Genomic DNA, 57,671 nt, shown 5'->3' on the forward strand with positions numbered 1-57,671 from the left:
TCATCGCATTGCCCGGCTCGAAGAAATATGAAGAGATGAAGGCTGGAACGCGGCAATACCGTATGATGAACCTGGTTAAGAGGTAACATAGCCTTAAGATCGACAATAACTTTAGTATAGGAGAAATATTTTATGGATGAAATTGTTTCCCTGGATACCTTTCAACCCTTCGACGGCATGATCAAAATGTTTCCTCATCATAATTTTCCTTATTTTAGTTGCGACTACAATTTGTTATTAACGCTTGCCAATTATTTCGAAAAAGATGAGTTGCCGATTTTGAATAATGTCATTAGTATTTATAGATTTGATAAACAAAAAATACAAACCAGAGGATATTTCAAGTTAGAAGTGTTGAATCTCGAGGATGAAGAGAAGATACTTAAGGAAATGGGTATCTCTGTTCGTAGAACATCTCCTGCATTAGATACTTTACAAGATGAGATCATATACTCTATTTCTAGGGGTAATCCGATTTCCATTTTTATTGATTTATTTTATCAACGCGGGAGAGACTTTTACTATAACAAAAAACATGGACTGCATCCTGTTTTTGTCTATGGCTTCAATTTAACGAACGGGGAAATATATACGGTTGATGATATTACAGAATACAGACAATATTCTCTACCATTTTCAGAATTTAAATTGTCTTGCCTGACTCCGGAACACGTAAAGATGCCAAATTACTTTTGGGAATATGCACTAGTGTCCCCCGCTGATCATGAGCTCTTGAACCATAAGAAGTCAGCACACACCAGCATCAATAGTTTTGTAGATAATATGTTCAGGTATCAAAACGAAATCACGGAAGGTTTGAATAATATATTGTTGTTGGCAGAAAATTACAAGCTCATTCTAACCAATGAAACGATTATAGAAACACTAAGCAGTACTATTTATAGAAAATGTTCTGAGAAATACAGGTTAAATACGCTCTATAAGTATAACCTTGATCATATCAATGCCAAGGATACGCTTAACCCGTTACTGGACCAAATTATTAATGACTGGAAGACGGTAAGGTTCTATTCGAATAAAGCCATCATGTCCCAAACGTTCACTGGGGAAACCATAGATAAGTGCATGGGTTTATTTACAAAAATATATAATAATGAAGTGCATTTTCATCATCAATTTTATTTAATGTTAGAGGCTGCAAGCTTGAAAAGCTGAACCAACAATGTGAGTCAGGTAACCGGGTAGAGTATCAGATAGACCGCATACCTTTGCGAGAGGGGGCGGTCTTTTTGTTTTTGCACTATATTCCATTCCCACCCCATATTCTCCTTTTTTCTGGAAGGTTGAGCCGAGAAGTGTGTCTATTTTCGTAATATATTAAAATCATTCGTGCATTTCCCGTATTTAGACTTTCCCTTCCAGTTGCTAATATGAAAGCTGTTACAGCCTAATCATCCGCTTTCGTGAATGCGTTTACAAACATTGTCTGCTATTAGGTTCAGAGGGAGGTGCAGGATTGACTGTCAAGCCAGACTTGGCGTAACCAAGGGTAAGAATCTCCATAAGAAAAGGAGTCAAACTTAGATGAACAGTAGAAAATATGTAGTCAGCATCTCCCGCCTTCTCGTTATCATCATGTTGTTCTCCATCTTCACGTATACTCCCGTCCCGGCTGCTGCGGCTGGAGAGGAACCGTCCGTTGAACTGAGCGACCTCATTGCGCAAGCCGAAGCTCTAAAAACCGGCAATGCGGAATTCCCGCTCCAGGTCAGCCAGTCTGTCTATGGTTCCGTCTACGGTTCTGATGTGAACCGGGCTTTGCCCTGGGTGCATGTAGACGAACTCCAAGCTCTTAATGATGCGCTTGAGCTTGCGCGTAATGCGAACACGCCGGCCGACGAAGCTATTGCAACGCTGAAAGAAGCCATAATGAATTTCACTGCAAATATCAAATCAGACGGCTCCGATCCCTATTTCCGGCTTGATCCGGGTCCGGGTAAGGTTCCTGTAAAAGTTACCGCGCCTACGAATGCCTGGAAGGCAAGAACTCCGCTGGATAACCGTGTCCCGGCCGACTTTGCCGGCGGGACATTCAAGACGATCGCATATCCTTTTGCAGATGCCCAAGGGAAAGCGGAAGTGCTCCAGATTAATTACGCCCATAACGGCAAAAGCACCTTCGGCGGCATCAGTCTGGAATCCCCGTTGTCCCCGGCCGTCAATGTCACAGCGGGTTCAACGATTGAATTCGATGTCTACTATCCGAAGAGCGCGCAAGGCAAATTCATGAGATGGAGAGTCAGAAATGCCAGCGATAACCTCGACAGCTACCTCAGGGAATACCAGTACAACAACTTGAATCCTGACTGGGTGGGCAGCTACAACGGCGAATCCTGGCTGAAGGCGCATCACAGTATTACCGCCTCAACGGGCAATTCCTCGAACTTCATTCTTGAGCTTCATGGGGAGAATGCCCGTCCTGAAGAAACCGGTATGCTGCTAGTCTCTAACATTGAGATTACCGCTCCTGATCCGAAGGGTGTTGCGCTTCCGAGCGTAGTCAATAAGGAACACCAGAGTGCCGTAGCGCCTCTAAAGAGTCTGTACAATAAGGAGAATGGCCTGTTCATGGTCGGCGCGATCGGCACCGGACCTGTAAACGGAACGAGAGCCAATCACTATGAGATCTTCGTTGACGGCAACAATCTGAAGGCCGATGGCACGCATCCCCGTGGTCCGGAATGGCTGAAGAATGTGAACGGCGAGGCCATGAACGGCGCAACCACTGCCCCTGGCTTAGCGGAGTATAGCTTCCCTACCAACTCTTATCAGGCGATCAGAGATTCTGGAACTCCCGGGCAGTACAAGTCTCACGGCCATGTTCTGGCATGGTACAACCAGGCTCCGGGATGGATGACACAGATTATTCCTGCGAACCTGTCCTCCGGGTATACCGGGGGGGCCGATTTCTACGGACTTGGCAATGGTGTCACAACCACGGTTAAGGTAGACAAAGAGATGGCGAGAAGAGTGCAGTTCAACCATACGATGTATGTGATGCGGCATTTTCTGACCACAGATACGAAGTACGGCTCCAGCGAAGCCCGTGGTATCATTCCCTTCAATTCCTGGGATGTACTTAACGAAGAGGTACACGAGAGCCGCCACAGCGAGCTTATCCTTGAGGATCCGAACAGCTGGAGAACGAGCCTGAAGCATACCAACTGGCTTGTTGCCATGTCAGATGATGAGATTGGCGGCGATATCACCAGCCATTACATCTATCTGCTGTTCAAGAATGCGCACATCGCGGCTCCCAACGCCAAGATGGCGGCAGCTTACAAAGCCAACTACGCTAACCTTCCAGAGTACATGAAGCTGGATGGACACGATACTAAAGGCAGCATTGACAGTTACATCGTTGACAATCCTCCGAAGCTGACCTACAACGATTACGGGGTTGCCACCCGCAGTAAAGCTAGAACCGTATATAACATGGTTCTTGAATTAAATACCGCATGGCGCTCCGATCCGCTGTATGACGGAAGACCCCTGATCGAAGACATCGGAATCCAGGGACATGACGCGGTGGGTAAGACCCTTGCCAGCGACAACCAATATGCGATGGCCCTTTATGCCTCTCTCGTTGACCGGGGGCTGCTGTCGGGTATTACCTATTCTGAGCTTGACCTTAAGGTGCCGACCGATGCTCCAGGAGGAGGCGCAACTGCTCCAGCAGCGCTCAATGTGAGACAGTCGGACGCCCTTGGATATCAGTACGCGCTGCTGTACAAAATGTTTAACAAGTTCGCCCCGTATATCGATCACATCATCAGCTGGGGCGTAACCGGTTCCGGATGGCAGGGAAGCTTTGTCCTGTTTGACGGTCAGAGTAATGCAAATGCCGGTTACTATGGTGCTATGAAGCCGGACCGGTTCATTCTGGGACATTCGTATCTGGATGATTACTTTGCAGGCGAATATCAGACTATTCAGAATAATAAAATCGACCTTGGCGACCTTGGAGTCTATACACCTAATAGTGTGAATGCAGACCTCAGCAGCCTGACACTAAGTGCGGGAACACTCGAGCCTGTATTCAACGCAGCAACCACAGAATACGAGGTGTCCCTGAAGGATGCCGGCAGCATTACTGTGACAGCAGCAGCGGCAGACAGCAGGTCAACCCTTAAAGTGAACGATAAGGTGGTTGCCAGCGGTACAGCTTCCGAAGCTATAGCGCTGACACCTGGCACCCAAACAGATATAAAGATTGAGGTCACAGGGGCAGACGGCAGGGTCAAGACGTATACCCTGAAAGTAACCAACAGCAAGACGGAGACTCCGTCCACTCCGGAACCAGGAACACCATCTGCAACACCTGAACCAGCAACACCAGCACCAGCAACGCCTGCACCTGGTGGAACCTATTCAACGTCTGCACCTGTTGCATCTGCGACACCTGCACCAGCAGCACCTGTTGTAGAAGGACAGAAAGTAACCATGCAGGCAACAGTGAACAATGGAACCGCAATGGTTAAGGTAGCAGATCTGGCAAAAGCAAAGGAACTCATCGAGAAAAATGTGACGCTGGACATCCCTGCCGTGCAAGGAGTGAAATCATACTCGGTAGGCTTGCCTGCTGCAGCACTGACCGGCGGAACCAAGGATAACAAACTGACCATTTCGACCGAATTCGGTCAGGTCGTTATTTCCGGTAATATGTTGACAGGCACACCTGAAAGCAGCGGCAAGGAAGTATCGCTGGAGATTGGAAAAGGTGACAAGTCGGGGCTTCCGGCGGAAGTAAAGGCGGCTCTAGGCGATAGACCGATCATTCAGCTTAGCCTTAAGACGGACGGAAAAGAAACGGCCTGGAGCAATCCTGGTGCACCTGTTACCGTATCCGTACCTTACCAGCCGTCTGCGGATGAATTGAAGAATCCTGAACGGATTGTTATCCGGTATATTGACGGAAATGGAAATGTTCTAACCGTACCGAGCGGACGTTATGATTCCAAGACCGGTATGGTAACCTTTACAACTACTCATCTCGGCGATTTCGCAGTAGCTTATGTATCCAAGACATTCACAGATCTCGGAAAGGCAGCATGGGCGAAGAACGCGGTCGAAGTCCTTGCATCCAAGGATATTCTCAAGACTGAGGGCGGTGAATTCCATCCGTCAATCGAGATCACCAGAGCAGATTTCCTGTACTCCCTCGTCAGGGCACTTGGCTTGACTGCGAAGGTAAATGGAAACTTCAGCGATGTACAGGAGAATGCTTACTACTATAATGAGATTGGAATGGCCAAAGCGCTTGGGATTACGAATGGCCTGGACAACGGCAGCTTCGGCAGCGCGCTTAAGATCACCAGACAAGACATGATGGTGTTGACCGAGAGAGCCCTGAAGCTCGAGAAGAAGCTGAATAGCCAGGGGACGGCTGCGGATCTGGAGAGATTCTCCGACAAGTCCAAAGTGGCCTCCTATGCGGTGAACAGCGTAGCCGCCATGGTGAAGGAAGGGCTCATCGAAGGCAGCGGCAACAAGGTCAATCCGGCTGGCAACACCACCAAAGCTGAAGCTGCGGTATTCCTTTACAGACTGTATAATAAGTAAGAGATTTGCATAAAAACAGGATATGCCCAATAGACCGCACTCCTTTTGCCAGGAGGACGGTCTATTGGCGTTTAGGGGACAGTAAGCTTTTCTTAATTAAAGCAAATGTCCGCCAGACACTTCAATGTCCTGGGCTGTAACCCACCCGAACTCATCCGACAGCAAGCTCACAATAACCTTTGCAATATCTTCGGGGTGGCCAATTCTGCCAAATACAGATTGCTCAGCCAGCGGCTTAATGAATTCGGGATGTTTATCAAATACTCCATCGCCGAAATTGCTGTGCGTAGGACCAGGCGACACGGCGTTGACCCGGATTTGGCGAGGTGCAAGCTCTTTGGCAATGTAGCGGGTCCAGGTTGAGAATGCTGCTTTTAACGAGCCATAGACGGAGTAGCCCGGAAAGGATTGATTTTTGGATGAACTCGTGGTATTGACAATAGCTCCGGCGTCCTCCATGAATCCGGCAAGCTGTTGTGTTAGAAAAACCGGTCCTTTGAAGTTCGTATTCAGAATCTTGTCGAAATATTCTTCACTCATCTCAGTGAACAGCATGGGTCCGCCGATGCCGCCATTATTCACCAAGTAATCAAAAGTTGTCCGGTTCCAAATGTCTTGGAGACTCTGTTTCACTTCTTGAATAAAGCCCGCAAAGGTTGATATCTGAGTCAGATCCAGCTTTAATGCGACTGCCCGGACACCTGCATTTTTCTCGATTTCCTTTACGACATCTTCTGCCCGGTCCTTATAGGAATTGTATGTGAGAATGACGCTAATTCCGCGCTTGCCAAGCTCCAGCGCTGCCGCTTTTCCAATGCCATTACTTCCACCCGTTATTATCGCAATTGTCATAAGATCCTCCTTGGTTTGTGTTCGGCTTGGTTCTAATTGTAGCCGCAGCTGCGTCACCAAAATAGACCTGAAAATGCCTATTGATTGCCTAAAAGCACCATTCGTGTGATAAACTATGTGCATGAAAAATGTCCTTGAAGAAATAATGGATCTGATGAAGGATGCGGGCACCAGGCAGATTGAAACCGGAGTACCGGGGCTAAGTATGATTAAGGGAGCGATCCCTCATCATCAACTTGCAGCGCTTTACGAGCCGATGATTGGTTTCACGGTTCAAGGAAGAAAGATTCTATCGATCGGGGGGCGCAGCACGGAACTGGCAGGACCATCTTATTACGTACTACCAGTGCATGTTCCTGCAACGGCGGTTGTACATCCGGACCGCTGTGGCCAGCCTTACATGTCCCTTGGTCTCAAGTTGAATCAGAATATTCTTCAGAGTCTGCTAAGAGATCTCCAGGAGAATCTATTACCGGCTGCTTCCGGGCAATTCGCAGCTTGCGACATGGATATTGAATTGATGGAGGCCTGGCTGCGTTTATTGCGATTATCGAAAGCGCCAAGAGATATTCCGGCTCTTGCACCAGCTTATGAGCGCGAAATCCTGTATCGCGTACTGATGGGACCACAGGGAGGGTATCTGAGGCAATTTGGTCAGCGGGAAAGTGATTTATCCCGGATATCCCAAATTGTAAAATGGTTTCGGAGTAATTTTATGAGGCCCATAGACATTGGTGAGCTGGCATCGAAATCGGGTATGGCTATAAATACTTTTCACCGTCAGTTTAAAAGGGCCACGGGGTTAAGTCCTATTCAATTTCAAAAGCAATTAAGGCTCCTGGAGGCCAGAAACCTCATTGCCTTCGAGGGCTATCCGGTAGCAAGTGCTGCATATCATGTTGGCTATCAAAGTCCCTCACAGTTCAACCGGGAGTATTCACGCTTCTTCGGTGCATCTCCAGCCCGTGACACGGAGAGCCTAAGACGAATTGAAAGCATGAGAGATTAGAAGGTCATGCCAAGGGCCGCGGGAAATGCACTGTGGCGTGAGCCAACTGCTGGAAGTACTTCGCCAGCGCAACTACGTCTTCGAACTGGTGCTCACAAATCTGTTAACCACTGTTAACATGCGTTAACACCTGTGGTATAGTATAAGCAGAACGGGCGTACAATGCTAAGAGAGCCGTGCGCTAACACGACTCTCTAGAGCAATAGCCGCTTTTAAGGGCGGTAGGCCTCAACAAAAGGATACGACAAATAGACCGCACACCTTTGGTGGGAGGGCGGTCTATTTGCGTTTATCGGACAGTAAAGCTACGATAAGCAAACCAAAGGTTAGCATCAGCATCATTGCTTCAAACACTGTCACAAGGCATCCCTCCCTTCTGAGAGAGGTAGCCGACCGACCCTTTAAGCCTATTCTATTGCTCAATCAGTATAGCATATCAAATGCCGTAGTATTACCTATGTTTGGAAAAATTTTGACGTAAATGCGTATTTAGTATGTGTAAAGAGCAGCCCCCAATACGGGAGCTGCTCTTATTTGCGTTTGTTCTTACAAACCGCCGTCGGAACACAACCTATAACTTCTCCAGCAGCTCAGTATAATAACCGTTACCGTTCCGCTTATCCAGCTTCTCCGCTGTGGCGAGAGCCAACTGCTGGAAGTACTTCGCAAGCGCAGCGACGTCTTCGGACTGACGCTCACACGGGTGGCCGGCCGGAAGCTTAACCTGGAAGCGGATGGATTCTTCCGCCAGACGGCGGAACATTTTGGCGGAATAGGCGTTGAAGATCATCTGATCGGCCGGGTTCTCATGATCGAGCGAGGAGGCGATATACTCTTCGAAGACCTCCAGCGCCTTGACTGGATCGGTCAGGGTCAGGTAACCAATATGCTCTCCCTGATGATACAAGAAGTCGCGGTTGCCTTTGACCAGCTTGTAGCCCTTCTTCTGAAGCTTATCCGCTTCCGCTTGGCGGCCCAGCCGCAGGAGAGGGAACAGCACCTTCGTAATGGTCACATGCGGGACCTCACCGCAGGTCATCCGGCCCTTGAGAATAGGCTCGGCTGCCTTAACGGTTGCTTCGTCGTCTCCCTGCTTCGCCAGGAACTCGACCAGGCCATGCTGCTCACAAGCCTCACAATCGCTCATCTCGTCCCGGTCCATGGTCTGGACAATCGCCCATTCGGCCTCTGAAGCTTCCAGCTCCCCGAAATCTTCGAGGATATTCGCCCGGTAATAGTGATAGGTCCGGCTGCTGTAGCCTTCCGCTGCGAAGCGGGTCTTCATATCTTCCAGCAGGTTCTCAATCTGAGTGCGGCTAATATCTGCAAAAGCGGTAATGCGGTCCAGCACCCACTTGTACGACCACATTAGGCTATAATCATCGAACCGGCCCGGGTTCTTGTCATACTGCCCCAGCTGCCAGGAAAAGGCGACTAGCGCCTTCATCGGATACCCGTGGAAGCTGCCCAGCTCTACGATTTCGCTGCGGGCCTCATAGCCCTGGTCGATATCTCCTGCGGCATCGGCCACCCGTACCGCCTGCTCCAGCAGCTCCAGCTTAGCCTTGCCGCCCGGCAGGTCATAGGCTTCCTCCATCAGATCGTCAAAATCCATCTCGGTAAGATTCATCTATTCGTCTCCTCCTGTGGCTTGATTAGCCGTCAATCCCCAATCAATGAATTGAATAATGCCCTGGTTCAGCAGCGCGATCTCCTGGCGGTTCATCGGATAATGTCCCATCATCAGCGCATTGCAGTACAGCATCTCGACAATGGAGGGCAGCATCTTCTGGTTCGCCTGGTGAAATGCCCGCCCGATGACAGGATTATTCAGGTTGAAGTAGAGTGTGGCGTATGCCGTCTCCTTAAGCGAAGCACCCAAGCTGCCCAGCACGGAGGCTAGGGCATCGGTGCTCACTTCTTTGGTTGCTTCCATTACACGCCACTGGGCGGACTCCTCAGACAGCGTGTAGAGGACAGGAATCTCCTCTGGCTTGAAGCGGCGCAGCTGCACCTGGCAGCGGAACTTCTGAAGTACACTGTCTGCGAGTCTTACGGACTCATAGTAGTCCAGCCGCTCTTGAGGGGTGATATCGGTGAAGGATAACGACACCTCCTCTGGCAGCAGCCGTTCCGTCTGCACATCCGGGTCAATGAGCGGCAGCCGGGCCAGCAGCTCGGCATCATAGATATACCCGCCGTTCACCACCAGCATGGATTGGGCCGAAGCCACGTGGGTAATCTGGCGGTATTCGTCAAGCGTCGCCGTGAAGTACAGGGGAGGCTGCTGCTTCAGCTCGCCAAGCGTCTTTCTGCCATACGTGCTCTCAAACGGCAACCACTCGTGAATGATAGAATAGAACGATGAATCTTCCACTGCGAGAGCCTTCATGGATAAGGCATGTAGTGAAATGATCGATTGCAGGCGATCCGGGTCGTACTCGGCCATCCGCATCAATTCCTGACGAATGGAGCTCCCGAGCTCTTCCCGCACCTGCTCCAGCTGGGCATTCTCGTAGAAATGCTCCCGCGAAGCGGTGGGCTGCAGCTCATTGGTCCAGATCAGGCATTTCACGAAGAACGCCCAGTCCGGCAGGATATTGCTGGCAGCTTCGGAGACCAGCATGTGCTTCAGGTATACCCGGTGATTGCGTTTGGCGTTCAGGTTCACCGCGTGCGGCAGAATGAAGGCGATGCCTCCCGTCCGGCCTGAGGCGGTGTGCAGGGGAATGAAATCGCGGAACGTCTCTCCCAGCACCTGCTTACCGAAGGACAGCACCTCGTCACGATGCTTACGGGCCAACTGCGGATCTTTGACCCACGGCGGGGTCAGCGGATTAATCAGGCGGGTGTTACGGTCCGACACCAGCTGGATCGGATAAGGCAGCAGAGCGCCGTAATGGAACAGCCCTTCCTGCAGATTGCTCTCCTCGAAGTAAGCTTCGGACCCTTCTTTACAACGCAAAAAAACCTTGGTGCCCGGAGCGTGCTCCCCTTCGAGCTTGCGGATCGTATAGGTGCCGTCCGGCTTCCCGCGCCATTCCAGTGCAGGGCCGCCCTTGGCGGATTGGGTAACCATAACGATATCGTCACTCACCATGAAGCAGGACAAGAGCCCGATGCCGAACCGCCCGATGAAAGAGGTATTGGTGGAGAGAAAGTCTTCGCCCCGTTTGGAGGATTGTCCGATCATGGCCAGGAACTCATGAATCTCTGCCTCGTTTAACCCGATTCCGTTATCTTCTACCAGTAAGGTCGCCCCGGTAGAGGTCCCGCTGACCTCGACATGAATCTTGCCTTCGTATCCAGCGGGGGAATAGGCCTGCCGTGCAGTAATCGCGTCTATGCCATTCTGGAGCAGTTCTCTTAAGAATACCTTCGGGCTGCTATACAAATGGTTAGACAAAATGTTGATCATACCGCTTAAGTTCACCTGAAAACGGTACGTATCCTGGTTTTGGTTCTCCATGTTTGTTCTCCTATTCTGTAATCAATTGATATGTAGACAGATGCAACCCTATGTATTACCCAGAAGCTGCATTATAAGAAACAGATATTCCCAATCCTCCTAATTTCCCTGCCTTGAAAATACAAAGAAACCCAAGGTCTTGATTCACCTGGGCTTCCCGCCAATCTATTCTTAGTCCGCCATCTTCACCGCACAGACCCGCAGCCGCCGGTAGTCGGCGATCCATTGGCCCTGCCGGTAATGCTCCGGACGCAGCTGATCTTCCACTTCGCGATAGATCGCAGTCTTGTCTTCTGCACTGACATCGTAGAAGAAGTCATCGGCCATCATGTCGAGCCAATCCCGGATTCCGCTCTCGCCCTGCAAGGGAGTCGGCCGTTCGAAATGCTGGGCCAGCGTGACGAGGAAGCCATGCGCCTCCAGCACGGCCGTATATTCTCCGATGGTGGGGAAGTACCATGGATTGCGTCCCTGCGGATCATAGCCATGCGCGGACAGTGCGGCCTCGGTCGCATTCACCAGCGCGGCAACGTTGCGGTAGCCGCCGAATTCGGCGACGAACCGTCCGCCGGTCCGCAGTGCGCTTGCTACCGTCACGGCAACTGCGTGTGCGTCCTTCATCCAGTGCAGTGCAGCGTTGGAGAACACCGCATCGAAGGTCCCGGAGGTTCGGTATGTGTAAGCATTCTGGGTGCTCAGATTCAGATGCGGGTACTTGGCACGGCCGCGTGCAATCATCTCGGGCGACAGATCAATGCCAACAGTCTCCGCTCCGGCGGATGCAATCTTAGCCGTCAGGTCGGCCGTCCCGCAGCCGATATCCAGCACGCGTTCACCGGGCTGAGGCTGGAGCAGAGAGAGGACATCGCCGCCCAGCTTGGAGACGAAATCCAGTTTGTGATCATACGTGTCTGCCTGCCATTGGTTATTGGAAGCCGGCTCATTCATGTACTTCCCCTCCTTATGAAATTCAGTATAGTACTGCATAGCTTATAAATGAAATATATAGTTGCTATACAGTTGATAAGCATTGCCTATAAGTGTGCTGCCGACAAAATAGACCGCTAGCCTCTGTAAGGAGGGCAGTCTATTCTCTCATATCATAATAGGGGAATTAATACACCAGCACGCCTGCATCAAGCGCGGACTTGTTTGCCACGGAATTGCCAGTCAGGAATACCTGTTGCAGCTTGGGCAGCTTGCTCAGAAGCTCTATATTGGAAATCGCATTGTTCTCCAGATGAAGCTCCTCGATGGCCTGCCACTTGCTCATGAACGCAAGAGAAGCCAGGTTGTTGTCCTGCAGGGTGAAGGAACGCAGGGCAGTTAGGCCCGCGAAGTAAGGCATCACCTGGTCAACCTCACTAACGGAGTTGTTATTCATGGAGAAGTATGGCCGGTCCAAGGTCAGATGCTCAAGCACACTATTCGTTGCTGCTGTCTGCTTGAAATTCAGGCGGCATTCCGAGCACACCAGCGTGTTCACCTGCTTCAGACGGAATAAGGCGTCGCTCTCTGAATACAGCGACGAATCATAGATACTTAGTGTCTTCAGACGGGGCAAGCTGTCCAGCGAACGAAGCTGGATGATGTCGTCGCTCCCCCAGAGGGACAGCTCCCCAAGCTCAGGGAATTTCTTCAGCTCAGCCATATTAAGCTCCCCGCTTCCGCCCCGGAGTGTCAGATCCGTTACCGCAGGGGCCTTCAGCCCGGAGAGGAAGGAAGCTGGGATTTCCACCCGTTTGACGCCCGGCAAAGTAAGGCTGTCTGGTTGCTCGTAATAACCGTCCAAGGTGAATTCCCGCAGCGAGGACAAGCTATTCACGGCCTTTACCGAGCCAAGCTGGCTTAAGGAAGCCAGGCGGAGCGAGGTAATAGAGGTTTTGCCGGCCAGACGCTCCAGGCTGGAGAAATTCACATTTTCGAGATCAAGCGTCTGCAGTGCAGGCATGTTCTGCAGGAAGTCGATCGACTTCACATTGGATAAATAGGAAAGCTTAAGCTCCTGGAGCCCGGTTAAGGCGTATAACGGCTGCAGATCTGTGGTTTCACTGTGATAGATAGCCAGAGAAGACAGCCCGGTCATGGACGATAACCACCCCAGGTCATTGACGAAGGTAAGGGACAGGGACTTCAGCGGCAGCTTATTAAGCAGATGCAAATCCGTTATAGACTCATCCACATAGGTAATGGATAGTGAGCTTAGATTGGGAAATTCCAGCAGCAGGGCCACTTCCTGATTACTGCGCAGCTGAGTGGACAGCTCCGTAATTTTAGATTTATCGCCGAAGTAGCCGGAGAAGGCGCTGAAGGATTCGTTGAAGGCGCCGCCATAGCTTTTTAATCCGGGCATATGGGCAAGCGTTGTCTGGTCCGCCTGGTTGATCTCGTAGGTATTCGTCAGGTTCAGTGCCGTCAGTCCCTTGAAGGCTTCGAAATCCCGTTGATCAATCCGCTGGGTATTCAGCCGCTTGTCCTGGGTCACATAAGTAAGCTTCTCGGCCTGCGCATCGCTGAAGGGATCGGAGAAGCTGTAAGTGAACTGCCACTGGTCATTCTTCGAACGCTCCACAGTTAAATAACGCAGTGAGGCCAATTCCTCCTCTGTCGGCATGGCAGAGCCTTTACCCAGGGTCTCCCGCAGGAAGGTGAGCAGGACCTCGCTTTCGGGCATCGTCCGTACGGACAGATTAGCCTTGGTTGCCAGCTGCGGAGAGCTGAGGCCGTAATAGAAATAAGTACCGATGGCCCCGCCCAGCACCAGCAGCAGAATTAGCACCAGCCTAATGGGGATAGAGACGGAGACGGGTGGCTTCGGCGCGGCCTTGGGAGGGGGTGCCCCGTGATAATGATTAATGGTCTGATCCACATAGTAGACATTATTTTGCTTGAGCAGAAGCTCAGTCTGGCAATAAGGGCACTTGAGAATCGCGCCTTCCTTATATTCAATTCTTCCGCTGCAATTGGGACAATTTAACGGGATAAATGCCACGGGCTGCTGCCTCCTTCATGATGTGATGATGAAATTGCGCCGGTATCACTTGAATACTTATCGGAATTTACGTGAGTTACGCTGATTTGTTCCATTATTCTCTGGAGAGAAGCTGATAATTTGATTCTATATGAACAAATGCTCAGAACACAACAATTGTTAAAAAGGAGAATCAAGCCGTTAAGATTAGGTTGACATCTGCGGCGTTCGAGATTGCGAGGACCGAAGGAGTGGATGCCGTGACCATCCGTAAGGTGGCCGAGAAGCTGGGAGGCTCTATCGCCCCCATCTATGTCAATTTCAAAGAGGCTGGCGAGCTGGTGGAGGAGGTTTTCCAGATAACGCTTACGGTGAGCAGACAAATTCTGCTGGAGCAGAACTCCGGGCATCCGTTCCATGATATCGGGGCGGCCAGCATCCGTTTTGCCAGAGAGTATCCGGTGCTGTTCCGGGATCTGGTGATGAAGAAGAATGATCAGGCGAAGTACAATGAGGCAGAGACGCAAGGGTTCATTCAGATGATGCGAACGGACCCGGATCTGAATGGATTAACCGATGATGAACTGGGGATGATTTTGCTCAAGATGAAGATGTTCCAGGTCGGGATGAGTGTGATGGTTGCGAATGAGTTGCTGCCGGACCATTATACGGAGGAGCAGATGATTCAGCTATTGAACAGCGCGGCAGAGGATGTCATCAGCACAGCGAAGCGTAGCTCGGAGAAATCTTGAACCCGGAGGGGATGATCATATGACAGCAGGCAGAACAAAGCTTAGTCTTCTATTGTTCATCGTTATTGTGCTAGCCAGCGGCTGGATTGGGGTATGGGTGGATAAGAAGCTGCCGGATCAGCCGGAAGGGAATTCGCCGGGAATGGGCTTGTGGCTGATTTTGCCGATGATCGCCATGCTCGTACTGCGGCTGGTGAACCGCGATTGGAAGGATATTGGCGTAAGGTTTAATTTTAGAGAAAATAGGAAGTGGTACGGTGCAGCCATTGCCGTCTATCCGGTAATCATGGTGATTGTGGTGGGGCTTGCTCTGCTATTTAATAGCGCCAGCACTTCAGAGGCTGAACTACATACGATTCTCTCACTGGTCGGGGTATCGCTCGCAGGCAGCTTTGTTAAGAACATCTTCGAGGAGTTCGCCTGGCGCGGCTATCTGACTCCGAAGCTGATTGAGCTGAAGCTGAAGGACTGGATGATCTATCTCGTATCCGGTCTGGTCTGGGCGCTGTGGCATACGGCTTATTATCTGGTTTTCCTGCCGGATACTTATTTCGGGACTACGTCAAGATGGGGCTATGTCGTCATAGGCTGTGTGCTCATGGTTGCTTGGTCCATCATGTACGTTGAAATCTATCGTCTTACACAATCGGTGTGGCCGTGTGTACTCATGCACGCAGTGGAGGATGGAGTGCCTACTTTGCTGGTATCGGTTGCAGGGATCATTACATTCACGCCGGCAGGCGAACTGTGGTTTAGCCCGACCACCGGCGTGATGACGACGATTCTGTTCATCGGATTCGGCTTATGGCTCAGATCTAGACGATTGAAGCGCTTTGCAGATAGATAAACTTGGTGAAGTCCTGCGGCAGTTCGGGTGCATAGCGCTGATGTAAGGCAAATAGACCGTCTTCCCATGGGAGGACGGTCTATTTGCTTTCATTTACTCATTAACAGGTTGCTTGTCTGCACCAGTCCCCGCAAACCTGATAAATATGAATAATCCAATCAGGACCACAACGATCCCCGACCAGAAGAACCAGAACGGAACGCCGAACCGGCCGGCCACTGGACCCGCCAGTGCAAGCCCGATCGGGGAGGACAAAAGTCCGATACTTGTCACGAAGGAGAGTACGCGCCCCAGGAGCTCAGGCTCATAAGACTTCTGGATCATCGCCATGTAAGGGCCGTTGAACAAGGGGGCAGCGGCACCCATCAGGAACGAGAGGACGGTAAAAGCAAGGAATGCCTCGCGCCCTACCATCCCGCTCAGGACACAGGTGAGCCCGATCACAATCAGACTCACACTCATGTAGTTGGTGTCCTTCCACCTGGAAGCAAGCACCGACAGCAGCGCACCGCCAAGAATCATCCCGATCCCGAATACGGCCTCAATCAGGCTGGCACTGTAACCGCCGCGTCCGAAATGGGATAGCGTCATCAAGGGAAACAGCATCGCCAGCGGCATGAACACCACGCTGAAGACTGCCATGGCAACCGTTATCGTTACAATGGGTTTTTGTGACAGGAATGCCCGCCAGCCGAGCATAAACTCCTTACGGAACGAGGGTGTCTCTACGATCTCCGGCTTGGGCTGCTGAATATGAATGAACAGAAGCATAAGGTTAGCGATTAAGGCACCTGCTACATCTAAAAGTAATACTGTTCCTAGTGAAGTAGCCGAGTATACCGCTATTCCAAGCGCCGGTCCAAGGACGCTGGAAGCGGAGAAGATGAGTTGATTCCAGCCTGCCACCCGGGTGAGCTGGTCTTCCGGCGCAATCAGAGGGATTGCAGCCTGGAACGATGGGGCATGGAAGGACGAAGCTGCCGAACGGATCAGCAGGATGGCATACACAATCCATAAGCTGGGCTCGCCCCATAGATAATAAGCGCCCAGAATCAGACTGGTTAGTGCAATGGCGCTGTCCGCGGCGATCATAGTGAGCTTACGGTTCCAGCGGTCGAGCCAGACGCCAATGAACGGGCCTAAGACCGCTTGCGGTAGAAACCCGGCCAGACCGGCCAGCATCAGCACGGTAGCCGATCCTGTCGTCTCGGTCAGATGCCAGACGATGGAGAACTGAACCATCGCCGATGTTAATATCGAGAAGATTTGCCCGCTGAAGATGAAGGCGAACGTCTTTTTCCATTGAATATTCATAAGTTTCTTACCTCCCTAATAAAGACAGACCCAAATCCGGAAGTGGACTTGGGTCTGCAACAATTACATGCTGGGACAGTGCGAAACCGGGCATAGTGAAATAAGCCGTAGCGGATCGCAGCCGATGTCCTTAACGTAAATAGCAGCAGCTCAAAAAAGCCCACACTTGGTGGAAAATCAGCTTTAATTGGGCTTGCTTACCATATACGTGGAATCATCGGCTGCCATCCTCCTCAAATTTTATAGCTGGAGCTTAACATTGAAGTTCTCCAGATGTCAATAATATCGGAGCATTCCGCATCTTCAGCCTAGTATGCTATATTGGGAATAATGAAGCGGATACAGGGGGCTGGAGGATGTTCTTTTTCATAGTAATGCTTATATGTTTCGGTGTGTTTGTAGCGCTTGCCTATATATTCAATGCGAAGCATAAGATCGTGATGCCGCTTATCAGCGCGGTGGCAGTCAGTATGCTGGTGCAAGTGCTGGAGCAATTCTATATGAGCAGCATTATTGTCGTGGCGTTCATTCTGTATTTCATTATAAGCAGCATCAGGACCTTCAAGCATGAACAGTTCCAGTTGATGGTGGCGATTCTTTTCAGCACGTCCGTTGTTACTCTCATCATAACCTCAACCTACTTCAAGCAGCCTGTGGTTCCCTCCGAAGCGGAGATGGTCAGGGTGATGTTCATCTATTACCCGCTGCTGATACTATTTATCTCCTGCTATACCTACATGCTGCTTAGCGTATTCAATTTCAAGCTGCTTCAGTCCGGGAACCCGCTCGGGTATGTGATGGGTAAGGTGCGGGGCTTCAGGCGTATGATCCGTCTGCTCTGGATCGCTTCACGCAAAGGGCTGAACCATCTGCTCCAGCAGGATCATGCGAAGCTGCCGCAGGTGATTGCTGCCATTCTGGATAACATGGGCGGAGTCTTCGTGAAGTTCGGGCAGGTCTTATCGACCAAGAAGGATCTGCTGCCTGCGCAATACATCGAAGCGTTCTCCAGCCTGCATGACCAGGTTAAGCCGCTCAGCCGGAAGGAGCTGAAGGAGATCATCGACAGCAAAATCGGCGATCTGGAGGAGACGTATGAAGACTTCGGAATGGAGCCCATTGCAGCCGCTTCGATCGGTCAGGTGCATCTGGCACGGCTGAAGTCCACGGGAGAGAAGGTAGTTGTCAAAATCCTGCGGCCGGATGTGAAGCAGAAGATGAGCGTAGATCTGGATCTATTAATCCAATTCGTGACCCGGCTCTCCGAACGCTCCTCCAAAATCCAAAGACTCGGCTTAATCCAGCTCGCCCAAGGCTTCAAAACGAATCTGATTGAAGAGACGGACTTCGACATCGAAGCGCTGAATACCAACCTGCTGCGCCAAGCATTCCAGGAACACGATATTCCGATACAAGTGCCGAGGATCTACGCCGAGTACTCGACCAAGCAGATTCTGACCATGGAATATATTGAAGGGCACCGGTTCACCCGAAAGGTGAGCAGCGATGTGTCCGAAATGATCATGCACGCATTCCTGCAGCAGATTCTGATGATCGGCATCTTCCACGCCGACCCGCATCCCGGCAATCTGATGCTGACCCAAGACGGGAAGGTCGCGCTGATTGACTTCGGTTCCGTGGGTTATCTGACGGAGGAGGAGCGGGCCGGGATGTTGAACTTCCTGATGGGCTACAGCCGGAAGGATACGAAGCAGATGGCCCAGGGCCTGGCCGGAGTCTGTGAAGAAGGGGAGCTGCTGGATGTGCGAATGATCGAGCGGCGCCTCGGCAGACTTTTGTCCGAAGCCTCTTTCTCGCCTGATCCTACCATTGTCATGATGAGACGGCTGATGTCGATGATTACCGAGCTGGGAATGTCCTTGAAGCCGACGGTGGCCGGGGCCTTCCGGGCGATTATTACCCTGGACGGGACCTTGTCCTCTGTGGATGATTCGTATTCCTTATCCGCAGCGAGCCAGTCCTTCGCAGAGCAGATGGATCAGGGGCAGATCGTCAAGGAGCAGCTAAGCAAGGTGAAGGGGCGGCTGGAGGACTATATCCCGAAGCTGCTGGAGCTGCCACTATTGAAGGAGAACCGGATCACTCTGGCGCGTGAGGACAATCATAGTCTGACGGATTTCGTGGGGACGCTGACGGTCGGGATGTTCACCGTGATCTGTATGGTGATCATGCTGGCCAGCTTCTGGGTGCAGGGGGAGATCATGCGGTTCGTCCTGGCTCCCTTATCGATGTCAGGCTTCGGCACGGGGATGATTATTCTGATGATGTCCGTGATTAAGCAGTTGAAACCCAAGAGTTAACGGAGGGCGTGTAGGAATATGGCGAATCTACTCCCGAACAAGAAGAGAATACGCGGGTGGAAGCGCAGGGTTAGGCAGGGTTCAATAACGATAGAGACATACAAGGCCTCAGAGAATTCTCTGGGGTTTATTGTCTGTAGAGGGGGCCTTGGCTGGCGGCTACAAATCCCAAGGAGTTATGATATAATTTAGCTTTATTACGGCCGGATAAGGATTATCCTGGCACGCATAGAGAGGTACTTCATATGATAAATAATTTCTGGCGTGAATTGCCACGCCCTTTTTTTATACTGGCACCCATGGAGGATGTGACGGATGTGGTGTTTCGTCATGTCGTTGCTGAAGCGGGCAGACCGGATGTGTTTTTTACGGAGTTCGTGAATACGGAGAGCTATGCTCACCCGGAGGGGAAGCAGGCGGTGCGGGGGCGATTAACCTTCACCGAGGATGAACAGCCGATGGTCGCGCACATCTGGGGGGACAAGCCGGAGTATTTCCGGAAGATGAGCATCAGCATGGCTGAAGAGGGCTTCAAGGGCATCGATCTGAACATGGGTTGTCCTGTAGCGAATGTAGCCGAGAACGGGAAGGGCAGCGGCCTGATCTGCCGTCCGGAGACCGCAGCGGAGATCATACAGGCGGCGAAGGCCGGAGGACTGCCCGTCAGCGTCAAGACCCGGCTCGGATTCAGCAGCGTGGACGAATGGCGGGGCTGGTTGACTCATATTTTGCAGCAGGACATTGTGAATCTGTCCATCCATCTGCGTACGCGGGAGGAGATGAGCAAGGTCCCGGCCCACTGGGAGCTGATTCCTGAGATTAAAAAGCTGCGGGATGAGATCGCGCCGGACACCCTGCTGACGATTAACGGGGACATAGCGGACCGGGAGACGGGCCTGAAGCTGGCCGCAGAGTATGGGGTAGACGGGATTATGATCGGGCGCGGGATTTTTCATAATCCGTATGCGTTCGAACAGGAGCCAAGGGAGCATAGCAGCAAGGAGCTTCTGGATCTGCTTAGGCTGCACCTGGATCTGCACGATCACTATTCGGCGCTGGAACCCCGTTCCTTCAAGCCGCTGCCCCGCTTCTTCAAAATCTACGTCCGCGGCTTCCGCGGCGCCAGTGAACTTAGAAATAATCTAATGAACACCAAGTCCACCCGTGAGGTGCGTGCACTGCTGGATGAATTCGCAGGCAAGGAGCAAGACGGGGCGGAAGAGCTTGGGGACTCGAGGGAGGGCGTATGAGAAACTTTATTATTTTCGGAGCAAGTAAAGGCTTGGGAGAGGCCTTCGTCAAGGCGCTGCCGGTGGCGGGCGATCAGGTCTGGGTGGTCTCCAGAACGTATCCGGACAGCATGAAGCTGGAGGATGGGGTTCAGCGGACCTGGATTGAGGCTGACTTGGCGAAGCCGGATGCTGCGGGCCGGATTGCAGAATCATTGAACGGCGTTACCCTGGACGTATTCATCTATAATGTTGGCGTATGGGAGAGCAAGGGGTTCAGCGATGACTATGATTTTGAGCAGGATGATCCGGCTGAGATTACGAGCATTATTAACATCAATGTGACTTCGGCGATTACGTGCATCCAGAAGCTTTTGTCCAATCTTATAAAGTCAGAGAACGCCAAAATCTTCTTGATTGGTTCTACGGCAGGTCTTGACCATAATGATTACACCCAGGTAACGTTCGCCGCCTCCAAGTTCGGTCTGCGCGGGATTGCCAATGCGGTGAGGGAGCATGTGAAGAAATACGGCATCGGTGTGACTATCATTAATCCCGGGGAGATTGCTACCCAGATTCCGCTGGAGGCCGGGGTGGAGCCCGTCTTGTCCGCCTATAACGGTGCGCAGATTCCGCTTCAGGATATCGTATCCCTGGTGCAATGCGTCATGAACCTGTCCAAGGCTTCCTGTGTGAAGGAAATCAATATTCCGGCGATGCTGGACTCGAATGCGTAGGGATGAAGGATGTTGCGCGGTTAGAAGAGCTTCGGGGGCATTACGCAGTGGCTCAGACAAACGGCAGGTAAGGGGGAGGAGCATGAGCTATAAAAGCTTAATGTGCGGGTTGCTGGTCTTGTGTATATCCCTATTAGCAGCATGCAGTTCTGGTTCTTCAATAAGCGATTCCGAGAAGCGGCAGATGGTGGAGCAGGTGAGGATCGTTGAACAGAGTGAGTATAATCTCCTTAACCTTCATAAATCATATAGACAATATCATAAAGCTGTAAATGAACTGGTAAGTGAAGAATATTGGGCATCGATCAGCGGTGATATTGTATTCGGATATGATGCTGCAACATACACCCGGGATGATCTGGCGAATATGCCGCAAGAGGAGTACGACATACTCAAAGAGCGTATGCTTCAAATCCTTCGTGGAGCGGAAATGGATAAGCTTAGTGCAACGGTTCGCATATCGGATGTGTATGCAGGGAGTAGCTCCAATCAAGCCAACATATACACGTTCGAACATAAAGAATTGAAGGATCAGCCGTTCACCGCAACTGCTAAGAAATATACCTTGGAGAAACGCAGCGGAGAATGGCTTATTACCAAAGTAGAGCAAGATAAATTCACTTATGGAAGCGGGCAGACCGCAGAGTTAAGAGAAGACGGGATCAAGGGTCTCAATTATCAAGCCCATGATGGCAAGGATATCGGTTATCCGACAGTGATCGTGTTGCCTGGAACCTCAGATTCATCCTAATAAGTCCAACCCGAAGAAAGCACTCTTTTTGGGTGCTTTTTGCGGCCGTCACTCTTTCATCAGGCGTACGGCTTGCCTTAGGGTTGCGGAGAATCAGACTTAATAGAATGCCAGCAGCCGCGATCCGCGCGGTCAAGGGGAGAGAGGTTTTAGAGTGGAGCATCTGTCACAGTATACTTACGTTCAATCGATCGCAAAAGCTACTATAAGTCAATTACAGGGGATAATTAAAGAAGGCATCACAGAAAAGGAAATCGTCTATAGAGCCGAAGAGATTATGAGAGATAAGGGGATTCATAGTTTTTGGTATCACGGTGTAGGGGCATTTGTTCACGTTGGGAAGAGAACAATTAGGTCCGAGTCGGGCAAGGAGTATAAGCCTTCGGATACATTGGTCCGCAGAAATGATATCGTGACTATAGATCTTAGTCCAGAGATTAACGCCTATTGGGGAGACTATGCACGAACACTAATAGTGATTGATGGAAAAGTCATTGCCGAAGACGCAATTGCACATACCAATAATGAATCTGCACTAGAATTTTCACATGGAATTAACGCCGAAAAGGAGCTCCATAACAAATTTATGGATTTTGTAAGACCGGGCATGACTTTTGAAGAAGTCTACTTATACATGAATGAGGTTGTCCAACAACTTGGTTACATTAATCTTGATTTTTCCGGAAATTTGGGGCATACCATCGAATTTGATAAAGATCACAGAAAATACTTTGAGTCCGGGAATAAGATGAAGCTTAGTGAAGGATCACTATTTACATTTGAGCCGCATATTAAGCACAGAAATGGATTGTACGGTTTTAAACGGGAGAATATTTATTATTTTCGTGATGGAGAATTACTTATTTTATAAGAACGTACGGATATATGCATAAGAGGATACGTACACAATGTCCAAGGCTTCCTGTGTGAAGGAAATCAATATTCCGGCGATGCTGGACTCGAATGCGTAGGGATGAAGGAGTAATGGAGGTGAGCCTTATGAAACTGAAATTTATAATACCGTTTCTTGTTTTCATCATGGCCTCAGTGGGCTGTATTTCAGTCTCCAGTGTGAGTGCAGCGACACCAACCACGTATGGCTCTGTTATTTTAGACGGGAAGCCCCTTGGCTTCGATGCTAAGCCCATCATCATAAATGGGAACACGATGGTGCCTTTTCGTAAAATATTTGAAGCATTAAATATGAATGTCCAATGGGATTCCAAAACCGGAAATGTTACGGCCCAAACCACAGGGATAACGATTAAAATGACAGTGGATAGCCTTAAGGCCAATGTCAATGGCAAAGAATTTACTTTAACTCAAACGCCATTTAATACACCTGAAGACACGGTTTATGTGAACCTCCGTTTTATTAGCCAAGCCATAGGGGCGACTATAAGCTGGGATAATGTGAAGAAGATTGCAACCATAAATACTAAATAAACTTCGTATAATCGTACAGAAAGAATATAATCTTGTGTGATAGTAAATAGGCCGTTTCCTTCACCGGGGCGGTCTATTTATGTTCCTGAGTTCCGACAACTTATGCTACATTGTTATATACCCCCAGTTCGTAATACTTCCGCCATGTACCTGGGACCCGATATAAGCGAATATAGACACAGAAGCGTCGGGTGATCCCGAACATAGGAGGTTGAAAAGATATGGCTTATCAGAATATTGACGGTGTGCGCGTGTGGGGGAAGCCGGATGAAGGAGCCCTGATGCAGGCCCGGATGTGTGAGGAGAATGGAAATGTGGTGCAGACCCTGCTGATGGCGGATCATCATAAAGGCTACAGCCAGCCGATCGGCGGCGTGGTCGTATACGATGGACAGATTTCCCCGTCTGGCGTAGGCTACGATATCGGATGCGGGAATAAGGCGGTGCGGACCGGCTTGAAGATAGAGGAGCTGCGGCCGCGGCTCTCAGGGATTATGGATGAGATTGCCCGCAGAATCTCCTTCGGCATAGGCCGGGTTAATAACGAGCGTGTGGAACACGAGCTGTTCGACGACCCGGATTGGGCGGTGTTCAAGGCGGTGGGCAGCGGAGTACATGATAAGCTGAAGGCCCTGGCGCAGAATCAGCTCGGTACGGTCGGCAGCGGCAACCACTTCGTTGACATATTAGAAGAAGACGCAACCGGCCGGGTTTGGATTGCCAATCATTTTGGCAGCAGAGGGTTCGGGCATAAGACAGCGAGCGGGTTCCTTAACCTGGCAGCAGGCAGAGACTTTCTGGCGAATGCCCCCGGGGAAAAGATGGATCAGCCGCCCGTTCTGCTCGACCTGAACAGTGAGCTGGGCGATATGTATTACAGAGCCATGAAGCTGGCCGGGCGCTATGCTTATGCGGGAAGAGACTATGTCATCCAGCAGGTCTTGGCGATTCTGGGAACGGAAGCGGATCTGGAGGTGCACAACCATCATAACTATGCCTGGAAAGAGACGCATGACGGCAAGGAAGTCATCGTCGTCCGCAAAGGGGCAACCCCATCGGCTCCCGGCCAGATGGGCTTCATCGGCGGCAGCATGGGAGACATCTCCGTAATCGTCCGGGGTAAGGACAGCGAGGAGAACCGGGATGCTTATTACAGCACCGTTCATGGAGCGGGCCGAATCATGAGCCGGACCCAGGCTGCGGGCCGTATGAACTATAAAACCCGTACCCGCAGCGGCGGTCAAATTACGACAGCGCAAATGCTGGAGGCGGTCCGGCAGTTCGGCGTAGTGCTGCGTGGCGCGGGGACGGACGAGAGTCCTTTTGTCTACCGGAAGCTGCAAGAAGTGCTGGACGCGCACGCCGGGACCATTGAGGTTATGCATGTGCTAAAGCCAGTGGGCGTATGTATGGCGGGTGCGGATGAGTTCGATCCGTATAAGGATTGAGGGGGGATTCAAGTGCGTCATGATAAGGAAGATGGACAGCTTATCATCAACCCAAAGTCGGTTACACTGGATGAAATCCTATCTTGTATCACCCCAGATAATATCCATCACGAAGTCTCCACAGGCGGGCAGCAAGGACGCGAAGTATGGTAACATAGAACTTCAAGAAGAGGCCGACAGGCCTTTTCCCATTTTCAATAGGGAGGGATTACATGTCCTGGAGCAAACTGAAGCAACAACTGGAGGGCTTCCTCAGTCCATCCTTAGAAGGACGGGTAGAGTACCGGGCGCCCGCTTACCGCTATGCGCCGGATAAATCAGGCACCTGTTATATTACGGTGGACAAGAAGAATATTCTCAGCATGACCGACAAGTCCAGCCCCATCCGCTGGTATTCGTCTGAGCTGGAGGTCAAGAATGATCCGGAGCTCCATATCTCCGTCACCCATGAAGACATTGAAGCAGTCAGACTGACGGCCAAGGGGCCCATCCCTGAGGAACGCCTAATCATCATGGCCCGAAGCCGCTTAACCACCGAACACGCCAAGGCATTAATGTTGGCCCAGGCTGCCCTGACGAAATCGAATTTCATTGTAGTAGCGAATAAGTTCCTGGTTACTCCTATCGAGGAGAGCCTGGAGAGCAGCGATATCATCTTGAATATTCTGGCTCTGATGGACCGGAGAGTCGGGCGGAAGCGGATCGAGGGGATGTCAGTGAAGATGCAGCGGAAGCATCCGGCGGTGGAGTATTTCTATGATCTGCGGCGCGGAGCACGATGATTGTAATGGCCGTTTCCGCTTGTACTCAGCGTTTCCCGGCAACCAGCATATATCCGGCCCCCCGGACCGTAATAATCCGCTCGGGATGGATAGGGTCTTGCTCAATTTTTTTGCGCAGATTACTGATGTGGACCGCCACCGTTCGCGTATCCTCCAGACTCTTCATCCCCCAGATAAGGTGAAACAGCGTATCGACAGTGACTACTTGATTCACGTTCTGTGCCATGTAGGAGAGCAGGCTGAATTCTTTTTTCGACAGAAAAATCGTTCTGCTGCCCATATGGACCGACTGTGCATAGAAATCCAGCGTCAGTCCCGGCAGCTCCAGCAGCTGTTCCCTTCTGCCCGTGGATACCCTGCGGAGGTGAGCCTTGATCTTGGCCATGAGTACGCCCGGACTGAACGGCTTGGTCACATAATCATCCCCGCCATACGATAAGGCGCTGATCTTCACCTCATCCTCCTCCTGACTGCTTAGGAACACAATCGGGGCATTCGTGTAATTGCGTGCGTTCTTGCACCAGTCAATGCCGTTCTCATTCGCCAGCAGCACATCCAGCACAATCAGGTCCGGGTTAAAGGACGCCAGCAGCATCATAGCATCGGCCCCGCTGTGGCAATACGAGGACTCGAAGCCTTCCCGCTGGCAGTATAGCTGAACAATCTCACAGATATGGGGATCGTCGTCGACGATCATAATTCGGTATGTGTCCATTCTATTGTCACTCTCCTGCTTCCTGAATCAATGGCAATATGACCTGGAAAATCGACCCCGTCTTCCCGTCGCTCTCCGCCCGGACACTCCCGCCATGCGCTTGTACAATTTCCCTGCATATCGCCAGCCCCAGCCCGCTACCTTCTACGCCCATGTCCAGCCCCGGCCGGTCCACCCGGTAATTGCGGTCGAAGATCTGCTCCAGCTGCTCTGGAGGAATACCCATGCCGGAGTCTTGTACGCTGATGACCACACACCGCGTATCGTTCACCTCGTCCACAGCTAAGGCAAGACGCACCAACCCGCCGCCAGGAGTGAACTTCATCGCATTTGACACCAGATTGAATAGTGCCTGCTCTAAGCGTTGCGAATCAATCCGGGCAACAGGCCGGCCAGCGCCCAGGTCTGCTGTATCCCCGATGTCCAGATCGAAATCCAGCCCCGCATCCCGCACCACCAGCTCATATTGTTCATAGAAGCCGCGCAGGAAAGGAGTCACCTGAACAGGCACCATCCGGTACTCCACTTGCCCTGTCTCCAGATGGGACAAGAAGCTCAGCTCCCCGATCATACGGTTAATCCTTATCGTGTTATCGCGGATATACTGCAGATACTGTTCATTGCTCTCCGGCTTGACCCTATCCATCACTGCCTCGACATAACCCAGCATACTGGACAGCGGCATGCGCAGATCATGCGTAATGTAGGCCAGCAGCTTCTTCCTGCCTTCCTCGGAGTGCAGTAACCGCTCATACGATAGGCGGAGATCCTCGTGGGCTGAGGATAAGGCATGGGTGCGCTCCAGCACGATCTGCTCCAGATTGGCATTCATCCCGGTCAGCTTGAGATTGGCCTCCTGCAGCTCCCGGGCAATCCGTTCTTCATTCGTTGCTGCCCTTGTGAATCTTGAAGAGAGCAGCAGCATCTGGGCGACCGTGAAGATGAGCAGTCCGAACGGCGAGCTGTTCCCAATGGGCGACCATTCGTTGTAATACAGGAAATCGTTGATCACCGTAGCGAGAGCCACCACCGACACCAGCAGGAAGATCAGCGCTCCCTCCATCCGCCGCAAGGCCGCGTGAGCCAGCCCCGCCATCAGATACACCATATGGAGAACCACGACCACACCTATCAGCACTAGTATCTTTGAATAGATCACGGCAGGAGTCACTACAACCACCAGACAGAGTGCACCGGTGACGATCCAGCTGCCATAGCGGAACCACCGTGACACGTAATCCGGGAAAATGCACTCAAAATACATCGTGATCATCCACCCGCCAAGGCATAGAATCAGATACTCCAGCTTGAACTGCAACTCCCACGGAAAATGCGGCAGCCATTGGGTAAGCATAAGCTCGCCGTTCAGCAGGGAGCGGATACCGAACATCACAGTGAACAGACCGAAGTATAGCGGTGCCCGGTCTTTACGCCGCAGCATGAACAGCAGCAGATGATACACGCCGATCACCAGCAGGCTGGCGGTGATGAACATATCCGCAGCAATCCTCAGATGGGTCCGGACCGTTAACACATTACTGCCGCCCAGCTCGATATTCTTGGTGATGCCGCCCCGCTTATGATGGAAGTTCGCTACTTGCATAACCAGCTCGACCGTGTCGCCTTCAGGCTGGAAGAACACCAGTCTCGTAGCCAAGCTCGGCGTCATGCCCTCCTTGTCCTGATCCACCACACCGACCTCTGTTAGCAGCTCTCCATTCACCCACAATTTATAGGCATGAAAAATAGTAGGCAGCCGCAGAGCCAGCCGCTCCTTGCTGTCCTGCTCACTAAGCCGGATCACCAGCCGGAAGGTGGCATAGCCTTCGCCCTTCAGCGCTTGACCTTCCAGCGGGTAGCCGAGCCAGGAGCCCGGGATGTTGATATACCGTTCCCGGCCAGCCGGTTCCCCGCCTGCCATCCGGCTTCGTATATCTCCGGGTGAGAGCAGCTCGTGCCAATAGAAGGCCCATTCTCCCTGTAACTTCAGCGGATTCATATGGATAGAGGTATGCGTTAGATCCAGAAGGCCTTCCTTGCTTCGAGGCTTGGGGGCACCCGGCGTTGCAGACAGGATGGCATAGCTTGCGATCAGCCCGATAACTACGACCACAGCGATATGTAACCAGATATTACGAGAACCGGACCTTAGTATACCCCTCATCATGAAGCCGACCCCAATCTACAAGATTCGTCATTCTTAAGCTCATTGCCTTAATGATAGCATCATTGCCGAAAATTGTGTGAAATTGCAATATGTAAAGTTTTCTTTTCTTACATTAAGAGGCTAAATTCCTGTGTAGAATGCTAGATAAGGAGATAGGAATGTCGAAAATTGTAAGTTTCTCGAGGTGATTCAAAAACTACAACAATGTTGGAATGAATTAGAAAATCGGTAATAAAATATATTACCCTGATGAATAGCCCCCTGGAGGGCTCTTTTTAAAAGATAAGAATTTATATGCTTCGCGCTATAATTATCCTTATCTTTCTCGCTGAAACGGTACCGTCCTTTAAAAGGACGGCAATGCCGTTTCCGCTTGGTGTTATGTTTTGGGGCTTTGTGGGGTTATTTTATGAGGGGAAATGATCTAAGGAGGCTTGGCTATTGTATACCAAAGTGTCAGCTAGAGCTGTATCCCTGTTGGCCGCATTCGCATTACTGCTCTCCGTATTTTTCACCGCCTTACCGAATGCAGATGCAGCCGCGAGAGGAGCGTGGTCGCCGAACACGGCCTATGCGGTGAATGACACCGTAACGTATGGAGGAGGTACATATACCTGTCTGCAGGCGCATACGTCCCTGACCGGCTGGGAGCCGCCGAATGTTCCTGCATTATGGAAAAGCGGCAGCACCACAACACCCACACCAACGCCCACAACGCCACCGGCCACGAACGGAGCCATCTTCTATGCAGATAGGGACTATGGCGGCAAGGCCGTCACCCTGGGAGCGGGCAATTATGTGCTGTCCCAGTTGAACAATGCGGGCATTCCGAATGACTGGATGTCCTCGCTTAAGGTACCGAATGGCTGGACGGTTGAAGTGTATGCGGACGATAATTTCGGCGGCACGAAGTGGACCTATACATCAAGCTCCTCCTGGGTCGGCGAGAGTGTGAATGACAAGATGTCTTCGGTCAAAATCTACACCGGTTCACCGCCAGCGTCCGGCGTCACCCGCCCCTCCGAGGTGCCCAGCCAGATCTGGACCTATGCCATGAATGTGGACAATAAATTCGGCAAAGGCGGAGATTTCGCACTACTGCTGAGCGCGGTGATCAAGAAGGAGAGCAGCTTCGGAGCAGGTCTGCCGGGCAGTCCATCCGCCGGTGACGGCTTGATGCAGGTCGAGCCGAATACACGCGCCGCGTATGCCTCCCAATTCAGCGCCAAATTCGGCCGTACGTATAATCACAGCAGCGAACAGGATCAGGTAGCCTTAGGCGGACTGATTCTTGATGAGAAGATCGCAAGATTCGGCAACATCTACAACGGACTCTTACATTACAACGGGGGCGACAACTGGTATCCAGGAGCCACCGATTCCTACGGCCGCCCGATCCTGGCGGATCAGTATGCGAATGCCGTCTATGGTACGTATAAGGGGTATGGGGGGCAGAATTAAGGGAGTCCCTTCCTTCTATAAAAAAAGAACAAAGACGCTCGGGGAGTTACCCCGCAGCGTCTTTGTTTTTGCGCGTGTGCCAAGCCCAGGTGAAGGTCATTCCCAATACGGCACGCCGCTGAAGAGAAACGATTCATTGTTTAAGTAGGCCGTAATCTCTCTACTGGCTAATTTACCGATATGCCCGGGCAGCCATTCCTGCCAGTCCGGCAGGCCCAGCCAGAAATTCATCGTCTCCAGCTGTGCTGCAATGAAGAAGCCCTCTAACCTTTTAATATAGTTATCCGGCAACGGATGGTGCTTGGAATAAGACTGAAGCAACTGTTCTCTGAATGAAGGATGGATGTAGGAGAACGTCCAGCCCAAATCCACTAAGTAATAACCGAACCCGCAAGCACCAAAATCAATGGGCCGTACTTCTTCTCCATCAAACACCAAATTACTTGGAATCAGATCGGCATGAATCATGCCCCAATTGCTGGCTGTCCGCTCCATAGAGTCCATCATGTGAATGACCCGCTCACCGGCATGCAGCAGAAGCTCCGTATCTCCTGCATCAAACAGTCCGGCATTAGCACGTTCCTTCAGCGTATTAAGGGCTTGTAAGATCCGGGAGCCATCAAAGTCCGGGCGTTCAAAAGCATTGGGGATGCTCCAGTTCGAGGCTTGCTTATGTAACTTGCCGATTAATTCACCTATGGCCCCGGCATCTTCTATAGAAGGAATGAAAGGCTTCTGTTCACCCTCCACCCATCGTAATAAAGTGCAGTGGGTATGGTTCACGTCCGTAATGAATTCTCCGCGAATATTCTTACAAGGTGAAGGCAGGGTCACATCGGTATCCAAGGTTAACGCTTCTAGCCAGACCATCTCGGATTGAAGCACTTCCCGCTTACTCCAGATTTGCTCAAGGGCGTCACCTTTGGAGATATGCAGCCGGAGGCTGTAACTATTGTTGTCCAGATCAGTGACTTTGTAGATCGTATTGCCGCTCTGTGCAATGAAATCAACCGATTTGCAGCTTATAGGGTAGTGCTCCAGTGCTTCCATTGCGGTATTCAAGTGTGCATCCAATCGCAGCTCGCTCCCTTATTTATCAAAGTATAATAGGTACGATATCATAGTTGTTCATGGGCGGGAATGGAACCGTTGACTATATTTGTTTTTTATTGATAAGGGGAGCCGGAGCTTATTCCGGAGCTGTAGATGTTAGTATTTCTGCTCTTTGACTCTCTTGGCGCGACCGATAGCTTATCCTGCCGAACAACGCAGCAGAAATCATAGCCGCTACAGCAACGGAGGCAGCAGCGACCCACATAATGGCTTGCAGCGATAAATAGTTAATGACAATGCCTCCGAGTCCAGCCCCCGCCGCTATCGCCAGCTGCAGCACAGATGTATTGAGGGCAAGCATGACACCAGATGTCTTGGGAGACAAGGTAAGAAGATCATATTGCTGGCTTGGAGAAGCTGCCCAGGAGAAGAGCGACCAAAGCACCAGCACCGAGAAAACAAGGAATATGGAAGTGCCAGAGACTACCGATAACAATATCAGCATCACCATATTTAACAACGTTGCTCCAGTTAACGTTCTGCCTACACCCCATCGATCGGTGCCGCTTCCCCCTGCCTTTGACCCGATCAGACTGGCGATGCCGTATGCGAACAGGGCGCCGCTCATCCATCGATCGCTCATTCCGGCAACTTCCAGCAGATAAGGCGACAAATACGTGAAGGCAATGCCATAACCCATCGTCATAAAAAAGTTAATGGCGAGAGAGAGTGCGATTCGCGGTCTCTTCACCATAGCCAGTTGTTTGGCAAAGGAGATCGGCTCATCACCTTCCATCCGCGGTATTGCGCTTGCCAGGACGGGTAGACTGACCATAGCAAGAAGGCTAATACCGCCGAAAATCAGCCTCCAATCGTACGCGGCGGCAATCACCCGGCCAATGGGCACGCCCAAAATAAGTGAAGCGGTGACACCCATTAACACCGTTGCAATCGCACTCCCCTTCTTGTACGAAGGCGCTAACTTAGCGGCTAAGGCAAGCGATGTCACGACAAATACGCCAGTTCCGAGTGCCATGATTATCCGTGCAAGCAGCATAAATCCATAACCCGGAAAAATCATGATAAGCGCATTACTCACGATGATTAAGCCAAGCGAGTACAACAACAACCTTCGACGGTCAAACCGGGCTGTGACCCCCATTAGGACCGGGGTACCTATGGCGTAGGCTAGTGCGTAGACGGTCATTAACTGTCCAGCCTGAGATAATGTCACTCCGGTATCTGCGGCAACTTTATCTAAAATGCCCGTGATCATGTATTCGGATGTCCCGACAATAAAGCAGACCACAGCAAGTATGAAGATTTTCCAGTTTTGTCCCAAATTAATCATTCCCCCTCGTTAATCAATGGCTGATGTTAGTGTAAACAGTAAATAAGAAATGTAGAAGTACGCACTTTTAAGTCCTATAGGATGATGCGGGTGCTATAGGAACATGGAAGTTCCCTAGAAAAGAGGGCAGAACTAAATAGAAGGAACACGAGACGCCCAGATTCGCCTGCGGCGTCTTTGGTGCGCGAAGGGGAGGGGATAACCAGCATATGATATACTTGGGGATGAATGTTAGGATGATATCAAGAGGAATGAGGAACAAGGAGGGTTAACCTTTTATGCGTAAAGGGAAGGGTTTTTTAATACTGAGAATTCTAGTTGCCGTTCTTCCTATAGTCCTGTTGATCCAAAATTATGGTACCACCATTCGGATCTGGCTCATTCCTGTAACAACAACAATAGGGCAGGTCGCACCCGCCTTACCTAATAAGAAGATCACTACATTGACCTTCATTCCTGGAAATGACGCAGAGAGCGAATTCAAGATTAAGGGTGAAGACCATCTTAGCGATCTCATAACCCGGCTTTCCAACCTGCAAGTGAAGGAAAAGACAAAAAGTGACCAGAAAGGAGCCGACCCCTTCGACTCTATATTTTTAGACGTCCAGGGCAGCCTAAGAGTGATTCTGAATGTCTCCGAAGATAGGACGGAACTGCTTCTGGCGAAGATTAGCAAGGATAACACAACAAGCCGCTGGTATTCCGTCCTGAACCAAGAGGAGATGAAGCAGATCATCAGCTTAATTATGGCAAAAAGAACAGATTGAAGATTACGATTTCTTACATACGCTGATAAGGAGAGGGGAGGAGGGGGTGAACGGTGTGCGGTCCCAGTCCGCATACTGGTGCTCGATAAGAAATCCGTTACGGGTCAGTAACTCTGTCAGCGCAGCGTATGTTGTAAACCGGCAGTCGATCCTCGACTCTGTCCGCTTATCGCCCCAATCGCGAAAGGTTACCCAGTGCATGATGGAACGTTCCGCATCGTAGGTCTGTGTGCCCGATACCTTGACTACGTTGCCATCTGAATCGGTGAATTGCCCCCAAGCCGTCTCCCCTTCATCGGACAGGTCAGTTCCTGCGGGATTACGCGTCTCGAAGATCAGACGTCCTCCGGGCTCCAGATGATGGTAGACGGTACGGAGCAAGGCGGCTTGATCCTCATCGCTCAAAAAAGCCTGAAACGCATTCCCCGTTAAATAGATCATGGCAAACTTCTTATCAGAGCGGAAGGTTCGCGCATCAGCTTCGATAAACTCTACAGGCAAGTTTCCGGCCTTCACCCGCGCATAAGCCAGCATAGAGGAAGCAATATCAACGCCAGTCATTGCGATTCCCGCCTGAGCCAGCGGCAGAGTCGTCAATCCGGTTCCGCAAGCCAGCTCCGAGACCTCCCCGGCAGACGCCTTGGCCCATTCCAGATAGAACTGATATTTTCGTGTCTCCCCGCCGAACTCCAGATCATAGTTGACCGGGTCGCGGTACTCTTCCAGATTGTTATGCGCAGTCAATGCTAGTTCCTCCTTGGCAATACAATATAAATGCATAAAGGTAAGATAGCATAGCTGTTCATAGGTGGGAATGGAACTGTTGATTATAGCTGTTTTTTATTGATAGGAGGGAAAGGAAATATGTTCAGCTTACATAGCTTCACTGACAGCGGTTGTCAGTGAAGTTGTTTTATTATAGAGATAGTCATAGAGAGAGGAGCTACACATGAAACATACAGTATATCTATATGTGTTAGACACCATGGCAGACTGGGAGATAGGGTATCTAACGGCTGAACTGAACTCGGGAAGGTGTTACAAGGAGGGACAAGCTCCATCTACAATAGTTACCGTAGCCAATGAGAAGACACTGATCACTACCATGGGCGGACTGAAAATCATGCCTGACATCAGGGTAGATGAGTGCAGCTTGGTAAGCGGAGATGCCTTGATCCTACCCGGCGGTGAGACATGGACCGAAGCCATCCACAAGCCGATCCTTGGGCTCGCTGAGAGATGTATACAGGAGGATATATTAGTGGCAGCCATTTGCGGAGCCACCATGGGACTGGCCCAGGCCGGACTGCTGAATGCACGCCCGCATACAAGCAATGACCTGGAGTACCTCAAAATGATCTGTCCCACGTACACCGGCGAAGAGTTCTACCAGAACCAGCCTGCTGTAACGGACAGCAAGCTGATCACAGCAACCGGCATCGCCCCGCTGGAATTCACCATGCATGTATTGAAAGCCCTGGATGTATTTGCTCCGCATAAATTAGATGCCTGGTATGGTCTGTATAAGACTCAGGAAGCGAAGTATTACTATGCGTTGATGGGATAAGAGCAATTGAGGAAGACCGCCCTCTCTATACGGAGAGGGTATTTCTGTTGGTCTGGGGGATTCCAAAGATACTAATATCTAAAAAGTTAAATTATTCAAAAAAGTGTTACATTTAGTCGAGTTATGCGTCTTATATTGATAGACAGCATGAGTCATTTCGACTATTAACGCTATTTCTATATCGAAGGGAGGAATTATAGGACTTTACTTGTAGACAAAGATGACGTATAGGAGCTTTAGGTGAGACCTGCTGGATACTTATGAAGAGAGGATGAGTTTGTTGAAAAAGAACATTCGTTATTTTTTATGCCTCATGCTCGTATTTCTAATGATTCCGCTGAGTGTAGCTGCTTCTAATCCTGACCGAAATGCAGATTTAACACATACTGTACCGAAGGCCATTATACAAGCGATGGAATTGCAAGAACCGGCCCTTCAAGCCTATCAGAATCTCTGGGATAGTTTCAATAAAGATGAGCTAGGCACCCCCATTTATCCTGATAATTATGCAGGAGAATATGTCAGCGGCGACAAACTGGTTATTATGTTAGTAGATCCTTCTGAAGAATTGAAAGAGGATTATATGAAACGTGCACAAGATAGTGAGCATGTTATATTTGAAAGCGCTTCATATTCACTGAATTATTTGAATAGTCTAGATCAAGTCGTTACACAGCTGGAGGAGCAGAATTATAGCATCGGTAGCTACGGTGTGGACCGGAAGGCTAACCAGTTCTACGTTTCAGTGATCGAAGAGGATTACAATAAGCTTATGAACGAGCAGCCCCAGACCCTCCAGAAGACAACGGAGAGCTTGCCTGTCCGGATCGAGCCGGGAACACCTAATACGAGTACAGCCCAATTATGGGGCGGGGATCGAATTACCAATGAAGATAACGGTGCCGGGTTAAGTGTCGGCATTGGCGGTACCTATGGCGGCAGTAGTGCCATTCTGACGGCTGGACACAGCAATGAGAAGGTAGGCTTCTTATCTACAAGATATCCTTATATTCAGTATTCGGGAACACGGACAGGACAGGTGAGTTATCAGCGTGCGAATAGAACTAATGGTGCGACTGGCGTAGATTCACTGGGCGATTTTGCGATGGTGAAGTTAACCGGAAGCGATACGGCGACGAACAAAGTGTATGGAAGTGTGTCCATTACCGGCACCTATTCGTCGGTCCCTGTGGGAACCACGATCTATAAATACGGAGCAACGACCGGATATTCTTGGGGGACTGTGACACAAGCGAGCATAAACGTTATCTACTCCGATGGCCTGTTTAATACCTATTACGTGAATGGCCTGTATCAGTCTCTGATGCAGAACTCATCCGGTACCGATGCCGTTGCCGGGGGAGACAGCGGCGGACCGGTATATATGAAGGATGGAAGTGCGAACAAGCTGCATGGCATTGTAACGGCCAGAAGCAATCCGACGAGCGGGCCTGCTAAGATTATGTATTCCACCCCGATTTATTATGCGGAGCATGCCGGCTTCACCGTCAAGGTGAATTAGTTAAACTGTACCCATAAGGAGGATAATGACATGTCTGTTCCCTCAGTCTCTAGACCATTCCTGTGGTGGTGCGCCGTGTTGACGGTCATTATCCTCATGTGTATTGTTGTCTACCGGACAGGGTCTGCGTGGGTTCACAATCACCAGTTACGCAAAGACTTCTCAGCTGCAGCAACGGCCAGCCCCTATGTACAAGGCATTCCGCTGGAGCAAATGGATCTGAGTGCGTATAGCTCCTATTTTCCCGGCATATCTGGCGAGCCTGAATATTCATTAACTCATCGTATAGAAGCGCCTGTAACCTTGCAGTATTATACTGAGATTCCAGGCGGGGCAACGGCGGTTGCCTTAGAAATTCCCAAGGGAACAATCATTGAGGCCATTCCGCCAAAATCCCAGGAATCTTCATTCTATGAGTTAGGGTATGGGTATACCAGCTATCCTACCTATGAGAAGCGGTGGCGGTATGTTCGGCCATTCAAGACGGCAGAGGATGCAAATCCTGCATTGAGCGAGAACTATTACTATGTGCAAATGGACAGCTTAGAGGCTGTATTGGATTCAGCGATTAGAGCAAATAAGCCTTTTCGAGCGGCTGTACGTCAGCAGCATTGGACCCTGGATCGGGGAACGCATACCTTTGCACGATATATTGATGACGTATTGTATCAGAATGGAGTGTATCTTTCGCCGGATTTGTTCTACCGGACCTTTGACCGCTGGAACATCATGCTGCTTGGGGCGGTGGTGGTGATCACCATTGTCCTGTTAAGTCCAAGTTCATGGTTTGCCCGAAAACGAAGATAGAGAGACATTAGAAGCTACGTGATACTGAATAATTAAGAGAACGCCGTGGCGTTCTTTTTTTCTGCGCCAGCCTATTATTCACGAGCCCGAATCACCAGGAAAAAGGGTATAATTAATTAAAAATGGAATTAATATGGATTATATGGGGAGGGGTTACAAATTTCACTTCGCGTTCTAAAGGCTTGTGAACCCGATGATGATAGAACATTCATGAAGAATTTATATGAGAACCACTATCCTTTAATGAGAAAGAAAGCATTTAATATTATTAAGGATCAAGAAGTCATTGATGATCTAATTCAGGAAGCTTTTATTAAGCTGATCCCCAAAACATCTCTATTGCGCTCCTTAAGCGGCTGCAAAGTTACCACTTATGTCGTCAATACCATTAAGCATTATTGCTATGACCATATCCGAAGGCGCATCCGCCGTTCCAAGAAGGTCTATACCGGCTTGAACAACGATGTAGCGGAGCAAATCCCTGATCTCGCAGCCGCGACAGAAGAGAACTACATCCAAGCTGAAGCCATAGGAGCACTTACGGAGGCGATGATGCAATTATCTGAACGCGACCGGAATCTGCTCTACTTCAAATACAAGCTGGAGATGCGGGATCAACAAATCGGGGAGCTTTTGAATATTCCCACACAGCATGTTCGGCAGTATATTTCCAGAGCTAGGGGGCGGGTGCTGCGGGTTTTGAGGGAAGAAGGTGGGGTATAATGAAAAAAATAAAAATACTACTTCTGGTGATTGTTCTGATGGCTTGCGCTTTAGGATTCGCCGGATTAAAAATATTCAAAGACAAAACAACGAGCGAAGTGGAAATATACTTGCAAGAAAAACGAGGGTATAACCTGAATGATATATATGAAATTTATACTCAAATTGGTAAAGCTCCTCTGGTGAGTACAACCGTTATTTTTAATGATGATAGAAGTTCCAGATATTATTATCGTAAAGAAAATGGAAAGATATATCAATACAGTATGGCTCCTGTTCACGGTGTGGAGGATGGAACAAAACGATATAAGCATATTGAAGAATGAACCCGGGCTCCAATAGGAGTCCTTTTCTGTGTAATTTTAGAAATATCATAGATTTACATTAAGGATTGAACTATCATTAATATATACAGAGAAATTGTGGAAAATAGAATTTGATCAAATAGGCGGGGGTACACATGGACGAATTAATGAAGAGAATCATTCAATTCCGTGACGACAGGGACTGGAAGCAATTCCATGATCCCAAGGATCTGGCGCTCTCGATCACACTGGAGTCTAGCGAACTGCTGGAGCTTTTTCAATGGAAGAACAGTCAGCAGGCCATAGAGCAACATTACTCCGACATGCAGGACGAAATCGCCGATATTCTCATCTACACGCTAACGCTGGCTCATGATCTGCAGATCGATGTTAAGGATGCTATCCTCCAGAAGATAGACAAGAACGCGAAGAAATACCCCATATCCAGCTCCAAGGGAAGAGCACATAAAAGCACACAGCAGTGAATGAATAGGGGAGAGCTCTATGATTATCTACGAATCGACCAAGCAGCAATTTATGGATGATGTCACTGAGGATACGATTGCGGTAAAGATCCATAACCAGTACGTCCAAAAAATCGGCAGAGCTGCCATGGGCGAAATCAACGCCTGGAACAATTCCATGAATTATCTATATAAAGTACTGAACACATCGGACATTCCAGATGACGCAGGAATCGCGATTGAATATAGGATTCCAGCGCAACCAAGAAGAGTCGACTTCATGATTACAGGCTTGAATGAACAGGATCAATACTCCGTTGTGATCATTGAGCTTAAGCAATGGACAGAAGTGGAGACGGTTGAGGATGCGGATGGTCTGGTCAGAACCTTTTTTAACAGAACCAAGACAAGCACACAGCATCCTTCGAAGCAGGCATGGTCCTATGCCAGACTAATTCATGATTACAATGAGAGCGTGCAGAACGAAGCGGTCCAGCTCTATCCTTGTGCGTATCTACATAACTATATTCAGAAAGATAATGATCCCTTATTGCATCCTGTCTACGACCCATACATTGAGGAAGCGCCGATCTTCTCCAAGGGAGATGCTCTGAAGCTAAGAGGGTTTATCACGACCTACATTAAAAAGACCGACAGAAGCAAATCACTGTACCTTATTGAGCACGGCAAAATTAAACCCTCCAAATCGCTGCAGGATGCACTCCTCAGTATGCTTCAGGGAAATCAGGAATTCATTATGATCGACGATCAGGATGTTGTTTATCAAGAAGCTTTGAGATTAGCGAAGCAAGCCCGGTCGGGGAAAAAGCAAGTCCTGATTGTCGAAGGCGGCCCGGGGACAGGGAAGTCGGTGCTTGGCATTAATCTGCTGGTAGAGCTTACCGCCCGGGAACTCGTCTGCCAATATGTAACCAAGAATAGCGCTCCGCGTTCCGTGTATATGAAGAAGCTCCAGAAAAACGTGAAGAAAGCGGTCATTGATAACCTGTTCAAAGGCTCAGGTGTATATTATGATGCATTGCCCAATGAATTCGATTGCCTGATTGTCGATGAGGCGCACCGCTTAAATGAGAAGTCCGGTCTGTTCAAAAATAAAGGGATCAATCAGACGATGGAGATCATCCGTGCTTCCCGGTTCTCCGTATTCTTCATTGATGAATATCAGAAGATTGCTATGCATGACGTAGGCAGCAAGGAGCAGATTAGACACTATGCAGAGCAAATGGATGCAGACATCACCGAGCTGACGTTGGCCTCACAATTCCGGTGCAATGGCTCGGACGGATATTTGGCATGGCTGGATGATGTGCTTGAGATTCGGGAGACAGCGAATGCAGACGGCTTCGACTTCGAGTATGACATCCAACTCTACGATGACCCGAATAAGCTTCGGGACGAAATCTTCAGCAAAAATCAGATCAATAACAAGGCTCGAATGCTCGCCGGCTACTGCTGGGACTGGAAGAGCGATGGCAAGAATAATCCTGGCGTTCATGATATTCACTTAGAGCAGTACCAATTCTTCATGAGCTGGAACCTGAACAATACAACTACTTGGGCTATCGACCCGGAATCCATTGAGCAAGTTGGCTGCATCCACACCTCACAGGGCCTGGAGTTCGACTATGTCGGCGTGATCATCGGCGAAGATATGCGTTATGAGAACAACCGGATCATCACCGACCCCTTTAAGCGTGCGAAGACGGACAAGTCCCTGTCAGGCTTCAAGACCCTGTACAAAAAAGACAAGGACGAAGCCCTCCGCATAGCCGATCAGATTATCCGTAACACCTACCGGACCCTAATGACCCGGGGGACGAAGGGGTGTTATATCTACTGTGTTGATCCTTATCTGAAGGCGTACTTGCGGAGGCGGTTGGCTTTGCAGGGGGTGGTGGTGGGTTTGGGGTGAGGGTAGCAGTGTTCTATAGAGGACTATCATTGATTGAAAAGATGGAGGATCAGATTAATGGAGCGGGTAACCCCGGGCCAACAATTCTGTCCTCTATTTTGTTATAAGGGGGTTACGTGTTCAAGAGCAAATCAAGATGCATTTTGGAAGGTTTTCTAGCCAGAAACAGAAAAATTACAAATTACTCCAAAGAGCTTTTGTTATTTCTTCTGTTTTAGCTGGTAAAGACGATACATTTCTAATTCTTCTTTTAACCGCTGCGCCTCATCTGCTGTTATTTCTTCTAAATTATCCTGTCCAAAGAAAATATAAGGTGGACGGTCTTCTTTTATTAACTCTTTAATGTATGCTCTTTCTTCTCTTCCAATCAAAAAATCCATAGATACTTCAAAATAATCTGCAAGCCTAATTAATGTATTTACATCAGGAATCCTCTTTTGGGATTCGTAACCGGAGATTGATACCTTTGATACTCCTATGGCATCCCCTAATTGTAATTGTGTAAGGTTGTTCTGAATTCTTAACTTTTTTATTCTTTCCGATATTAGCATTAAACCCACCTCAGAAATATCTTACCCCAAAGTTAACAAGAAGTTAATAAATAATAATTGAAGTTAACTAATAGTTAACTTATAATTGAATTTAACAATGAGTTAACTTTTCTGGGGGAGGATAAAGTATGAAAAGAATAGTTTTTTTATCAGGTGGAATTGGAAGTTGGGCGGCAGGAATGCGCGTAATGCAGAAATACGGAAGTGAGGATATCATAAACCTATTTACTGATACGAAAAAGAAAAATGATGGACATCCTCATCGGGGCGAGGATCAAGATTTATACCGATTTTTAAATGAAAGTTGGGAATATATCGGTGGGGCTTTGGAATGGATATCTGTAGGTAAGCATATATGGCAAGTTTTTGAAGAGGTAAGGTATATGGGGAACACAAGGCATGATCCGTGTAGTAGGATATTAAAAAGGGAGGCGGCAAGGAATTGGATTGAAAAGAGATTTTCTCCAGATGAAGTTACTTTATATCTTGGAATTGATTGGACTGAAGAGCATCGCGCAAAAAAGTGTAGAGACTATTGGAAACCATACCATGTTGAGTTTCCACTAATTAATGAGCCATATTTGTCTAAAGAGGATATGTGTATCTGGGTTGAAAAATACGGAGTTAATAGGCCACGTTTATATAATATGGGTTTTTCACATAATAATTGTGGGGGATTTTGTGTAAAAGGAGGGCAAGGACACTTTTACAATTTATTAAAGCAAATGCCTGAACGATTTGCTTATCATGAAGCCAAGCAAGAAGAACTTTTTCTAATTATAGGGAAAAGAGTTCCTTTCATAAGAAGAACAATAGATAAACAGATAAACTATTTGAGTTTAAAGGAATTTAGGGAGCAAATAGAAAAGGAGGAGTTGAACAATAAGGAAACATCGATTGATTTAATGGACATTGGTGGGTGTGGCTGTTTTAATGACATTTGAAAATGAATGTTTTCTATATATAATTTCATGAAAACGTTACAAAACACAATAAATAGAACATAGGTTCCTTAAAAAACTATCCATATTTTATATCTTGGTGTATAATCATCCCTGGAGACTATTCTCCAGGGATGATTTTTTTTCAGAAAGGAAGTTCTACATATATGGCTTATGCTAGACATCAAAGTTTCTATATAAGAGATAAGTGGTTCAGTAAAGGATTAAGGGCAGTAAAACAGGATAATAGGTTTTTCTTCAATGAATATGCATTTGAGACAGTTGGGCTTGGGAAAAATATGCTTGAAGCTTTAAAGTATTGGTTGTTTGCTTTTGATGTTGTCGAGGAACGAACAATAGAGGGGCAACGGATACATGCACTAACGGAATTAGGGGAAATTTTATTTAAGAGTGATCGTCTTTTGCAAAAAAATGAATCGTTGGCTATTCTTCACCATCACTTGGTAAAGAATAAAAATGATCAATCAACAGTATTTGATTGGTACTTTAATAATTATCGAGAAACTTCTGTTAGCAGACCTGATTTACTTAGTTCCTTTGTAACATGGGTTAGCCAAAATGAGGCGAAGGATATATCAGGAAATTCTTTGAAACGAGATATAGACTGTCTAGTTCAATTTTATACCAAATCGCCTGATGATAATGATCCTGAGGATACTATGTTTTCCCCATTTTCAAAACTAAAGTTGATGAGAAGTGAACGTTCAGGGGAGGGCTTTGATACAATCAAGAAAATAAACCCTGAGCTTAATTCAATTGGAATAGCATCACTTTACTACATCCTTCTTGATTTTGAATCTATCCCTGAGGATCGGCTTATTAGTGTCGATGAGATTGTGAATGGTGATAACCTATGGGGGAAAACATTTAATCTGTCTCGAAATAAGATCGTTGAAGCGCTAAATATTCTTACTAACCACGAAAAGTACCCGATTGAGTACGTAAGAACAAATAATTTGGACTATATAAGAGTACCGTTGATTACGTCAATTGATTTTATTAAGAGTGAGCTTCTGAAAGGATGAGCTACTAGATATGGCTTTTAAGTCCAGTATTAATATAAAATTCGATTTGGGGAACGCTGATTTAATAACACGTTATATTCCCACACCTTCCCATGCGGAGGCGATGAAAGGTATAATTAATGGTTTTACTACTGATGCCAATCGAGCACACATTATTGTTGGTCCATATGGCACAGGTAAATCACTGTTAGCGAATGTAATTGGAAGTATAGTATCAAAAATGGCTAGCCCTTATGATATCGAAACATTAGTGGGGAAGTTTGAACAAGTTGATGATCAAATAGCTTCGAAAATCAAAATTGTTAGTAAATTATCAAAACCCTATTTACCGATTTTATTGAGCGGTAATGAAGGAAGATTTAGACATTCTATTTTATCCGGAATAATAAAAAAACTTAAAGAAAAAGGAATTGACGTCGTATTACCTGGGTTATCCACTAAAATCATAAAGTCTGTTGAGGTGTGGGAACAGCAATTTCCTGATACTTATCGTAAGTTTTGTCATCAGTTGAAGAAAGATGGGAGAAATCCTGACGATTGGATTGAAGAGATAAAAAAGCAAAATGACGTTGAGATTAAATATTTTTCGGCTATCTATCCATTTCTTAGTGCTGGTGCTCAGTTTGATATTGACTACGATTATAGCTTTCTTTCACAAATGGAGCACTTAACAGCCGTTCTTCAAGATAATAACTTGGGAGTATTTGTGGTTTACGATGAATTCGCAAGATTTTTACAAGGTTTGAATACGACTAGTTTTAATGAAGCGATGCAAGATATTCAAGATCTTGCTGAGCTAGCCAATAGAACGAGTTCGATTCACTTATTGCTTATTACTCATAAAAGTTTGCGTTACTATTTCAGCTCTTCTAATGAGGACGCAGCAAAGGAGTTTCAGCGCATAGAGAAAAGGTTTAGTCAATATTTAGTGAAAAGTGACCAAGTAACTTTTCTAAGGATTGCTGAAATCATATTAACAGAGAACCTTAATCAAAAGCCGATTATAAGCACTAAAGAGTTCAATAGTACACGGGAAATGTTGAGGAAATATCCGCTCTTTCCTAGTATTAATCAAACGGAGCGAGATGAACTTGTGGTTAGAGGGATGTTTCCTCTTCATCCCGTAACGATCTTTCTATTGCCAAATCTGACTAGAGTATTTGGACAGAATGAAAGAACATTGTTTACTTTTCTGGAAAGCCAAGAAACTGGTGGTTTATTAAATCATATTAATAAAACTAATGACTATTATTTAGTACATCAGTTATTCGATTTTTTCTTTCCTGATTCGTATGATATCGGTAATGAAGATTTTTCTGAACATATTCTTCTCTATAGAAAAGCAGTGGCTCGACTTCCTGAGGGGTTCTTAAATAAAAAATCGGCAATGAATTTAGTGAAAATCATAACTCTTTGGAATCTGTGTGCAGTGCAAAGTGAACAAAAATTGAACACCGAATTTTTAAAATTTGCTACGCGAATTAATGAGGAAGAACTATTAGAAATTTTACAAATATTAAGCACGCATAAGGTTATTCGATTTAATCGAGTGAATGATTATTGGGAATTATTCGCAGGCAATTCAGTTGATTTGCATGAAAAACTAGATCGTGAGAAGCAATTGTTAAAAATAGACCCAGCTAGAGAAGTTGAGGTATTACACAATAACCTAACTAACAAATTTTACCTGCCGGAACGTTACAACGATGATAAGGGAATGACTCGCTTCTCTGCAGTGAAAATTGTATACGGACTAGACATAATAGAGGGCAAGTTGAATCAAATTGCTAACGGTTACGATTTAACAATATACTATGTTTTAGCGAATGACCAAGAAATGTATATCTCGTTAGATTTAATCTTACGAGATTTAAGCAAAAGATCGGACAGGGAGTTATTCTTTTTACATCCTAAACCGGTATCAGTGATTTTACCTGAAGTATATAATTATAGTGGATTGGATCTATTAAGAAAAAACAAGGATTTGCTCTCTGAAGATAAAGGCGTTAAGGAAGAACTGGAAATACTCCTTAATGAAACTAAATTTAGAATATCCTCATATTTGTCAGAAATATCTTCTTATAACGAAGAAAAGGATTGGTATATTTGTGGAACAAAAGTGCCGATTGCTTCTGAGTTTGATTTAGCAGAGATACTGTCGGATAAGTGCTATGAGTTGTATAATTGTACTCCGGTGATTTTGAATGACTCATTTAATAGGAACGTGATCTCGGGGGTGCAGAGAAATGCAGCAATACAGATAATCGATAAAATGATTGAAGATCCACGTAATAAGGATTTTGGTATTAAAGGAAATGGACCTGACTATGCTTTATTTGCTGCTATATTCAAAAACAATGACAGGCTTGATGAGAACGTCAATAGCTTAGATTACTCAAACATAAAAAATGAATCCTTTCTTGCACTTAGAACAAAATTGATTGAAGGATTAGAGAATAATCCTGCAGGAGATTTTAAAGATATAGTCGAGCTATTTTTAGCTCCACCTTTTGGGATTAGAAAACCATTGATCCCTATTCTCCTAGTAGCATTACTTAGGGATCGTTGGAATGAGTTTATGTTGTATCGGAATGATATGTTTGTTCCTGGTATTAATGGTGCTAAGTTGTTTGAAATTATAATGGAGATAGGCGCGAATAACTACCAGTACGCTTATGAACACATAAATGATAATTATATTGAATTCTTTAACACAATTGAGAGATACTTTGTTGATTTTATAGAAACGCGATTAAATAACCAGTCTAGACTCATATTCATTTGTGGTACTCTACTGAAATGGCTAAGGTCACTTCCTAGGATAGCGCAAACTTCAGTAAATGTGGACGAAGAATTTAGAAGTTTCAGGGATCTTATTAAAAGGTCTGAGGTAGATCCTCAACAATCAGTTGCACAGCTAATGAGCCAATACTACCACAACAAAGAGCAGTTATTAGCAATTAAAAAATATGCGGAGAATTTCACTACATTGCTAAAAAAAGAGCTGGCTAGTAAGACATTGCAAGTTGTGGGTGTCAGTAGCTTTAATGACTTGATAAAATGGATTGAGACCCAGAAAGCTGAAGGATCTTACTCGATTAATAAGCTGCCAGAAAGAATCGACGCTGCTCTTTCCTGTGAGAACGAAGAAACATGGATAGAACGATTTCCAGAAGAGTATGTTGGGGTTAAAGTGGAGGATTGGTCTGATACCACGCATGATTTATTTTTTACACAGCTTAAACATGATTTAAAGGAATTGATATTAACAGATAGCGAGATAAAACAAAATAATTTAAATGTGGTCTCTTTTCAACTTAACAATAGTAGAAAACTAATAAATAAGGTTGATTTATCTGTTAAATCTACAACGATTTATTCGAATTTAGAAAGAATTGTGAATAGTGCTGGGAAAAATGTACCACGTCAAGAACTCGAATATCTTATCTATCAACTGTTTGAAAATTATGTAGTAAAATCGGAGTGATAATATGGACATCCAAGAAAAAAAGGTTGTACATGTAGCTATGTTTAGTGGCGGAGCTGGGAGTGCATATGTTGCTAATCATATGGTAAAAACATATGGCAAAGAAAATTGTATTTTGTTTTTCACTAACACCTTATGGGAAGATGAAGACAACTACCGTTTTATGGAAGAAGTGTCCAGATATGTGGAGTTAGAAATAACAGAAAGACTCGATGGAAGAACCCCAGAGGAAGTTTTCTATGACGAGCGATTTCTTGGCAATTCGAGGTTAGCTAAGTGTTCTGAAGAGCTTAAAGTAAGACAAACCATTCTCTTTTTGGATGACGAGTTAAGGAATCAAAAGAACTTAGAACCAATACTCTATTTTGGAATCGGTCCACATGAGAAACAGCGTGCAGTTAATTTAAAAGAGTTTTACGAGCATCGTCCCATAGAGCCTGTTGAAACTCGCTTTCCGCTAATTGACTTATTCAGAGAGGATCTTGATGCCAAAGGAATCATTCGGGATGAATGGGGAATTGAGTTGCCCCGAATGTACAATATTGCAGAACAATTAGCGGAGAAAGAAAATAACGAAAATGCCAAGTTGGCTCTGAAATATGGTATTAAAGGTTTTTCTCATGCAAATTGTGCTGGTAGATGTGTACGGGGTGGTTTCCAACACTATGCCCTTTTATATTCGCTTTGGCCAGAAAGATATCGGGAGCAAGAAGAGATGGAGGAACGTTTTAGAGCAGATTTTAAGAAGGATGTATCGATTCTTAAAAAAGATGGTAGTTCCTATACCATGAAAGAATTTCGCGAAGTCATGGAAAGAGAGGGGTTTGAGAAGTTTTTGTTTAAAGCAGATGCGGATATTCCTTGTGTTTGCTCTTTTTCATAATGTTATAGAAGAGCCTCCTATAAAGGGAGGCTTTTTGTGTTTTATTCTAAAACTAATATTTTGTCTATTTTTATAAAAATATTGCATAATTATGTTGTGGTTGGGGAGGAAAACAATGTAATTTTGTCGAAAAGAATTATAAGACTATGTAACTAAATAAGGTGGTAGTACATAATGACTATTAGTCAATCAGAATGGATCGCTTTTCTTCGTCAATACGGACCAATTCCTCGCAACGATAATATGTATGATGAAGCGATTCACAGGATTATTAAGCGGAAGAATATCGATCCGATTATTGTAGAATCCGTTTACTTAGAGGAACTTATTCAAAATTATAAGTCGCCTAATCCGAAGTCTGTGATATTAACAGGAACTGCAGGAGATGGAAAAACATTTAACTGCAGAGAAGTCTGGCTAGCATTAAATGGTTCCCTAAAAGTTTGGCAGAATGATGATAAAGTGAAACAGTTATCTCTTCCTAATTCTAAAATATTATATGTTATAAAAGATCTGAGTGAGTTACAGGATAAGGAAAGAGATTTTTTGAAACAGTTTGTTCACTCAGTACTTAATCCGAACGATAGCAATGTATTTTTAATAGCAGCAAACGATGGACAATTGATTGAAGCTTGGAAGCATCTAGATAATAATCCTCAAATAGAATTAGTTAAACAGTGTGTAGAGGACTTGTTAGTTGCTGAGATCCAAGAAAAAAACGGATTTAACCTAAAATTATATAATTTAAGCCAAATAAGCGCAGCAAAACTCTTTGTGCAGATTGTAGACGTCGTACTGAACCATTCAGGGTGGAATAATTGTAATAATTGTTCTTTGAGGGGAAATGATCAGACAGGACTGATATGTCCTATAATGGAAAATCGGAAAAGACTCGAAGGCGAGATGGATAAACAATTACTACTATCACGTGTAACTGATCTTTTAGAATTATGCGAGTTAAATGGTGTACACCTTCCTATAAGACAGTTACTTCTCTTAACTTCAAATATGCTTCTAGGTCATCCTGAGGCTAAGGATCGTCTCATGACGTGTTCTGATGCTATGAAAATAGTTGGAGATAATAAATCATCACTTGCAAGTATTTATCGAAATATATTCGGTGAGAATCTCACTGAAAGACGCCGCGAATCTACTGATGTCTTTACTGCATTAGGAAAATTCGGGATAGGTTACGAGACAAGTAATACGATTGATAATATTTTGATTTTTGGTGAAGATGATCCTGAGCTTCGTCCGTATTACGAGGAGCTTGTGCTAAGCGATAAATACTATGGTGCGGATCAGAGTTACCGTGCAAAGCAAAGGGAATATTTAGAGGGAGTAGTGGATAGTAGTGAGACCTTTCTAGAAACACTTCGATCCCAAAGGCAAAGATTATTCTTTGTAATTCCTAGAGAAAAAGAAGATACACTCAAGCTTTGGCATCTTACAACCTTTCAATACGCTGGGGAGTTTTTGTCTCATGTTTACAGAGTAGCTAGGGAAGGTAAAGTTTCTACACAAATAATATCGAGGATTTCCCAGGGGTTAAATAGAATTTTTACAGGTCTACTAGCAAAAAATAATGATGAATTGATTTTAGCTACGTCTGGAAGTCATTCTCAAGCAAAAGTGAGTAGGATTTTTGAAGAGTATATTTCCGTACCGAAAAAACGCGGAGAAAGCATGCAGATTCGAATGAATGCAAATGGTAAGCTCGTAATAGAAGTGAAATTATCATCTTCAGTTGCTGCAGTTGAACTACCACTTCATTTGGTTCGCTATGAGTTTCTTTCTCGGGTTGCAGAGGGTGCACTACCGGGGAGCTTTTCCAGAGAATGTTATGAGGATATCCTAGGTTTTAAAAGCAAGCTTCTAAAAAGACTAGAGGAACGCCGTACAATAGATGAAGAAGATTCGGATAATGACAGTGATCTATCCTTTAGAATTATTCGACTAAATCCAGATGGTCTAATTGACGATAGAATCGTGGAGGTTAACTACGATGAATAATGAAAGACTTCCGCGCCCAAGTAAAATCCCATCGGATATGTGGGTCGATGAGGCGATTTGGGGCCACCGATTATATAATGAACAAACACCGTGGCTTTGCTTTATGGAGTTTTTAAATGTTCTTCAAGCTGAACTTGATGCAGGAAGGGCATTTTTTGAAGAGATACCAAACAACTTAGTTTACGTACCTAAATCAAGACTATATCTGCGTAACATTCTTTTCAATAATCCACAACTTCCAGTAATTGCACGTACTTATAGTAATGATGACAAAGAAGCATGGTCAAAGTGGCAAGAAGCAATGAATAAGGGCCAATCGGGAATCGATAATGCTGATTTTGCATACTTGGAAAAGCGATTTCCTAAGTTTGAACACTTCGTTTCAGTAGTTCAATTCTTGAGAGAAACGACGATTGAAGGGGAAAATAATAAGCGGTGGAGTTCTCAGTTTATATTCCCATATGGTCCTAATTGTTTGTACGAAGATCTAAATGTAAAAGAAAATAAATCCCCCACAAATGACCGAAGATTTTTTGGTAGGACAGGTGAAATTTTGTATTTAATGTTAGCTAGGAGTGGGAAGGGACCTGAACTACTTGGGAATTTACAAGAAAGTGTTTTGAACAAGAGGAATAAATTTAATCGATTAGTTGCTTCATTAGAACCTAAAGATTCTATAAATTCCTCTACCGCTAGACCAGGGGGTTACTTGCCGTATTTGGAACTGCCTGAATACGAAGATATCGCAAGAGATTGGTTAAGTTTATTGGATAGTAACATTCCGAAATACGACGCACTTCCTCACCTGGTTAATATAATGGGACTACATATGATTATCTACAGTTTGAATAGGGCTAAGGATGTTTTGCAAGATGAAACGAAATTAACGTTTGTGTTAGAAATTATATCACCTAAGAAAACTATTGTTAGGGAGCTTTCTTCTGATTCATTCACAGAACATAATAATATGTCGCGAAGAGCGGTCGAAACTTATATTAGACACGTTGAACAAACCGAAGAATGGGAGAATATAACTGATCTTTCGGAAGCAATAAACGTTCTTCAAATTAGATATGAATGGCCTCAAGAAAATGAGATTGATTCTGCTAATTCGCCAGAGGATTTGATTAACAAGTTTATATCAGCAGCAATTAATAGACATAAGCAACACGTTGATAAATTTCACGGTGTCTGGGGAAAAGAAATAGGACTCACTTCGAGAAGAGGCGCGCGAAGATTACGTTATGCTCCCCAAGATATGTTTTTAAAATCTTTGGTGCTCTGTGTTGTTCCAAAGAGAATGGAATTCCAAGACTTCTTAGATGAATTGTACGAAAAATATGGTTTTATCATTGGCGATAAGCAGGCTTTTAAATTGACAGAGGCTGGTAGAGCAGATTTAGAAGCTTTCTCAGACAATGCAAGACGACTTGAGCAACGATTGGCAAGTATGGGGTTACTACGCAGACTATCTGATGCATGCGCATATGTAGAAAATCCCTTTGGGATTCAGGAGGAATAACCATGAACCAACTAGAGTTGATTGGAAAGGTAGCGACCGAATTTCTTCGGCGGGAATTACAAAATAGCCAATCTGAAGAGGGAATTGCGCGTTTCTTATTAGATCGCCTTACCGGAGATCAGGTCACTTATATATGCAAAACAATAAGCCAAGATATGCTATTAGTTTCGACTATGGCCATAAAGGTCCCGCGAAAATTAGTTGAAGCGGTCGATTTGCCATCTGAAATGGTTACTGACGAAAAGACAACATTTTGGAGAAATGCTTCATGTGATAAGCCCGCTATCTTATTAGCAAATACGAACGATGATCAAGGGCAATCATTAAGAGATATAACAAGGGTTGGGGCAGGAGATTTAAAAAGTCACCCTGATATATGGGTACAAGTAGCGAGTCGCGATCTCCCTCTAACTGATGAGCAAAAAAGGCACTGGCAGCAAGCGTTGAAAGGTTTGCAAGAGGCAAATGAGTGCAGTCTTGAGGAATTTAGTGAATTTACCGTAAAAGTGCGTGAAATAATTGCTGAGAATGGTATTCCTGTTGTTAGGGCGATTGGCTGGGCGCTACCTGCACTTCGCATTCCACGTGATTCTTACTATTTTGACGCAATCCCAGAGAGTGCTTTAGGTCATGCTAATAGATGGAAGAAACTTTTTACAGATGCATATAACAAAAGAGCTTGTTATCTATATAAGCAACATCCGAATCGTCAAGTCATTGAGAACAGTGAGATCCAGGCATCTTACGAAAAAGTGAAAAGTCAAATTGATCCGTCTGTTCAGCCAATTATGGAATTGTTCATTGAATCGAATGTGAGCTGGTCCGTCGCCGCGGAAAACCTGTCAGAGCTAGAGTGGGAGATGGATAAAGTCAACCTACTATTTTTCGAATTGAAGCCAATGAAAGTGAATTTGGCAGAAAAAACTCGGCAATTGTACGATGATGAGTTTCCAGATACATTAACGGATGCTGAAATTCTTTATCTAGATAATCTAAACGAGCTTTTTAAAAAGAAAAAAGCGAAGGAAGCTACAGAGGAAGATAAAGATTTTTACGATAAGCACCGTCATAACTTAGACACAGAAAAAGTACTAAAGGCGGAATGGGATCGATTTGTTTATGGAAAGGCGATTGAATGTACAGATTATTTAGTTGGTTTATTAGAAGGCATTGAGCGCCTCTTCGCTCAATGCGATAACTTTATTGGGGAGAAGACTTTAAAAATTCGTACTCAGAAGACCGTTAGTAAAAAGTCTTGGCTGGATCTAAATGCAGATGTAAGTATGGCATTCTGCAATGCTTACAGAGGGCTTGAAAAGTTGACTAACTGGCAAGTGAATTGGGAAACGCATTATTTGTTTAAGTACGATGAATTATTATTAGAGGCCAAACAGAAGAAAGGCTATAAAAAAAATACCTCAACAGCAAGAGCCGCTATTCAAATCGTATTCTACATAGAGCTTAGCTACCTTGACTTACAGGGATCGAAACAAAAAAATGAAGTAAAATTGGTATGGCAAGGAAACCCTCAAGAGATTGGCCTCGAGCTTCACGAGGATTTAAAGAGGCTTGCCGATCATCCCTTCTCTTATTCTAGTGTATCCCTAAATCCAGTTAGCAAAAAAGGCAAGTTACAGGGGTTATCTTTAAGTGATGTAGGTACAATTCAAGCAGTGTTCGGACAGGATAGGGGTTCGCTGGTTGGTGTATATGCAAAAACAACTGATTTGCAAAAAACAATTCTCAATAACCTGAAGAAGTTGTTCGAGGAAACAAGACTCACAAACAGCAATTATGAAGCTCTTAAAGAATCGTGGAATCAATTTTCAGTAAAGTATAAACAGTCTATAAATGATTGGCTAATTGATGGTATCAGTTCTGATTCAATGATTGAACAAAGTGAGATGTACGATAACTTCTTACGCTCCTTACAAGAGCATGCCTTGGGTGATATGAATCGAATTCATGTTATGCAGCCTGTTATGGATATCGGGAATATAAGGGTTGATGGGGATAAAAATAAACCAATGACAATTGTAGCCCCATGGCACCCAATGCGAATGGCGGCAAAGGCGGTTAAGGCAAGGCAAGTCATTGGTTTGTTAAATTATGTATTGACATCGGACCAAGTCGACTTTGGTGATCAACGTTTGTTCTTTACGGATCTCAAAGAAGAAATATTGAGCCCATATTATCCTGAAGTTGCCTTAGGTTATAAGGGGTATGAACCGGTGCTTCTTTCAATTACAGATACTAAGAATGATTACACCTTAATGGAAAGCCCAGTACGAACAGAAGAAGAAATGCAGACGAATGAAGACCCAAAAGAAGCAAGTAACAAACTTCTTAACCTAGTTGAACGTTACTTGGATCTTCAACCACATGAAAGGACGAATTTAAGTTTAGTCTTGTACAACTCTGATTCCACTAGGCTTCCGGAGACAATTGTAAATTCCCTAGCCGCAATGCATGAGGTTGAAGATGAGGTTCGCTGTCAGGTGATACTGAGGCATCGTGATACAAATAAGTTAAACGAGTTATATATGAAAATGATAGAGAGTACGGACAGTGACGCCGACTCCTTTGTTGCGAGCGAGGTGACTCGTGATTTTATGGCACGCCTCCGTGTAGAAGTAATGGCACATGAGGCTACAACGTTAGACTCAAAAGAGGGGAAGTTAGCTGATATCGTATTTTTGCAAGATGTTATCTCGCGGCAAGCAAATCTTGAATGGGATGAAGTTAAAGTGAGACAGATGCCGGAGTTACTTAATCACTATCCTCCGCGGTGGGCAAAAAGAAGATCTACGGCGAAAGATGAACTTAAATCTACGGTGTATTTGGCATGTCCAAGTCAACCTTCAGTTGGATGGTCTTACTTATCATCAATATATTCAGTTGTTAAGGGAAAGGATGTTAGCCCAGGGACATTCTTTTTACCAGCAAGGCAAATTTCGTTCCAGAATGATAAGGTGAAGGAAATCTTCGATGAAGCTCACAAACTCGGCGAATGGGTAGTCAATTATGATCAATTATTAGAACGAAGACAGCTTAGGAATCTTGGGGTGAAGGTTATAAAGTACCAGCACAATAAATCCCATGGCTCAAACATTGTTGTATCTTCAAAATCTAAATTGAACCTATTAAATGTACTTGTGAAAAGAAGATTAAATGCTTTAGGCCTAGGGTTAAATGAAGAGGAATTAGTGCAGCTCACGGAGCGATTTATTGAGGATGCCAATACAATATCAGGCGACATCGTACTACGTGCTGCAAAACGAGGTGTGTTTGCAGGTGAATTAATTGGTGTCGTATTAAGTAAGACGCTCCTTCAACCCGAAATAGGAACTGAACAGGCTATAGGTTGGTTTTTCCTTGATGATTATGCAAGTTGGCTTGGACAAAAAGAAGAGCAAATTGCAGATATATTGGCGCTTGTACCTAAACTGGTTAATGATAAGCCAATTCTTCAAGTATTTATTTCTGAAGCAAAGTATGTCGATGCCAAGGGTGTCTCCGAAGCAAGGAAAAACTCTTCAAAGCAGTTGCGGGATACCGTCAACAGAATGGATAACGCACTATTTGGCAATCCGGGGCGACTTGACCGTGACTTATGGCTTTCCAGATTAAGTGACCTGCTAAATGACGGTATTGAATTAGCTCCGAATTCTACCTTTACTGTTGAAGAGTTGCGTGAGGTTATTCGAGCAGGGGAAATTCCTATCGAAATCAAGGGTTATTCCCATGTATTTGTATCTACCTTACCTGATACAGTTTTAGATAGTGAAAGAAACCCCATTGTAAATGCTAAAAACTCCTATCAAGAAGTTTTTACTAGAGATCTTGTAAGAGAATTAGTATTGGCTTATCATCGCGGGACCTCGATCATTGAAGTCAGGGAGCAGCTTGACGAAAGTAAGCCTTGGGAATTATTTAATCCTAAATTACCAGCTCCTAGAATCAATTTTGTTGCTGCTAGTAATAATAAGGCTGTCACTGGAGAAAAAAAATTCTTTGAAACTTCAGATGACAAACAAATGCAGATTAACCTTGAGACAGATGAAGCTGCAGGAGATACAGGAGAAAGCTATTCCGTAACCATGAAAGAAAAAACAGTATCGTTAGAGCCAGACGTAAAGAGACCCATTGTAGAAATGGGCGGTGAAGTTCCTTGGGCGAATGGTGGGTTGCAAGAATGGATATTACAGAATACTCAAAGCACGGAAGAAACCAATGAGGATCAATCCTGGGTTAGTGAGACAGTGAATAAACTTAGAATGGCTTTAATTAGCTATAACTTGCAGGCGAAAGTAAATGGACATCGACTTACGCCTAATGCTGTTGTTATAAAATTGAAGGGCTCAGATCAATTAAAGGTTGACGATATAGAAAAACGGAGATCGATCCTTCTTACTACACATGCTCTTAATGTAATAAATATTACGGCTTACCCAGGAGAGATTGTTGTGTCCTTAGCGCGTCCTCAAAGGCAAAGCATATCGTTAGCAGATGTTTGGAAGGTAAGAAAGGTTCAAACCAATACATCAGGGTTGAATATGAGTTTTGTTATTGGGGTTAAGGAAATTGATGGGGAGCTACTTTACTTAAATTTGGGGGGAGAGTTTGAAGGTGGAGCTCAGCATGCTCCACACACACTCATTGCGGGGGCAACCGGAAGTGGTAAATCGGTTTTGTTGCAAAATTTAATTCTTGATATTTGCGTAACAAATAGTAAAGATCTAGCACATATTTATTTAATTGATCCCAAATACGGCGTTGATTATATGCATCTTGCAGAACTTCCACATCTTGTTGAAGGAATTATCGACGATCAGAATAAAGCTACACAGATACTTGAAGATCTTGTGGATGAAATGAATGATAGATACCAGAAATTTAAGGGGATTAAAGTAAATAACCTTAAAGATTATAATGCTAAGGTCTCAAATAATCAAAGGTTGCCACTGATATTCTTGATTCACGACGAGTTTGCTGAATGGATGCTTGTTGATGAATATAAGAATGCGGTTTCCTCCATTGTTCAACGTTTAGGGGTGAAAGCGCGCGCTGCAGGGATACACTTAATTTTTGCTGCTCAACGCCCAGACGCTAATGTTTTACCCGTTCAATTGAGGGATAACTTGGGGAATCGGTTGATTCTGAGAGTCGAGAGTGTAGGGACTTCTGAAATTTCCCTTGGGGAAAAAGGTGCGGAGAAATTGCTTGGAAAGGGGCATTTAGCAGCAAGGCTGCAGGGAGAACCTGGGTTGATATTTGGACAGGTTCCTTTTCTCTCTAATGAAAGCATAACAACACTTATTAGTATAATTTAAACAATTAGTTGATAAATTATCTCTAAGCTGAATCAGCTAAGATTAAATGTTTCATCAATTATGGACAATTAAATGAGATTGATATTTTAGGGGGTGATTATTTGGTACAGTTTCGACCTATGGCAAGGATAATTTCCCATTTAGGGGAGCGGCTTATCAGTAATAGCAAGGTGGCTTTGCTTGAGTTAATTAAAAATTCATACGACGCAAAATCAGAATTTGTTGAAATAACTATTGATCAGGCAAATGAAGAAATGATTATTTATGACGAAGGACATGGGATGAATGATGAGACACTGAGGAGTAACTGGCTTGTGGTAGGAACAGCAAACAGACTCGATGGCAAAGAGCTGTTAGATAATGATGATGATTTGCCACTTGGTGAAAAAGGGCTGGGAAGATTCTCAACTATGAAGTTAGGCTATGGTTTAATTCTAGAAACTTCGACTGCAGAAAGTAATTTTGCTTGGAGATTAGAAATAGATTGGACTCAATATGGATATAAAAGTAAAAAATTCTTAGATGAGATTGATAATACTCTTATAAAGACTAAAAAAGAATCAGGGAAATCCTCCTATACTAGAATAAAAATAATTGGCTTAAAAGAATTTATTGATCCTAAGTGGAATGAATTTAAAATTGAACAATTTATAAGAGAAACTGCCAGTAAGTATATGAATCCTTTTATAACACTTTCTAGGACTTTTGAAATCAGAGTCACAATTTCAAATGGTGGTCGAAAAAAAAGGGTAAGGGTTGGAGAAGTGGATAAATACTTGTTTCAACAAGCACATCATGAGATTGAAGGCTATTACACTCCTGGGAAGATTCACTTTGCATATGTTATCAGAAGAAATGGAGAAATCATAGATACAAAAACTGATGTAATACCTGTAGATAGGAATATGTCTATGAATGATCCTCAAGACGAGGGGTATGTGGGGGAATTTTCATTTCACTTCTACATCTTTAATAGAAGAAGACTAGGAGAGATAAAAGGATTTGAAAGCAGAAAGGTAATCACTGAACTTCTTGATATGTATACCGGTGGGCCGATGATTTTTCGTGATGGATTTAGGATCTTTCCATATGGTGAGTCTGGTGATGACTGGCTCGAATTAAATAAACAGAAATTCAGAAGAGGAAAAACTAGTATTATAGGAGAACAAACTGCTGGGTATATTTCTATTAACTCCAATAAAACTCCTTATCTTGTTGATCAAACAAATCGAGAAGGCTTAGTAAAAAATAAGTCCTATGAAATGTTTAAAAGTATAGTACAGAACATCTTCTCAACAATGTTAGAAGCATTAAGAAGAAATGAGCCTAAAGAGACTTCCATTAAAATAACTGACAATGCAAAAAAATCTGCAAAAGATATTGAGAAGGTTGTAAATAATTTGTATGAAACCGGCTCGGTCTCGCTAAAGGATGCAAAACTGATAATTAAGAATTCAAAGAAGATTGAACGAGGATTCGATGAGTTGAAGCTTAGAGAACGAGCCCTAGTTGAGACTGCAGCCATTGGTATGACCTCGATTCAAATAGC

At 46.2% G+C, this 57,671-nt stretch carries 44 protein-coding genes (2 of these 44 only partly in view); 31 read left to right on the forward strand and 13 right to left on the reverse strand.

The features are described from left to right. The 3 genes from NST26_RS02905 to NST26_RS02915 all read left to right on the forward strand — a co-directional run. Positions 1-86 carry the end of a class I SAM-dependent methyltransferase gene (locus NST26_RS02905; RefSeq protein ID WP_340978451.1) on the forward strand. It extends 847 nt beyond the left edge of the window, so 86 of the gene's 933 nt are visible here — the last part of the coding sequence; its start codon lies beyond the left edge, outside the window; the stop codon is at positions 84-86. A 46-nt stretch (positions 87-132) separates the two neighbouring features. Beyond that, positions 133-1,176: a hypothetical protein gene (locus NST26_RS02910; protein ID WP_340978452.1), complete on the forward strand. Its 1,044-nt coding sequence runs from the start codon at positions 133-135 to the stop codon at positions 1,174-1,176. Between the two features lie 369 nt (positions 1,177-1,545). Beyond that, complete coding sequence (locus NST26_RS02915) at positions 1,546-5,583, forward strand: S-layer homology domain-containing protein (protein ID WP_340978453.1); 4,038 nt, start codon at positions 1,546-1,548, stop codon at positions 5,581-5,583. Positions 5,584-5,679: 96 nt separating this feature from the next. Here the strand turns inward: NST26_RS02915 and NST26_RS02920 are convergent, their stop codons facing one another. After that, entirely contained in the window at positions 5,680-6,435 is a 756-nt protein-coding gene (locus tag NST26_RS02920; protein ID WP_209875447.1) for an SDR family NAD(P)-dependent oxidoreductase, read from the reverse strand. A gap of 121 nt (positions 6,436-6,556) precedes the next feature. Between NST26_RS02920 and NST26_RS02925 the strand changes: the two genes are divergently transcribed. Further along, positions 6,557-7,444 carry an AraC family transcriptional regulator gene (locus NST26_RS02925; protein ID WP_036730866.1) on the forward strand — a complete coding sequence of 296 codons (888 nt, stop codon included), beginning with the start codon at positions 6,557-6,559 and terminating at the stop codon, positions 7,442-7,444. A 279-nt stretch (positions 7,445-7,723) separates the two neighbouring features. Here the strand turns inward: NST26_RS02925 and NST26_RS33955 are convergent, their stop codons facing one another. The 5 genes from NST26_RS33955 to NST26_RS02945 form a co-directional block, all read right to left on the reverse strand. Further along, positions 7,724-7,804, reverse strand: a complete 81-nt coding sequence (locus tag NST26_RS33955; RefSeq protein WP_445165090.1) for a putative holin-like toxin — start codon at positions 7,802-7,804, stop codon at positions 7,724-7,726. A 211-nt stretch (positions 7,805-8,015) separates the two neighbouring features. Next, complete coding sequence (locus NST26_RS02930; protein WP_339253494.1) at positions 8,016-9,074, reverse strand: hypothetical protein; 1,059 nt, start codon at positions 9,072-9,074, stop codon at positions 8,016-8,018. Then, on the reverse strand, positions 9,075-10,913 hold the full coding sequence (locus NST26_RS02935) for an HSP90 family protein (protein WP_339253496.1): 1,839 nt from the start codon (positions 10,911-10,913) through the stop codon (positions 9,075-9,077). Positions 10,914-11,084: 171 nt separating this feature from the next. Then, entirely contained in the window at positions 11,085-11,861 is a 777-nt protein-coding gene (locus NST26_RS02940; RefSeq protein WP_339253497.1) for a methyltransferase domain-containing protein, read from the reverse strand. A gap of 166 nt (positions 11,862-12,027) precedes the next feature. Continuing rightward, positions 12,028-13,905 carry a leucine-rich repeat domain-containing protein gene (locus tag NST26_RS02945; protein ID WP_339253498.1) on the reverse strand — a complete coding sequence of 626 codons (1,878 nt, stop codon included), beginning with the start codon at positions 13,903-13,905 and terminating at the stop codon, positions 12,028-12,030. 239 nt (positions 13,906-14,144) lie between these two features. Between NST26_RS02945 and NST26_RS02950 the strand changes: the two genes are divergently transcribed. Then, positions 14,145-14,636, forward strand: coding sequence for a TetR/AcrR family transcriptional regulator (locus tag NST26_RS02950; RefSeq protein WP_340978454.1), 492 nt, complete (start codon positions 14,145-14,147; stop codon positions 14,634-14,636). A 19-nt stretch (positions 14,637-14,655) separates the two neighbouring features. Further along, positions 14,656-15,483: a CPBP family intramembrane glutamic endopeptidase gene (locus tag NST26_RS02955; RefSeq protein ID WP_340956180.1), complete on the forward strand. Its 828-nt coding sequence runs from the start codon at positions 14,656-14,658 to the stop codon at positions 15,481-15,483. A gap of 93 nt (positions 15,484-15,576) precedes the next feature. On the opposite strand, the gene NST26_RS02960 is transcribed toward NST26_RS02955, so the two are convergent. Further along, on the reverse strand, positions 15,577-16,797 hold the full coding sequence (locus tag NST26_RS02960) for an MFS transporter (protein ID WP_340956179.1): 1,221 nt from the start codon (positions 16,795-16,797) through the stop codon (positions 15,577-15,579). Positions 16,798-17,153: 356 nt separating this feature from the next. On the opposite strand from NST26_RS02960, the gene NST26_RS02965 reads away from it, so the two are divergent. From NST26_RS02965 to NST26_RS03000, 8 genes are all read left to right on the forward strand, one after another. After that, on the forward strand, positions 17,154-19,118 hold the full coding sequence (locus NST26_RS02965) for an ABC1 kinase family protein (protein ID WP_340956177.1): 1,965 nt from the start codon (positions 17,154-17,156) through the stop codon (positions 19,116-19,118). Between the two features lie 245 nt (positions 19,119-19,363). Continuing rightward, positions 19,364-20,368 carry a tRNA dihydrouridine synthase gene (locus NST26_RS02970; RefSeq protein WP_340956176.1) on the forward strand — a complete coding sequence of 335 codons (1,005 nt, stop codon included), beginning with the start codon at positions 19,364-19,366 and terminating at the stop codon, positions 20,366-20,368. Then, positions 20,365-21,084 carry an SDR family NAD(P)-dependent oxidoreductase gene (locus NST26_RS02975; protein WP_340956175.1) on the forward strand — a complete coding sequence of 240 codons (720 nt, stop codon included), beginning with the start codon at positions 20,365-20,367 and terminating at the stop codon, positions 21,082-21,084. The genes NST26_RS02970 and NST26_RS02975 overlap by 4 nt, the downstream gene beginning before the upstream one ends. A gap of 82 nt (positions 21,085-21,166) precedes the next feature. Then, positions 21,167-21,835, forward strand: a complete 669-nt coding sequence (locus tag NST26_RS02980) for a hypothetical protein (RefSeq protein ID WP_340956173.1) — start codon at positions 21,167-21,169, stop codon at positions 21,833-21,835. Between the two features lie 154 nt (positions 21,836-21,989). After that, on the forward strand, positions 21,990-22,706 hold the full coding sequence (locus NST26_RS02985) for a M24 family metallopeptidase (RefSeq protein WP_340956170.1): 717 nt from the start codon (positions 21,990-21,992) through the stop codon (positions 22,704-22,706). Positions 22,707-22,834: 128 nt separating this feature from the next. Continuing rightward, positions 22,835-23,281, forward strand: a complete 447-nt coding sequence (locus tag NST26_RS02990) for a copper amine oxidase N-terminal domain-containing protein (protein WP_339253510.1) — start codon at positions 22,835-22,837, stop codon at positions 23,279-23,281. 221 nt (positions 23,282-23,502) lie between these two features. Next, the gene (locus NST26_RS02995) at positions 23,503-24,729 is read left to right on the forward strand and encodes an RtcB family protein (RefSeq protein ID WP_340956167.1); all 1,227 of its coding nucleotides are present in this window, start codon (positions 23,503-23,505) and stop codon (positions 24,727-24,729) included. A 212-nt stretch (positions 24,730-24,941) separates the two neighbouring features. Next, entirely contained in the window at positions 24,942-25,511 is a 570-nt protein-coding gene (locus NST26_RS03000) for an SF0329 family protein (RefSeq protein WP_340956165.1), read from the forward strand. 25 nt (positions 25,512-25,536) lie between these two features. Here the strand turns inward: NST26_RS03000 and NST26_RS03005 are convergent, their stop codons facing one another. Then, the gene (locus NST26_RS03005; RefSeq protein WP_340978455.1) at positions 25,537-26,226 is read right to left on the reverse strand and encodes a response regulator transcription factor; all 690 of its coding nucleotides are present in this window, start codon (positions 26,224-26,226) and stop codon (positions 25,537-25,539) included. Between the two features lie 7 nt (positions 26,227-26,233). Next, positions 26,234-28,393 (reverse strand): sensor histidine kinase, encoded by a 2,160-nt coding sequence (locus NST26_RS03010; RefSeq protein ID WP_340978456.1) that lies wholly within the window; start codon positions 28,391-28,393, stop codon positions 26,234-26,236. A 441-nt stretch (positions 28,394-28,834) separates the two neighbouring features. Here NST26_RS03010 and NST26_RS03020 point away from each other — a divergent pair, with 441 nt between their 5' ends. Then, the gene (locus NST26_RS03020; RefSeq protein WP_445323311.1) at positions 28,835-29,854 is read left to right on the forward strand and encodes a carbohydrate-binding protein; all 1,020 of its coding nucleotides are present in this window, start codon (positions 28,835-28,837) and stop codon (positions 29,852-29,854) included. Between the two features lie 96 nt (positions 29,855-29,950). Here the strand turns inward: NST26_RS03020 and NST26_RS03025 are convergent, their stop codons facing one another. Together NST26_RS03025 and NST26_RS03030 are read right to left on the reverse strand one after the other, a co-directional pair. After that, the gene (locus tag NST26_RS03025; protein WP_340978458.1) at positions 29,951-30,928 is read right to left on the reverse strand and encodes a phosphotransferase enzyme family protein; all 978 of its coding nucleotides are present in this window, start codon (positions 30,926-30,928) and stop codon (positions 29,951-29,953) included. A gap of 115 nt (positions 30,929-31,043) precedes the next feature. Further along, positions 31,044-32,249, reverse strand: a complete 1,206-nt coding sequence (locus tag NST26_RS03030) for an MFS transporter (RefSeq protein ID WP_340978461.1) — start codon at positions 32,247-32,249, stop codon at positions 31,044-31,046. 287 nt (positions 32,250-32,536) lie between these two features. Here NST26_RS03030 and NST26_RS03035 point away from each other — a divergent pair, with 287 nt between their 5' ends. Then, positions 32,537-33,025, forward strand: coding sequence for a hypothetical protein (locus tag NST26_RS03035; RefSeq protein ID WP_340978462.1), 489 nt, complete (start codon positions 32,537-32,539; stop codon positions 33,023-33,025). 3 nt (positions 33,026-33,028) lie between these two features. On the opposite strand, the gene NST26_RS03040 is transcribed toward NST26_RS03035, so the two are convergent. Beyond that, positions 33,029-33,769: a class I SAM-dependent methyltransferase gene (locus NST26_RS03040; protein ID WP_340978464.1), complete on the reverse strand. Its 741-nt coding sequence runs from the start codon at positions 33,767-33,769 to the stop codon at positions 33,029-33,031. Between the two features lie 205 nt (positions 33,770-33,974). Here NST26_RS03040 and NST26_RS03045 point away from each other — a divergent pair, with 205 nt between their 5' ends. From NST26_RS03045 to NST26_RS03075, 7 genes are all read left to right on the forward strand, one after another. Then, complete coding sequence (locus tag NST26_RS03045; protein WP_340978465.1) at positions 33,975-34,592, forward strand: type 1 glutamine amidotransferase family protein; 618 nt, start codon at positions 33,975-33,977, stop codon at positions 34,590-34,592. 583 nt (positions 34,593-35,175) lie between these two features. Next, positions 35,176-36,114, forward strand: coding sequence for a trypsin-like serine protease (locus NST26_RS03050; protein WP_340978466.1), 939 nt, complete (start codon positions 35,176-35,178; stop codon positions 36,112-36,114). 30 nt (positions 36,115-36,144) lie between these two features. After that, complete coding sequence (locus tag NST26_RS03055) at positions 36,145-36,921, forward strand: hypothetical protein (RefSeq protein WP_340956143.1); 777 nt, start codon at positions 36,145-36,147, stop codon at positions 36,919-36,921. A gap of 210 nt (positions 36,922-37,131) precedes the next feature. Beyond that, positions 37,132-37,644: an RNA polymerase sigma factor gene (locus NST26_RS03060; RefSeq protein WP_340978467.1), complete on the forward strand. Its 513-nt coding sequence runs from the start codon at positions 37,132-37,134 to the stop codon at positions 37,642-37,644. After that, positions 37,644-37,970: a DUF3139 domain-containing protein gene (locus NST26_RS03065; RefSeq protein ID WP_340978468.1), complete on the forward strand. Its 327-nt coding sequence runs from the start codon at positions 37,644-37,646 to the stop codon at positions 37,968-37,970. Before NST26_RS03060 ends, NST26_RS03065 begins: the two co-directional genes overlap by 1 nt. Positions 37,971-38,104: 134 nt before the next feature. After that, on the forward strand, positions 38,105-38,434 hold the full coding sequence (locus NST26_RS03070) for a nucleotide pyrophosphohydrolase (RefSeq protein ID WP_340978470.1): 330 nt from the start codon (positions 38,105-38,107) through the stop codon (positions 38,432-38,434). Positions 38,435-38,453: 19 nt separating this feature from the next. Then, complete coding sequence (locus NST26_RS03075; protein WP_340978471.1) at positions 38,454-40,346, forward strand: DUF2075 domain-containing protein; 1,893 nt, start codon at positions 38,454-38,456, stop codon at positions 40,344-40,346. 200 nt (positions 40,347-40,546) lie between these two features. Here NST26_RS03075 and NST26_RS03080 read toward each other — a convergent pair whose 3' ends face one another. Then, positions 40,547-40,897, reverse strand: coding sequence for a helix-turn-helix domain-containing protein (locus NST26_RS03080; protein ID WP_340978472.1), 351 nt, complete (start codon positions 40,895-40,897; stop codon positions 40,547-40,549). A gap of 128 nt (positions 40,898-41,025) precedes the next feature. On the opposite strand from NST26_RS03080, the gene NST26_RS03085 reads away from it, so the two are divergent. The 8 genes from NST26_RS03085 to NST26_RS03120 form a co-directional block, all read left to right on the forward strand. Further along, entirely contained in the window at positions 41,026-41,841 is an 816-nt protein-coding gene (locus NST26_RS03085; RefSeq protein ID WP_340978473.1) for a hypothetical protein, read from the forward strand. A 164-nt stretch (positions 41,842-42,005) separates the two neighbouring features. Next, entirely contained in the window at positions 42,006-42,884 is an 879-nt protein-coding gene (locus NST26_RS03090) for a DUF4007 family protein (RefSeq protein ID WP_340978475.1), read from the forward strand. 10 nt (positions 42,885-42,894) lie between these two features. Continuing rightward, positions 42,895-46,371, forward strand: coding sequence for a hypothetical protein (locus NST26_RS03095; RefSeq protein WP_340978476.1), 3,477 nt, complete (start codon positions 42,895-42,897; stop codon positions 46,369-46,371). 4 nt (positions 46,372-46,375) lie between these two features. After that, positions 46,376-47,254: a hypothetical protein gene (locus NST26_RS03100; RefSeq protein WP_340978478.1), complete on the forward strand. Its 879-nt coding sequence runs from the start codon at positions 46,376-46,378 to the stop codon at positions 47,252-47,254. 174 nt (positions 47,255-47,428) lie between these two features. Continuing rightward, complete coding sequence (locus NST26_RS03105; protein ID WP_340978479.1) at positions 47,429-49,267, forward strand: hypothetical protein; 1,839 nt, start codon at positions 47,429-47,431, stop codon at positions 49,265-49,267. Further along, positions 49,260-50,789, forward strand: coding sequence for a hypothetical protein (locus tag NST26_RS03110; RefSeq protein ID WP_340978480.1), 1,530 nt, complete (start codon positions 49,260-49,262; stop codon positions 50,787-50,789). The genes NST26_RS03105 and NST26_RS03110 overlap by 8 nt, the downstream gene beginning before the upstream one ends. Positions 50,790-50,791: 2 nt before the next feature. Continuing rightward, positions 50,792-56,122 carry an FtsK/SpoIIIE domain-containing protein gene (locus NST26_RS03115; protein ID WP_340978481.1) on the forward strand — a complete coding sequence of 1,777 codons (5,331 nt, stop codon included), beginning with the start codon at positions 50,792-50,794 and terminating at the stop codon, positions 56,120-56,122. A 101-nt stretch (positions 56,123-56,223) separates the two neighbouring features. Continuing rightward, positions 56,224-57,671 carry the 5' portion of a sensor histidine kinase gene (locus NST26_RS03120; RefSeq protein ID WP_340978483.1) on the forward strand. It continues 652 nt past the right edge of the window, so 1,448 of the gene's 2,100 nt are visible here — the first part of the coding sequence; its start codon is at positions 56,224-56,226; the stop codon falls past the right edge of the window.

Origin of the sequence: Paenibacillus sp. FSL R7-0128 (assembly GCF_038002245.1) — a bacterium.
Taxonomy (GTDB): Bacteria; Bacillota; Bacilli; order Paenibacillales; family Paenibacillaceae; genus Paenibacillus_AQ; species Paenibacillus_AQ silagei.

Bases quoted from the DNA above. Each gene is read 5' to 3' on its own strand.
- NST26_RS02910 (WP_340978452.1), top strand. From the start codon at position 133: ATGGATGAAATTGTTTCCCTGGATACCTTTCAACCCTTCGACGGCATG.
- NST26_RS02915 (WP_340978453.1), top strand. From the start codon at position 1,546: ATGAACAGTAGAAAATATGTAGTCAGCATCTCCCGCCTTCTCGTTATC.
- NST26_RS02920 (WP_209875447.1), bottom strand. From the start codon at position 6,435: ATGACAATTGCGATAATAACGGGTGGAAGTAATGGCATTGGAAAAGCG.
- NST26_RS02925 (WP_036730866.1), top strand. From the start codon at position 6,557: ATGAAAAATGTCCTTGAAGAAATAATGGATCTGATGAAGGATGCGGGC.
- NST26_RS02930 (WP_339253494.1), bottom strand. From the start codon at position 9,074: ATGAATCTTACCGAGATGGATTTTGACGATCTGATGGAGGAAGCCTAT.
- NST26_RS02935 (WP_339253496.1), bottom strand. From the start codon at position 10,913: ATGGAGAACCAAAACCAGGATACGTACCGTTTTCAGGTGAACTTAAGC.
- NST26_RS02940 (WP_339253497.1), bottom strand. From the start codon at position 11,861: ATGAATGAGCCGGCTTCCAATAACCAATGGCAGGCAGACACGTATGAT.
- NST26_RS02955 (WP_340956180.1), top strand. From the start codon at position 14,656: ATGACAGCAGGCAGAACAAAGCTTAGTCTTCTATTGTTCATCGTTATT.
- NST26_RS02960 (WP_340956179.1), bottom strand. From the start codon at position 16,797: ATGAATATTCAATGGAAAAAGACGTTCGCCTTCATCTTCAGCGGGCAA.
- NST26_RS02965 (WP_340956177.1), top strand. From the start codon at position 17,154: ATGTTCTTTTTCATAGTAATGCTTATATGTTTCGGTGTGTTTGTAGCG.
- NST26_RS02970 (WP_340956176.1), top strand. From the start codon at position 19,364: ATGATAAATAATTTCTGGCGTGAATTGCCACGCCCTTTTTTTATACTG.
- NST26_RS02975 (WP_340956175.1), top strand. From the start codon at position 20,365: ATGAGAAACTTTATTATTTTCGGAGCAAGTAAAGGCTTGGGAGAGGCC.
- NST26_RS02980 (WP_340956173.1), top strand. From the start codon at position 21,167: ATGAGCTATAAAAGCTTAATGTGCGGGTTGCTGGTCTTGTGTATATCC.
- NST26_RS02990 (WP_339253510.1), top strand. From the start codon at position 22,835: ATGAAACTGAAATTTATAATACCGTTTCTTGTTTTCATCATGGCCTCA.
- NST26_RS02995 (WP_340956167.1), top strand. From the start codon at position 23,503: ATGGCTTATCAGAATATTGACGGTGTGCGCGTGTGGGGGAAGCCGGAT.
- NST26_RS03000 (WP_340956165.1), top strand. From the start codon at position 24,942: ATGTCCTGGAGCAAACTGAAGCAACAACTGGAGGGCTTCCTCAGTCCA.
- NST26_RS03005 (WP_340978455.1), bottom strand. From the start codon at position 26,226: ATGGACACATACCGAATTATGATCGTCGACGACGATCCCCATATCTGT.
- NST26_RS03010 (WP_340978456.1), bottom strand. From the start codon at position 28,393: ATGATGAGGGGTATACTAAGGTCCGGTTCTCGTAATATCTGGTTACAT.
- NST26_RS03035 (WP_340978462.1), top strand. From the start codon at position 32,537: ATGCGTAAAGGGAAGGGTTTTTTAATACTGAGAATTCTAGTTGCCGTT.
- NST26_RS03045 (WP_340978465.1), top strand. From the start codon at position 33,975: ATGAAACATACAGTATATCTATATGTGTTAGACACCATGGCAGACTGG.
- NST26_RS03050 (WP_340978466.1), top strand. From the start codon at position 35,176: ATGAAACGTGCACAAGATAGTGAGCATGTTATATTTGAAAGCGCTTCA.
- NST26_RS03055 (WP_340956143.1), top strand. From the start codon at position 36,145: ATGTCTGTTCCCTCAGTCTCTAGACCATTCCTGTGGTGGTGCGCCGTG.
- NST26_RS03060 (WP_340978467.1), top strand. From the start codon at position 37,132: ATGAAGAATTTATATGAGAACCACTATCCTTTAATGAGAAAGAAAGCA.
- NST26_RS03065 (WP_340978468.1), top strand. From the start codon at position 37,644: ATGAAAAAAATAAAAATACTACTTCTGGTGATTGTTCTGATGGCTTGC.
- NST26_RS03070 (WP_340978470.1), top strand. From the start codon at position 38,105: ATGGACGAATTAATGAAGAGAATCATTCAATTCCGTGACGACAGGGAC.
- NST26_RS03075 (WP_340978471.1), top strand. From the start codon at position 38,454: ATGATTATCTACGAATCGACCAAGCAGCAATTTATGGATGATGTCACT.
- NST26_RS03080 (WP_340978472.1), bottom strand. From the start codon at position 40,897: ATGCTAATATCGGAAAGAATAAAAAAGTTAAGAATTCAGAACAACCTT.
- NST26_RS03085 (WP_340978473.1), top strand. From the start codon at position 41,026: ATGAAAAGAATAGTTTTTTTATCAGGTGGAATTGGAAGTTGGGCGGCA.
- NST26_RS03090 (WP_340978475.1), top strand. From the start codon at position 42,006: ATGGCTTATGCTAGACATCAAAGTTTCTATATAAGAGATAAGTGGTTC.
- NST26_RS03095 (WP_340978476.1), top strand. From the start codon at position 42,895: ATGGCTTTTAAGTCCAGTATTAATATAAAATTCGATTTGGGGAACGCT.
- NST26_RS03100 (WP_340978478.1), top strand. From the start codon at position 46,376: ATGGACATCCAAGAAAAAAAGGTTGTACATGTAGCTATGTTTAGTGGC.
- NST26_RS03105 (WP_340978479.1), top strand. From the start codon at position 47,429: ATGACTATTAGTCAATCAGAATGGATCGCTTTTCTTCGTCAATACGGA.
- NST26_RS03110 (WP_340978480.1), top strand. From the start codon at position 49,260: ATGAATAATGAAAGACTTCCGCGCCCAAGTAAAATCCCATCGGATATG.
- NST26_RS03115 (WP_340978481.1), top strand. From the start codon at position 50,792: ATGAACCAACTAGAGTTGATTGGAAAGGTAGCGACCGAATTTCTTCGG.